At 70.6% G+C, this 56,806-nt stretch carries 48 protein-coding genes and 2 pseudogenes (2 of these 50 only partly in view); 24 read left to right on the top strand and 26 right to left on the bottom strand.

Annotated elements, in window-relative coordinates; genetic code table 11:
• Window positions 1–1,286, bottom strand: partial view of an alpha/beta fold hydrolase gene (locus tag ACIBO2_RS53370; protein WP_397304893.1) — the 5' portion only. The gene continues 181 nt to the left of window position 1, outside the view; the window shows 1,286 of its 1,467 coding nt (coding positions 1–1,286); its start codon is at window positions 1,284–1,286; its stop codon lies off the left edge, out of view.
• Between the two features lie 165 nt (window positions 1,287–1,451).
• Here ACIBO2_RS53370 and ACIBO2_RS53365 point away from each other — a divergent pair, with 165 nt between their 5' ends.
• Both ACIBO2_RS53365 and ACIBO2_RS53360 read left to right on the top strand, forming a co-directional pair.
• Complete coding sequence (locus ACIBO2_RS53365) at window positions 1,452–2,579, top strand: sensor histidine kinase (protein WP_358535956.1); 1,128 nt, start codon at window positions 1,452–1,454, stop codon at window positions 2,577–2,579.
• A 296-nt stretch (window positions 2,580–2,875) separates the two neighbouring features.
• Window positions 2,876–3,514, top strand: coding sequence for a response regulator (locus ACIBO2_RS53360; protein WP_397304892.1), 639 nt, complete (start codon window positions 2,876–2,878; stop codon window positions 3,512–3,514).
• A gap of 118 nt (window positions 3,515–3,632) precedes the next feature.
• Here the strand turns inward: ACIBO2_RS53360 and ACIBO2_RS53355 are convergent.
• Window positions 3,633–5,029 (bottom strand): annotated as a pseudogene (locus tag ACIBO2_RS53355) (transposase); the annotation flags it as partial.
• 3 nt (window positions 5,030–5,032) lie between these two features.
• On the opposite strand from ACIBO2_RS53355, the pseudogene ACIBO2_RS53350 reads away from it, so the two are divergent.
• The 4 genes and pseudogenes from ACIBO2_RS53350 to ACIBO2_RS53335 form a co-directional block, all read left to right on the top strand.
• Window positions 5,033–5,182 (top strand): annotated as a pseudogene (locus ACIBO2_RS53350) (ABC transporter permease subunit); the annotation flags it as partial.
• A 70-nt stretch (window positions 5,183–5,252) separates the two neighbouring features.
• Window positions 5,253–5,981, top strand: coding sequence for a DUF4832 domain-containing protein (locus ACIBO2_RS53345; protein WP_397304891.1), 729 nt, complete (start codon window positions 5,253–5,255; stop codon window positions 5,979–5,981).
• Between the two features lie 438 nt (window positions 5,982–6,419).
• Window positions 6,420–7,577, top strand: a complete 1,158-nt coding sequence (locus ACIBO2_RS53340; RefSeq protein ID WP_397304890.1) for a DUF418 domain-containing protein — start codon at window positions 6,420–6,422, stop codon at window positions 7,575–7,577.
• A gap of 57 nt (window positions 7,578–7,634) precedes the next feature.
• Entirely contained in the window at window positions 7,635–10,946 is a 3,312-nt protein-coding gene (locus tag ACIBO2_RS53335) for a glucodextranase DOMON-like domain-containing protein (RefSeq protein ID WP_397304889.1), read from the top strand.
• Here ACIBO2_RS53335 and ACIBO2_RS53330 read toward each other — a convergent pair.
• The gene (locus ACIBO2_RS53330; protein WP_358535946.1) at window positions 10,918–11,556 is read right to left on the bottom strand and encodes a helix-turn-helix domain-containing protein; all 639 of its coding nucleotides are present in this window, start codon (window positions 11,554–11,556) and stop codon (window positions 10,918–10,920) included. The two genes, ACIBO2_RS53335 and ACIBO2_RS53330, sit on opposite strands and share 29 nt — an antisense overlap.
• A 113-nt stretch (window positions 11,557–11,669) precedes the next feature.
• Here ACIBO2_RS53330 and ACIBO2_RS53325 point away from each other — a divergent pair, with 113 nt between their 5' ends.
• A complete protein-coding gene (locus ACIBO2_RS53325; RefSeq protein ID WP_358535944.1) occupies window positions 11,670–13,250 on the top strand; it encodes an MDR family MFS transporter in 1,581 nt (526 codons plus the stop codon).
• A 428-nt stretch (window positions 13,251–13,678) separates the two neighbouring features.
• Window positions 13,679–13,993 carry a DUF6289 family protein gene (locus ACIBO2_RS53320; protein ID WP_358429781.1) on the top strand — a complete coding sequence of 105 codons (315 nt, stop codon included), beginning with the start codon at window positions 13,679–13,681 and terminating at the stop codon, window positions 13,991–13,993.
• Window positions 13,994–14,088: 95 nt separating this feature from the next.
• Here the strand turns inward: ACIBO2_RS53320 and ACIBO2_RS53315 are convergent, their stop codons facing one another.
• Window positions 14,089–14,955: a fumarylacetoacetate hydrolase family protein gene (locus ACIBO2_RS53315; RefSeq protein ID WP_397304888.1), complete on the bottom strand. Its 867-nt coding sequence runs from the start codon at window positions 14,953–14,955 to the stop codon at window positions 14,089–14,091.
• A 106-nt stretch (window positions 14,956–15,061) separates the two neighbouring features.
• Between ACIBO2_RS53315 and ACIBO2_RS53310 the strand changes: the two genes are divergently transcribed.
• The 10 genes from ACIBO2_RS53310 to ACIBO2_RS53265 all read left to right on the top strand — a co-directional run bounded on the left by ACIBO2_RS53310 (window position 15,062) and on the right by ACIBO2_RS53265 (window position 25,563).
• Window positions 15,062–15,763, top strand: a complete 702-nt coding sequence (locus ACIBO2_RS53310) for a FadR/GntR family transcriptional regulator (RefSeq protein ID WP_358173986.1) — start codon at window positions 15,062–15,064, stop codon at window positions 15,761–15,763.
• Between the two features lie 8 nt (window positions 15,764–15,771).
• Window positions 15,772–16,536 carry an enoyl-CoA hydratase/isomerase family protein gene (locus ACIBO2_RS53305; protein ID WP_397304887.1) on the top strand — a complete coding sequence of 255 codons (765 nt, stop codon included), beginning with the start codon at window positions 15,772–15,774 and terminating at the stop codon, window positions 16,534–16,536.
• Complete coding sequence (locus tag ACIBO2_RS53300) at window positions 16,536–17,714, top strand: CaiB/BaiF CoA transferase family protein (RefSeq protein WP_397304886.1); 1,179 nt, start codon at window positions 16,536–16,538, stop codon at window positions 17,712–17,714. Before ACIBO2_RS53305 ends, ACIBO2_RS53300 begins: the two co-directional genes overlap by 1 nt.
• Window positions 17,702–18,745 carry a hypothetical protein gene (locus tag ACIBO2_RS53295; protein WP_397304885.1) on the top strand — a complete coding sequence of 348 codons (1,044 nt, stop codon included), beginning with the start codon at window positions 17,702–17,704 and terminating at the stop codon, window positions 18,743–18,745. Before ACIBO2_RS53300 ends, ACIBO2_RS53295 begins: the two co-directional genes overlap by 13 nt.
• Window positions 18,742–19,446: an SDR family NAD(P)-dependent oxidoreductase gene (locus ACIBO2_RS53290; protein WP_397304883.1), complete on the top strand. Its 705-nt coding sequence runs from the start codon at window positions 18,742–18,744 to the stop codon at window positions 19,444–19,446. The genes ACIBO2_RS53295 and ACIBO2_RS53290 overlap by 4 nt, the downstream gene beginning before the upstream one ends.
• Entirely contained in the window at window positions 19,443–20,489 is a 1,047-nt protein-coding gene (locus ACIBO2_RS53285) for an aldose 1-epimerase family protein (protein ID WP_397304882.1), read from the top strand. The genes ACIBO2_RS53290 and ACIBO2_RS53285 overlap by 4 nt, the downstream gene beginning before the upstream one ends.
• 368 nt (window positions 20,490–20,857) lie before the next feature.
• A complete protein-coding gene (locus tag ACIBO2_RS53280; protein ID WP_397304881.1) occupies window positions 20,858–22,252 on the top strand; it encodes a family 2B encapsulin nanocompartment shell protein in 1,395 nt (464 codons plus the stop codon).
• A 21-nt stretch (window positions 22,253–22,273) separates the two neighbouring features.
• The gene (locus ACIBO2_RS53275; RefSeq protein ID WP_397304879.1) at window positions 22,274–23,548 is read left to right on the top strand and encodes a family 2 encapsulin nanocompartment cargo protein terpene cyclase; all 1,275 of its coding nucleotides are present in this window, start codon (window positions 22,274–22,276) and stop codon (window positions 23,546–23,548) included.
• 50 nt (window positions 23,549–23,598) lie between these two features.
• Window positions 23,599–24,453, top strand: a complete 855-nt coding sequence (locus ACIBO2_RS53270) for a geranyl diphosphate 2-C-methyltransferase (RefSeq protein WP_358535928.1) — start codon at window positions 23,599–23,601, stop codon at window positions 24,451–24,453.
• 102 nt (window positions 24,454–24,555) lie between these two features.
• Window positions 24,556–25,563: a LacI family DNA-binding transcriptional regulator gene (locus tag ACIBO2_RS53265; RefSeq protein WP_358535926.1), complete on the top strand. Its 1,008-nt coding sequence runs from the start codon at window positions 24,556–24,558 to the stop codon at window positions 25,561–25,563.
• 14 nt (window positions 25,564–25,577) lie between these two features.
• On the opposite strand, the gene ACIBO2_RS53260 is transcribed toward ACIBO2_RS53265, so the two are convergent.
• From ACIBO2_RS53260 to ACIBO2_RS53245, 4 genes are read right to left on the bottom strand one after another with little or no spacing between them, the layout of a single operon-like run.
• On the bottom strand, window positions 25,578–26,468 hold the full coding sequence (locus ACIBO2_RS53260) for a nucleoside hydrolase (protein ID WP_358535924.1): 891 nt from the start codon (window positions 26,466–26,468) through the stop codon (window positions 25,578–25,580).
• 12 nt (window positions 26,469–26,480) lie between these two features.
• Window positions 26,481–27,269, bottom strand: coding sequence for a carbohydrate ABC transporter permease (locus tag ACIBO2_RS53255; protein ID WP_358535922.1), 789 nt, complete (start codon window positions 27,267–27,269; stop codon window positions 26,481–26,483).
• A 2-nt stretch (window positions 27,270–27,271) separates the two neighbouring features.
• Entirely contained in the window at window positions 27,272–28,117 is an 846-nt protein-coding gene (locus tag ACIBO2_RS53250) for a carbohydrate ABC transporter permease (protein WP_397304876.1), read from the bottom strand.
• On the bottom strand, window positions 28,114–29,406 hold the full coding sequence (locus tag ACIBO2_RS53245) for a sugar ABC transporter substrate-binding protein (protein ID WP_358535918.1): 1,293 nt from the start codon (window positions 29,404–29,406) through the stop codon (window positions 28,114–28,116). The genes ACIBO2_RS53250 and ACIBO2_RS53245 overlap by 4 nt, the downstream gene beginning before the upstream one ends.
• A 240-nt stretch (window positions 29,407–29,646) precedes the next feature.
• Between ACIBO2_RS53245 and ACIBO2_RS53240 the strand changes: the two genes are divergently transcribed.
• Entirely contained in the window at window positions 29,647–31,701 is a 2,055-nt protein-coding gene (locus tag ACIBO2_RS53240; RefSeq protein WP_358535916.1) for a beta-galactosidase, read from the top strand.
• 80 nt (window positions 31,702–31,781) lie between these two features.
• Here ACIBO2_RS53240 and ACIBO2_RS53235 read toward each other — a convergent pair whose 3' ends face one another.
• Complete coding sequence (locus ACIBO2_RS53235) at window positions 31,782–32,246, bottom strand: PPOX class F420-dependent oxidoreductase (RefSeq protein ID WP_358535914.1); 465 nt, start codon at window positions 32,244–32,246, stop codon at window positions 31,782–31,784.
• A 61-nt stretch (window positions 32,247–32,307) separates the two neighbouring features.
• A complete protein-coding gene (locus ACIBO2_RS53230; RefSeq protein WP_397304874.1) occupies window positions 32,308–34,890 on the bottom strand; it encodes a caspase domain-containing protein in 2,583 nt (860 codons plus the stop codon).
• An 82-nt stretch (window positions 34,891–34,972) separates the two neighbouring features.
• Here ACIBO2_RS53230 and ACIBO2_RS53225 point away from each other — a divergent pair, with 82 nt between their 5' ends.
• A complete protein-coding gene (locus tag ACIBO2_RS53225) occupies window positions 34,973–35,446 on the top strand; it encodes a GNAT family N-acetyltransferase (RefSeq protein WP_358535910.1) in 474 nt (157 codons plus the stop codon).
• Complete coding sequence (locus tag ACIBO2_RS53220; RefSeq protein ID WP_358535908.1) at window positions 35,443–35,925, top strand: metallophosphoesterase family protein; 483 nt, start codon at window positions 35,443–35,445, stop codon at window positions 35,923–35,925. Before ACIBO2_RS53225 ends, ACIBO2_RS53220 begins: the two co-directional genes overlap by 4 nt.
• 81 nt (window positions 35,926–36,006) lie before the next feature.
• On the opposite strand, the gene ACIBO2_RS53215 is transcribed toward ACIBO2_RS53220, so the two are convergent.
• Window positions 36,007–36,762 (bottom strand): poly-gamma-glutamate hydrolase family protein, encoded by a 756-nt coding sequence (locus ACIBO2_RS53215; protein WP_358535906.1) that lies wholly within the window; start codon window positions 36,760–36,762, stop codon window positions 36,007–36,009.
• Window positions 36,763–36,928: 166 nt separating this feature from the next.
• Between ACIBO2_RS53215 and ACIBO2_RS53210 the strand changes: the two genes are divergently transcribed.
• Window positions 36,929–37,465 (top strand): XdhC family protein, encoded by a 537-nt coding sequence (locus ACIBO2_RS53210; protein WP_397304873.1) that lies wholly within the window; start codon window positions 36,929–36,931, stop codon window positions 37,463–37,465.
• Window positions 37,466–37,489: 24 nt separating this feature from the next.
• On the opposite strand, the gene ACIBO2_RS53205 is transcribed toward ACIBO2_RS53210, so the two are convergent.
• The 14 genes from ACIBO2_RS53205 to ACIBO2_RS53140 all read right to left on the bottom strand — a co-directional run bounded on the left by ACIBO2_RS53205 (window position 37,490) and on the right by ACIBO2_RS53140 (window position 53,828).
• Window positions 37,490–37,723 carry a DUF6289 family protein gene (locus tag ACIBO2_RS53205; RefSeq protein ID WP_358535902.1) on the bottom strand — a complete coding sequence of 78 codons (234 nt, stop codon included), beginning with the start codon at window positions 37,721–37,723 and terminating at the stop codon, window positions 37,490–37,492.
• Window positions 37,724–37,859: 136 nt separating this feature from the next.
• A complete protein-coding gene (locus ACIBO2_RS53200) occupies window positions 37,860–39,167 on the bottom strand; it encodes an alpha-glucosidase/alpha-galactosidase (RefSeq protein ID WP_358535900.1) in 1,308 nt (435 codons plus the stop codon).
• Window positions 39,164–40,114, bottom strand: coding sequence for a carbohydrate kinase family protein (locus tag ACIBO2_RS53195; protein WP_358535898.1), 951 nt, complete (start codon window positions 40,112–40,114; stop codon window positions 39,164–39,166). The genes ACIBO2_RS53200 and ACIBO2_RS53195 overlap by 4 nt, the downstream gene beginning before the upstream one ends.
• Before the next feature lie 26 nt (window positions 40,115–40,140).
• Window positions 40,141–41,022 carry a carbohydrate ABC transporter permease gene (locus tag ACIBO2_RS53190; protein ID WP_358535896.1) on the bottom strand — a complete coding sequence of 294 codons (882 nt, stop codon included), beginning with the start codon at window positions 41,020–41,022 and terminating at the stop codon, window positions 40,141–40,143.
• Window positions 41,019–41,969, bottom strand: a complete 951-nt coding sequence (locus tag ACIBO2_RS53185; RefSeq protein WP_397304870.1) for a carbohydrate ABC transporter permease — start codon at window positions 41,967–41,969, stop codon at window positions 41,019–41,021. Before ACIBO2_RS53185 ends, ACIBO2_RS53190 begins: the two co-directional genes overlap by 4 nt.
• Before the next feature lie 10 nt (window positions 41,970–41,979).
• The gene (locus ACIBO2_RS53180) at window positions 41,980–43,305 is read right to left on the bottom strand and encodes an extracellular solute-binding protein (protein WP_397304869.1); all 1,326 of its coding nucleotides are present in this window, start codon (window positions 43,303–43,305) and stop codon (window positions 41,980–41,982) included.
• Window positions 43,306–43,339: 34 nt separating this feature from the next.
• A complete protein-coding gene (locus ACIBO2_RS53175; protein ID WP_397304868.1) occupies window positions 43,340–44,101 on the bottom strand; it encodes an endo alpha-1,4 polygalactosaminidase in 762 nt (253 codons plus the stop codon).
• A 367-nt stretch (window positions 44,102–44,468) separates the two neighbouring features.
• Window positions 44,469–45,356, bottom strand: coding sequence for a hypothetical protein (locus tag ACIBO2_RS53170; RefSeq protein ID WP_397304867.1), 888 nt, complete (start codon window positions 45,354–45,356; stop codon window positions 44,469–44,471).
• Between the two features lie 143 nt (window positions 45,357–45,499).
• Window positions 45,500–48,739: a discoidin domain-containing protein gene (locus tag ACIBO2_RS53165; RefSeq protein WP_397304866.1), complete on the bottom strand. Its 3,240-nt coding sequence runs from the start codon at window positions 48,737–48,739 to the stop codon at window positions 45,500–45,502.
• Window positions 48,740–48,951: 212 nt separating this feature from the next.
• On the bottom strand, window positions 48,952–49,953 hold the full coding sequence (locus ACIBO2_RS53160) for a hydroxyacid dehydrogenase (protein ID WP_397304865.1): 1,002 nt from the start codon (window positions 49,951–49,953) through the stop codon (window positions 48,952–48,954).
• A gap of 86 nt (window positions 49,954–50,039) precedes the next feature.
• Window positions 50,040–52,061 (bottom strand): DUF2264 domain-containing protein, encoded by a 2,022-nt coding sequence (locus ACIBO2_RS53155; protein WP_358535882.1) that lies wholly within the window; start codon window positions 52,059–52,061, stop codon window positions 50,040–50,042.
• Between the two features lie 57 nt (window positions 52,062–52,118).
• Window positions 52,119–52,838 (bottom strand): cupin domain-containing protein, encoded by a 720-nt coding sequence (locus tag ACIBO2_RS53150; RefSeq protein ID WP_358535880.1) that lies wholly within the window; start codon window positions 52,836–52,838, stop codon window positions 52,119–52,121.
• On the bottom strand, window positions 52,835–53,032 hold the full coding sequence (locus tag ACIBO2_RS53145) for a hypothetical protein (protein WP_358535878.1): 198 nt from the start codon (window positions 53,030–53,032) through the stop codon (window positions 52,835–52,837). Before ACIBO2_RS53145 ends, ACIBO2_RS53150 begins: the two co-directional genes overlap by 4 nt.
• Window positions 53,033–53,348: 316 nt before the next feature.
• Window positions 53,349–53,828: an Rrf2 family transcriptional regulator gene (locus ACIBO2_RS53140; protein ID WP_358535876.1), complete on the bottom strand. Its 480-nt coding sequence runs from the start codon at window positions 53,826–53,828 to the stop codon at window positions 53,349–53,351.
• An 83-nt stretch (window positions 53,829–53,911) separates the two neighbouring features.
• Here ACIBO2_RS53140 and ACIBO2_RS53135 point away from each other — a divergent pair, with 83 nt between their 5' ends.
• Complete coding sequence (locus tag ACIBO2_RS53135; protein ID WP_397304864.1) at window positions 53,912–55,219, top strand: CynX/NimT family MFS transporter; 1,308 nt, start codon at window positions 53,912–53,914, stop codon at window positions 55,217–55,219.
• Window positions 55,220–55,345: 126 nt separating this feature from the next.
• Window positions 55,346–56,200, top strand: a complete 855-nt coding sequence (locus tag ACIBO2_RS53130; RefSeq protein WP_358535872.1) for an SGNH/GDSL hydrolase family protein — start codon at window positions 55,346–55,348, stop codon at window positions 56,198–56,200.
• Here ACIBO2_RS53130 and ACIBO2_RS53125 read toward each other — a convergent pair.
• Window positions 56,189–56,806 carry the 3' portion of a PucR family transcriptional regulator gene (locus ACIBO2_RS53125; protein WP_397304863.1) on the bottom strand. Its footprint extends 615 nt past the window's final position, so the window shows 618 of its 1,233 coding nt (coding positions 616–1,233); its start codon lies off the right edge, out of view; the stop codon is at window positions 56,189–56,191. The two genes, ACIBO2_RS53130 and ACIBO2_RS53125, sit on opposite strands and share 12 nt — an antisense overlap.

Raw genomic sequence — 56,806 nt, 5'->3', positions numbered from 1 at the left:
CCGCGATAATTGGTGTTGTTGTCGAGCTCCCCGATCGCGAAGAGGATCGGCGGGGCGTCCTTCACGCGCAACGGGTACGGCGCCCAGGACGCGCCGCCGCTGCGCCCCCAGCACCGCCCGAGCTCGAAGCGTCCCTCAAGCCAACCGAACCTCGGCGCGATCTCACGGAGTCTGGCCTCGATGCCCTGGAACTCCTCGTACGTCGGCAGCTTCGGCATGAAGTCGTTGCACAAGGAGTCTTGGCTCACGGACGCGCCGCCCTCATCCGGGAGCAGTTCTTGCAGGAAGTCGCCGGCTTCGCCGTCGAGGGCCTTACGGATGGCGGTGGCAAGCTGGGGCCAGAGTGCCGGATTCATGCCTTTGATCGCGCCGGCGTACAGCTGCCCCTCATGCACTGTCCGGCCGGCCGACGCCGGCAGTGGCACGCGGCGCACCCTGGCAACGAGCTCATCCCACGCCTTGCCCGCATCCCTGCCGTGCAGGGCGCAGTCGGTGCGGCGGGCGCACCAGTCGCGGAAGCGGGTGAGATGGCGCTCTTGCGTGAGCGCGTAGTTGCGTATCCAGGGCTCGAACTCCTGCTGGGTGTGATCGGCGGTGCCGTCGAAGTACATGCGGCCGACCCGCTGCGGGAACAGCTCCAGGTAGGCCTGGGCGTAGACGGTGCCGTAGGAGTTGCCCGCGTAGATAAGTTTGTCCTGGCCAAGCGCGGCGCGCAGCGCGTCGATGTCGTGGGCCACGTTCCATGCCGTCATCCCGCGCCAGGCCGATTTGGCCATGATGCGGCAGCTCGCCTGATGGGCCGCGTTCTTGGCGGCGTGGGCGTCCCAGTCCTGCTTCGTCCTGGCCAGGAGCAGTCCGTAGACGGAGGCGTCGGGCTCCGCGCAGCTCACCCTATTGCCGCTCGCGGGCTCCGACATGCCGCGCGGATCGATGGCGATGACGTCGAAGCTCCTCTGCAACTCATCGAGCAGGATCGGCGACTCCGCCGGAGCGTCGGGCTGGTTTTTCCGCCTGAGTACCGATGTGCTGGTGCCGGGCCCTCCGAAATTGACGATCAGCGACCCGACGCTCTTGCCCGTCGCGGGCAGTTTGGCCACGTGCACCGAGGTTCTGGGCCCGCCCGGGTCGGCCCAATCCACAGGAACGACCAGCTCGGCGCATCGCAGGCCGTCACCACAGTCCTTCCACACGAGGCCGTGGGCCTGCGCCGAGGCCAGCGCGATACCGCCAAGCGGCACGGCGAGACAGGCCGCCAGGCACAGGGCGATGAGTCTGCGTCGGTTCATGGCGGCAACGATGCTGTACGGCGGCGGGCGGCACATCGGAGCCTGATCCGATCTTTGGGATCGGACCAGGGTCATACGGTACGGGCGTACGTGCGCGGAGTACGACCCTGGTCCGACGGCCCGTGCTCCGATTCGCCCCCGGCCGTTCCTCGATAACGTCGGGATGTGAATCTGCTCGCCCGACGGCCTCCACCCTGGCTGCTCATCCTGGCCGACACCGTGGTCGCGGTGCTGCTCGCGCTGGCGTCCACGGCGAGTCCGCCGGAGCTGACCACGAACGCCGTGACCATGGCGCTCTGCTGGCTGCTCGCGGTGCCCGTGGCGGTGCGGCGGTTATGGCCGGAGCCCGCCTACTACAGTGCGCTCCTGATCGGCATCGCCGTGCTCGCGCTGCAGGCCAACCGGCTGATGCCGACGGCAGTGGTGGCCCTGGCCATCTACCCGGTGGCGACCGGCCGGCCGGTGCGGCGATCGGCGATCGCCCTGGTGTCGGGCCTGCTCATCAACGGAGGCTCGCTGCTGGTCTCGATGCCGGGTCCAGCACAATATTCGAACGGCTGGCCCGACCCCGTCTTCATCCTCGGTACGGCCTGGCTGGTCCTCGCAGCGAGCTGGAGTCTCGGCACGGCGGCGCGCACCCGCCGCGAGTTCGCCGCCCGCGAGGCCAGGAGGCAGGCCGAGCAGGCGGCGGCCGACGAGCGCCTGCGGATCGCGCGCGAGTTGCACGACGTCGTCGCCCACTCGATGAGCGTGATCACCGTCAAGGCGGGGGTGGCGGCCAAGGTCCTGGACAAGCATCCGGAGGAAGGGCGCAAGGCGTTGCGGGCCATCGAGGAGATCGGGCGCGGCTCGCTCGCGGAGATGCGCCATTTTCTCGGCACGCTGCGCGCACCCGGCAGCGCGCCCGACAACGCGCCGCTCCCCCGGCTCGCCGACCTGCCGTCCCTGGCGCGCCAGGCGGCGGAGGCCGGCGTGCAGATCGACCTGTCGGTGGACGGAACCGTGCCCGACAGCATGGCACCGGCCGTTTACCGCATCGTCCAGGAGGCGATCACCAACGTCGTCAAGCATGCCGCTCCCGCCCACTGCCAGGCCAGCGTGTCGGTCGCCGATGGGAGGTTGCGGATCTCCGTGGTCGACGACGGGTCTGGGCAGCGGGTGCTGCCGGGGCCGCCAGGTGGGCACGGGCTGGCGGGGATGCGCGAACGGACCCTGCTGTACGGCGGCACCTTCGAGGCCGGCCCGCTCCCGGGAACGGGGTTCGGCGTGCACGCGTCATGGGAGATCCCTTGACCCGCCTGGGACTTCGACGGAGGGACAGGGGGCAGCGCCGGGCGTTCCGGCGGTGCGCGGGCGTGCGCGAACGGCGGGCCATTCGGCACAACCCCGCAGTGGCGCATGGAGGTACGCACGGCCGGCGTTCCGAGAAAGCGTCGACGTGATGCGAGCGGTAGGCGCGGATCGGTCATGATGGACGTGATGACGAGGATCACGAGCGTGAGCCGGAGGAAGCGGAGTCGGCGGGTCCGGACAGGGCGTCCGCGGACTGGGCCGGGCTCGGTCGGGGTGGGTGCGGCAGGAGGAGGCTCGTGATCCGGGTGCTCATCGCCGACGATCAGGCGCTCCTGCGCGGCAGTTTCCGCTTGCTGATCGACTCGGAGGACGATCTCACCGTGGTCGGAGAGGCGGGCAACGGGCGGGAGGCGGTGGCGCTCACGCGTACGGAGTCACCCGACGTGGTGCTCATGGACGTCAGAATGCCCGAGATGGACGGCATCACCGCGACGGGGCAGATCGCCGGGGACACCCGGGTGCTCATCCTGACCACGTTCGACCTCGATGAGTACGTTTATTCGGCGCTGCGGGCGGGTGCCAGCGGATTCCTGCTCAAGGACGCGCCTCCGGACGACCTCCTGAAGGCGATCCGAGTGGTGGCGTCGGGTGAGACGCTGCTCGCGCCGACCGTCACCACCCGACTGATCGCGGAGTTCGTACGCCGGCCAGTCCAGCAGCCCTTTCACGGGCTCGACACGTTGACGGACCGGGAGCGCGAGGTGCTCACCCTGGTCGCCCACGGACTGTCCAACGCCGAGCTCAGCGTGCAGCTCCAGGTGAGTCCCGGGACCGTGAAGACGCATATCGGCCGTTTGCTGGCCAAGCTCAACGCCCGCGACCGCGCTCAGCTCGTCATCGCCGCCTACGAGGCCCGCCTGGTCACGCCGCGTTAGCCGACCGCGCGCCGTGACCGCAGGCGGCGTCAGCGCTCCACCACGCCGGCCCGCACACCGGGCTTGCGAGGTAAGCATCGGGACCAGGACGCTTGTCGTGGCCCGCGAGCCCGGGGGTCTACACCCCCTCCTCGTTCACGCCGCCACCGTCGGGGAGGTCAGGGATCTCGCCGAGCTGCCGCAGTCCCTCGGCCGAGGCGGAGGAGGAGATGGAGTAGCGGCCCAGGACGTTGAGATGGGCGTGGCCGAGCGGGGACAGCCGAGCGGGGACAGCCGGGCGGCGTCCTCATCCTTGACCGAGACGCCTGCGGCGCGCAGCCGGTCGACCGCGGCCGACACGTACTTCGAGTTCCACAGCGCGACCGCGTTGACGACGAGACCAAAGCGCCGCTAGTTGATCTTCTTGTCCTTCACGGTATGCCTTGCGGATCTGGCCATTGCCACCGTGGCAGATCTTGCGGGCGAGCCGGTGCCGCGACTCTTGCACGGTGAGCTGCCTGTTCAGCTTGCGGCGGTAGGTGTCGTCGATCGGGTCCAAGATGCTGAGCAGATGGAGAGTCTTGTCGATCCGCCCGTACTCAGCGAACGCCTGCCCAAGGGGGTGGGCCGCCCGTTGCGGGCGAACATGCGCAGCAGGTCGTAGGCGCGCACCTGGTTGGTCACCAGCGATCCGGCGACCCGGGTCATGTCCGACCACTGAGAGTGGATCTTCTGCCGGTTGATCCTGTTCCGGGCGATCGCCTCCAGCGGCCCGTACGCCGGCGCCGTCCCGTCCGGCAGGTCGGCGCGCCAGAACCGCTGATCGCCCAGGTCCGCGAAGCGTGGCGCGAACCGGTAGCCGAGCATGGAGAAGATGCCGAACACCGTGTCCGAATCGGACGCCTGGTCGGTCGTGACGACCTCGGGCTGCGGGCCGGCGTCGATGTTGATCAGGGTGTCCAGGATGTAGAGGGAGTCGCGCGGTGTGCCGGGCACGACCATCTGCCCGATCCCCATCACCTGATCATTTACTGCATTGAGAAGCGTGAGGCCGCGTTTGTAGCCGAAGTACTTCGGCGACGGGGCGGCGTTGATCGTCTGTACCGGGACGACGAACCGCAGCCCATCGACCGAGGCGAGCAGCCCGCCACCCCACAGCTGCACGATCGGCACGCCGCGCTGGGCCTCGATCAGGATCGCGTTCGCGGCGGCGTGCGTCTCGGCCCGCACGTAGTTCTGGTCGACGTGCGAGAGCCGGCTACGGGTCAGCGCCTCGTCCCCGTCCTTGATCACCGGGGTGAGGCCGACGTTGCAGGCCTCGCTGATCAGCAGCGCGACCAGGAATCGGGGCAGGTCGTGCATGCGGGTGGAGATGTCGGCCAGGTGCACATAGGCGTCCAGGAACCCGGTCCAGGAGTACACCTCCAGCAGCAGTTCCGGCAGGTCAATGCGCGGCAGCATCGCCTGGCAGACCGCGCGCAGCCACTTCAGCGAAGGGCTCTCGCCCAGTGTGCCGAGCTTCTCCACCGACAAGCGGGCGTGTTCAGCGCGTTCGGGGTCTTCCTGCTGCGCCAGTTCTTCCTCGGCCTGCCCCGCGAGCTGGAGGAGGCGGCCCGGCTGGACGGCGCGGGGCCGCTGCGGATCTACTGGTCGATCATGCTGCCGCTGGCCAGGCCGGGGCTGGTCGCCCTCGGCGTCCTGGTGCTGCTGTGGTCGTGGAACGACCTGTTCTGGCCGCTGGTGGTCAACACCGCGCACGATGTACGGCACCACCGCGCTGACACCCGCCCAGGCGTACGACGGCTCCGCCCAGGCCCGGGTCGGGCACCACAACGACTGCTTCCTGGCCAGCCCCGACGACTACGGCACCTACGAGAACACCGCCGTCGAATACCCCTACCTCCAGGCCGAGACCGCCTACCTGCCGATGGGCGGGGAGACCTGCGGCGCCAACCCGCCGCGTTCGAGCTGCCCCACCGCCATGGGCGAGATGTCGCTGTTCCACTGGTCGTACCTGAACACCGACTACCACCCCGACGTCATCAACGGCTGGAACACCGGCGGCTGCCTGCCCGGGATCACCCGCCGCCTCGGCTACCGCTTCGCCCTGCAGACCGGCACGTACCCGAGCACGTCGACCCACGGCGGCGCGCTGCCGGTGCGCCTCACGATCAGGAACGACGGCTGGGCCGCGCCCTTCAACCCCCGCGACGTCGCGCTGGTCCTGCGCAACACCGCCACGTCGGCCGTGTACCGCTTCCCGCTCAACGCCAACCCCCGCCTCTGGCTCGCGGGCGCCACGGCGACCATCGACCAGAGCGTGACGCTGCCGGCCGGGATGCCGGCGGGCACGTACGCGCTGCTGCTCGACCTGCCCGACCCGCAGCTGTCGTCGCGTCCGGAGTACTCGATCCGGCTGGCGAACGACAACGTCTGGGAGGCGGCCACCGGGTACAACAACCTGCTGCGGAGTGTGACTGTCAACTAGATGGTCCCAGGCGGTTCGTCACGCGACCGTCTCGGAGTATGTGACGGTCCGTGGTGGCTGGGGTCCTTCTGTGGAGATACCTCCTCCGGGGGAGCAGAAAGAGAGGGTCCGTCCGGGGATGAGGTCCTAAGGAGAGATACCCCCTCCGGGGGAGCAGAAAGAGACGGTCCGTCCGGGGATGAGGTCCTAAGGAGAGATACCCCCTCCGGGGGAGCAGAAGAAGACGGTCCGTCCGGGCCGAGGTCCTTAGGAGGGACACCCCCTCCGGGGGAGCAGGGTCCGTCGGAGCTGAGGTCCTAAGAAGGACGCCCCCTCCCGAGGAGCAGTGGAAGACGGTCCGTCGGAGCTGAAGTTTCTGGGATCCAGCGACTTTGGTCGGTGTCGGAGGCTGCCAAGGATCGATGTGCCGGGGAGCTCGGCGTCTCTAGCGTCAGGATCATGACTCTGACCGAGGCGCCGGGCTCACGGCGCGTGCACGAGATCGACGCGGTCCGGGGGTTCGCGCTGGCGGGCATCCTGGTGGCGAACATCGGGTTCTTCGCCGATCCCGGCTACGCCGTGGGGACGGGCATCATGCCCATCACCGAGGGGCCGGTCGCGTACCTCATCAGCACGCTGGTGCTGACGAAGTTCTACATCCTGTTCTCCTTCCTGTTCGGCTACTCCTTCACGCTCCAGACGCGCGACGGGGTCGACGTCAAGGCCAGGATGCTGCGACGCTGCCTCGGGCTCTTCGTGATCGGGGTGCTGCACGGGTTCCTGCTGTGGATCGGCGACATCCTCACGCTGTACGCCACGCTCGGGGTGATCCTGCTGGCGATGCGCGGCATCTCGCCCAGGAAGGCGGTCGTCACCGGTTGCGCCATCATCGGCGTCATGTCGGTGATCTGGCTGCTGCTGGCCGGGCTGACCCTGCTCGACCCGGCGACGGGCACGGCGGCCGGCACGGCGGCGGTGACCGACGCGGCGGCCGGGGCGCGGGCGGAGGCGCTGGTCACGGGCGGGCCGTTGAGCTTCCTGTCGTTCCAGGTGGAGACGTACCCGGCGCTGGCCGCGATGGTGTGGATCGGGCAGGGGCCGATGGCGATGGCGATGTTCCTGTTCGGGCTGGCGGCGGGCCGGTCACGGCTGTTCGAGGAGCCGGCGCGCTGGGCCCATCTCGTGCCGCGCGTCCAGTGGGTGGGCTTCGGCGTCGGCCTGCCCGCCGCGGTCGTCTTCGCCTGGGTGTCGTCCTCATCCGGGGACGCGCTGGATCTGGTCGCGCTGGCGGTGAACAACGTGGGCTCGGTGCTGCTGACGGCCGCCTACGTGGTCACTCTGCTCCAGGTGTTCAAGCGCTTTCCCGCCGTCATCGGCGTGCTGTCGCCGGCCGGGCGGGTGGCGGCCTCCAACTACATCGGGCAGTCGCTGCTCTGCTGCCTGATCTTCACCGGCTACGGGCTGGCCCTGGCGGGCAAGCTGTCGCCGCTCGCCGTGATGGGCGTGGCCGCGGTGATCTACGCGCTCCTGCTCGGGCTGAGCTGGTGGTGGCTGCGGAGCCATCGTTACGGCCCGATCGAGTACGGCCTTCGCCGCCTCACCGCGGGTCGGGGTTGACACGGATCAGGGCCTGGTCTTCTCTGCAACGAAAGGGCGGACCCGAGGGGGCACGGCATGGCCAAGGTTCGACGATTCACACTTGCCCTCGTCGTATCCGCCGCACTGGTCGGGCTACCCGCCGCGCCCGCCATGGCCCGGGGTCCCGTTCCGGCCGGGCCGAGCATGGCGTCCCACATGGCGCGGGGCCCCGCCCCGGCCGGGCCGGGTATGGCGTCCCACTTCGGGTTGGCGCGCAAGGACTGCGTCGGTACGGCCGCGGGCCGGGCGTCCAAGGTCTGGTACACGGTCGCGGGCGGCGTGCTGTCCGACGTCTACGAGCCGACCATCGACAACACCAACGTCGAGACGATGCAGTTCGCCGTCACCGACGGCACGACGTTCACCGAGTTGCAGTCCCGCGACACCACCTACAAGGTGAGCACCGACCGTTCCGGCATGACCTGCACGATCACCTCCTCCAGCAAGGCCGGCCGCTACCGCCTGACCACCACCTATCTCACCGATCCGGACAGCGACGCCGTCGTGGTCAGGACCCGGCTCCAACCGGCCGGACTGCGCCTGTACGTACGCCTGGACGCGAGCGTCAACGGCAACGGAGGCGGCGGCGCGCCGAACGGCGGGGCCGACAGCGGCGTGGTCGACGGCCCGACCGGCGCCCCGGTGATCTCCGACCCGAACACCGAGACCTCCGCGCCCGCCCGCGACTACGCCGTACCCACCCACCTGGCGCTGCGCGCGGAGCGGCGGCTGCCGCAGGCGGGCGTCGGCTACGCGGGAACGCCCAGCGACGGCGCCGCGCAACTGGACTCCGCCCACACGCTGACCCCCACCACCACCGCGCCGGACGGCAACGTGGTCGCCACCGCCCGGCTGCCTCTGGACGGCTCGGGTGCGGTGACCTTCGCGCTCGGCTTCGGCCGTACGGCGGCCGCCGCGTTGCGGACCGCGGGCGCGGCCGCCGCCCGGCCGTTCGAGACCACCCGAGCCCGGTACGAGGGGGGCTGGGCCACCTACGACGCCGGGCTGCGCAAGCCGCCCGCCTCGCTCGCCGACGCCTACTGGTTGTCCGCCAACGTGCTGAAGGCGAGCGAGGACAAGACCTTCCCCGGAGCCGTCGTCGCCTCGCTGGCCAGCCCGTGGGGCCAGGCGGTCGGCGCGGGCGAGAAGGTGGGCGGCAAGGCGGTCTATTTCGGGTCGTATCGCGAGGTGTTCGCCCGCGACCTGTACGAGGCGTTCACCGGCTTCCTCACCGACGGCGACCTGGCGACCGCCCGCGCCACGGCCCGCTTCCTCCTGGAACGTCAGCAACTGCCCGACGGCCGCCTGCCGCGCAACTCCCTGCTGAACGGCCGGCTCGCCCCCGACTCCGGCGGCGACCAGCTCGACGAGAGCGCGTACCCGATCCTCATGGCCCACCAGGCCGGGATAGGCGCGGAACTGTGGGAACACCTCCGCCAGGCCGCGGACTTCCTGGTGGCGCACGGGCCCGCGTTCGGCGTCGAGCGCTGGGAGGAGCAGCAGGGCTATTCGCCGTCCACGATCGCGGCCGAGATCGCCGGGCTCGTCGCCGCCGGGGAGATCGCCGCCGGCCGCGACGACCAGGGCCGGGCCAGGCTCTACCGCGCCACCGCCGACCACTTCGCCCGCTCGGTCAAGGGCTGGACGGTCACCACGACCGGCCCGTACGCCCCCCGCTACTTCCTGCGCCTGTCGCGCACCGGCGACCCGGACGCCGCCGCCCCGTACAACCTCGGCAACGGCGGCCCGACCGAGGACCAGCGCCGGGTGGTGGACGCGGGCTTCCTGGAGCTGACCCGGCTGGGCATCCTGCCCGCCACCGACCCCGACGTGCTGGCCAGTCTGCCGGTCGTGGACCGGGTGATCGGGCGTACGACGCCGAACGGCCGGGGCTGGTACCGCTACGGCTCCGACACCGCGGGCACCGAGGACGGCTACGGCGACTGCCATGAGCCCGACCCCACCTCCTGCGCCCCGTCCGGGCGGCCCTGGCCCACCGCGAACACCGGCTCGGGCCACCTGTGGCCGGTCCTGTCCGGCGAACGGGCCGAGCAGGCGTTGCAGACCGGCGACCCGCGTACGGCGGCGTCCCTCCTGACGGCGATGCGGGCCATGTCCTCCGGCACCGGCCTGGTCCCCGAGCAGGTGTGGGAGAACCCGGACCTGGCCGCCGCGCCGTACGGCACCGACCCGGCGACCGCCTCGATCGGCTTCCGCGACGGCGAGCCCGCCGGCTCGGCCTCCCCGCTGACCTGGGCGCAGGCCCAGGAGGTGCGGCTGATCCTCTCGCTCGGGTCGGGCCGCCCAGCTGAACAGCCCGAGATCGTACGCCGCCGCTACGCCGCCCACGGCATGCCCGAGGCTGCGCCGCTCACCCTCACCGCACCCGCCGAAGGCAGCACGGCCACCGGCACGTCGGTCACGGTCGAGGGAACCACCGCGCCCGGCGCGCGCGCGGACGTCGCGGCCACGCCCATCGACATCGGCGCCGCCACCAGGGTCGTCTCGGTACGGGCCGGAGCCGACGGCCGCTTCACCGCCCAGGCGCCGGTCTCGTTCGGCGAGGTCGTACTCACCGTGACCGCCACAACCGCCGACGGCCGCACCGGGTACGCCCGGCGGTCGGTCATCGGTGACATCACCGGCGCCACGACCGTGCTCGACGTCACCGATCCCGATGGCGACGACGACGGGCCGGGGACCTACGCCTACCCGACGGCCGCCGACTTCCACGCGGGCGCCTTCGACCTGCGCAGGTTCCAGGTCATCACGGACGCGAGCACCGTCTACCTGCGCGCCGAGATCGCCGACCTCACTCCCACCTTCGGCAGCCAGATCGGCGCCCAGCTGCTCGACGTCTACGTCCAGGACCCGGCCGTGACCGCGCGCTCGACCGATCCGGCGTTCCCGCAGCGCAACTACCGCATCGCCGAGCAGGACGCCTGGTCACAGCGGGTGGAGGCGCAGGGCTTCGCCGCCCCGGTCTGGGTGACGGCCGCCGGCGTCGCCCGGTCCGGGGCCGCCGTCCGCGGCTCCGGCACCACCCGCACGATCACGATCGCCCTGCCCAAGGCGGACTTCGGCACGCCGGGGCCCGGCTGGCGGTTCGCGGTCGTGCTCGCCGGTCAGGACGGGTTCAGCGCCGACCAGGCCAGGGGTTTCACCGCCACTCCACAGCCGTACCAGTTCGGCGTGTGCGCCCCGGGCGGGACCGCTCCCCTGTGCTCCGTCGACCCGGGCGGCGTGCCCAAGGCCGTGGACGTGCTCACCCCGGCCGGACAGTCGCAGGCCGACGAACTGAACCCGCTCCTCGGCCCGGTCACTCTGCGGGCGGTTCCGGTCCCCTGAGGCTGAGGAGAGGCAGGTCGGGGAACAGGTGGCTGACCAGGAGTGTCGCCGTGCGCATCGCGGCGGTGACGATGTCGTCGTTCGTCGCCTCGGTGCCCTGGGCGGCCAGCACGGCGCTGTGCACGCTGAGCAGGGCCAGCCGGACGCTGAGCTGATCCTGCACTGAGGCTCCGGGGCCCAGGATGAGCCGGGTGGCCCGGTCGGTCCGCTCCAGCGGGCTGCTCTGACCCGTCGGCATGGCCGTCTTCAGCGCGGTGTGGTTGGCGACGGCGAATCGCATGTTCCGCACCCCTTGCTGACTGCTCATCGTGAGCCACCGGCTCAGCAGCTCGGCGGCCAGCTCCGGGGAGTGCGGCTGCCCGGCCGCCCAGTCGAGCAGCTCGTCCATCGCCCGCATGTGGTCGGTGAAGAGGCTGACGATGACCGCCTCTTTGCTGTCGAAGTGGTAGTAGAGCGCCGCCTTGGTGATGCCCAGTTGCTCGGCGATCTCGCGCATAGAGGTGGCGTCGTAGCCGTGCTCGGTGAACAGGGTCAGCGCGGCCTCCTGGATCTCGGCTCGCGTCTGGCTGCCCTTGCGCCGCGCGCCCGGCGCCGGCTCCGTCTTGGTCATGGCTCTTCCCTCTTGCTCCAAAACTGTTACACAGCCTATTTGCCTACCGGCCGGTTAGCAAGTACGCTTGCCGACCGACAGGTAAGTTCTATGGATCGACAGGAGTGCACGGAATGGCCAAGGACAGCGCGGACACCGCCTCGGGAGCGGAAGAGCAGGTCGGATTAGGGTTCAGCCACCGCCAGATCATGGTGACCATGAGCGGCCTGGTCGTCGCCATGCTGCTGGCGATGCTGGACAACATGATCGTCGCCCCTGCGATTCCCACGATCGTGGGCGAGCTGGGCGGCCTCGAGCACCTGGCATGGGTGACCACCGGCTACGTCCTGGCCTCCACCGTGGCCACGCCGATCTGGGGCAAGCTCGGCGACCTCTACGGCCGCCGCATCATCTTCACCACCGCAGTGGCGATCTTCCTGCTCGGCTCGGTGCTGTGCGGCGCGTCCCAGGATATGGCACAGCTGGTCGCCTTCCGCGCCATCCAAGGGCTGGGCGCGGGCGGACTGATGGTCGGCGTTCTGTCGATCATCGGCGAGATGATCCCGCCGCGCGACCGCAGCAAGTACCAGGGCGTCATGATGGCCGTCATGCCGGTCGCGATGATCGGCGGCCCGCTCATCGGCGGTTTCATCACCGACAACCTGAGCTGGCGCTGGGCCTTCTACGTCAACCTGCCGCTCGGCGCGGTCACCCTGGTCCTGTGCTGGATCACCCTGGCCAAGCTGCCCAAGGGCACCGGCAAGGCCGTGATCGACTGGTGGGGCACCGGCCTGCTGACGGTCTGGATCACCGCCCTGGTGCTCGTCACCAGCTGGGGCGGCACCCAGTACGAGTGGGGCTCCGGCCAGATCCTCGGGCTGATCGCCCTGGCCGTGGTCACGTTCGTCGCCTTCATCTTCGTCGAGCGGCGCGTGGCCGAGCCGATCATGCCGCTGCGGGTCTTCAAGAGCCTCAACTTCTCGCTGTCCGGCGCGGTCGCCTTCATCTCGGGCTTCGCGATGTTCGGCGCGATGGGCTTCCTGCCGCAGTTCCAGCAGTTCGTCCAGGGCTCCTCGGCCACCAACAGCGGCCTGCTGCTGATGCCGATGATGATCGCCTCGATGGCCGTCAGCCTGGCCGCCGGCCAGCTGATCAGCAAGACCGGGCACTACAAGTCGGTGCCGATCGTCGGCGCCGTCCTGGTCACCATCGGCCTGGCGCTGTTCGCCACCATGGACGTCGCCACCTCCACCACGGTGACCGCCCTCTACATGGTGGTGCTCGGCGCCGGCATGGGCGCGCTGATGCAGACCAGCACCCTGATCGCGCAGAACAGCCTCGCGCTGCGTGACATGGGCGCGGGCACCGGCGTGTCGACCTTCCTCCGCAACATGGGCAGCTCGCTCGGAGTCTCGCTGCTCGGTGCCGTCTACGCCAACCACCTGACCGACACCCTCATCGGCACTCCCGCGGTCGCCGCCCAGGCCTCCTCGATGACCCCGCAGCTGCTGCGCCGCCTGCCCGAGGCGGTCCAGGACCTGTTCCAGCAGGCGGTCACCAACGGCATCACCGCCCTGTTCACCTGGGGCGCGGTCGTGGCCGCCATCGGCATCGTGGCCGCCCTGTTCATCCGCCAGGTCCCGCTGCGCGGGGCCGCCACGCCGCAGGCGGCCAAGGCCAAGACCGAGGCCGACGCGGTCGCCATGAGCGGCTGAGTCCGTACCGGGCGGGGGTCACCCCGGCCACGTAAGGGTGCGGTTCCGGTCACCTGATGACCGGAACCGCACCCTTTACGGTTTTGTAGGGCCGCCGGAGGCACTCCGGCATGCCGGTGCCGATGTCGGTCTCGCTGACGGTCAGCGGGGTCGGTGTCCGCGAAGGCCGGGGTGCCGGCGGAGTTCACGGAGCTCAGGGCAAGAATCACCGACATGACGGCGACGACGGACCCGGGCGGGGATGCGCACGAATGTCCTTCCACTATCGGTGGGGGCAACGCACAAACGCCGCAAACGTAAAGATCATTATTGGCCGGCTAGGTGATCTTGGATGGCCGGGCGGTAAACGTTTGCCGTCTTCGGCTGTCCCACCACGGAACGCGATGGAACGCCCTCCTTTTGGAGAACTCATAGGAAGGGACGTCTCTATGATCAGATCCAGCCGCCCGCGCGGCGTCGGCTTCGTCCTGGCCTGGATGCTGGCCGTCCTCGTGGCGGCCGCCGTCGCCGCCGCGCTCACGCTGCTACCGGCGAGCACCGCCTCGGCCTCGGCGCCCGTGCCCGAGCCGACGACCTTCATCTCGACTCCCCCGGGCGGAGGCGACGTCCTGCTTGTCATGGACTACTTCGACGGGAACGACAAGCTCGTCGGCCAGTTCTGGAGGGGCTGTGGCCAGCCTTCCGGAGGCTGGGGCGTACGCCAGGGGATACTGCGCATCTTCACGCCGCCCTGCGGGCCGTAATAACGACGGGCCGTAATAACGACGGGCCGGGCACCGGAGACGGTGCCCGGCCCTGGTCGTGCCGGTCTCAGCGCTTGACGGTGAACAAGCCCGTCTCAGCCCATGGCGGCCAGACCGTGCACCACGGTGCTGGTCAGCGTGCCGATCTCGGCGATGCCGATGGTCACGGTGTCACCGTCGCGCAACGTGAACGGCAGGTCGGGCACCAGGCTCGTGCCGGTGGAGAGCACGGCCCCGTCGGGGAAGGCGTCGGCGCGGAACAGGTAGCCGGCCAGGTCGTCCAGGCGCCGGTGCAGCTCCGAGGTGGACGCCGTGCCGTCCCAGACCGTCTCCCCCGCCCTGGCGATGGTCAGCGTGATGTCCAGCGCGTACGGGTCGGCCACCTCCCAGACGGGCCTGATCGCCGGGCCGACCGCGCACGCGCCCAGGTAGATCTTGGCCTGCGGCAGGTACAGCGGGTTGACCCCCTCGATCGTGCGCGAGCTCACGTCGTCGACCACCGTGTAGCCCGCGATCTCGCCCGCGGAGTTCAGCACCAGGCCCAGCTCCGGCTCCGGCACGTCGATCTCCGAGTCGGCGCGCACGGCGATCCGGCCGCCGTCCCCCGACACCTTCCAGGCCACCGACTTGAAGAACAGCTCGGGGCGTTCGGCGTCGTAGACGAGCTCGTACACGTCGGCCGCCCGCTCGCTCTCGGTCACCCGCGCCTCGCGCGAGCGCCGGTAGGTGACGCCCGCGGCCCACACCTCCATCAGCCCGTCCACGGGCGCGAGCCTGCGCACGGACGCGGACGGGTGCTGCGGGCCGGCCGCCGCGGCGCACCGCTCGCGTAGCTCCGCGACGGGCAGGCGGAGCAGCTCTCCGACGGTGGTGACTCCGTCCAGCTGCGTCACCTGGTCGCCGTCGTCGACACCGACCGCGTCCGTGCTGGTCAGCGGGCTGACAAACCGTACGATGTGCATGACACTCCCAGCTTCATCTGATGAAGTCCGAACTTCATCAGATGAAAGTCTATGAAAAAACCGACCGTCCCGATACTGTGCCAAACATCCGAATACGGAGGAAACCGTGGCAACTGATCCTTACCCGGACACGGCTCGGCACGCTCACGTCGTGCACGCCCTGGGTGCCCGGATCGTCGACGGTTCGCTGGTGCCCGGCACGCCCATCCCGATCGAGGAGCAGCTGGTCAACGAGCTCGGCGTGGGCCGCTCGGCCGTACGGGAAGGCGTGAAGGTGCTGGCCGGCAAGGGCCTGCTGGAGACCAGGAGGAGCGCCGGGACCCGGGTCCGGCCGCGCGAGTCCTGGAGCCTGCTCGACGCCGACGTGCTGAGCTGGCGGTTCGGCGCCGACGCCCAGGCCGGCGACATCCGGGTGCTGGCCGACCTGCGCGTCGCGCTGGAGCCCGGGGCGGCCCGGGTGGCGGCCGAGCGGGCGGACGCGGCGGCCATCCAGCGCATCGACGAGGCCCTGGCCGCGCTGCACGCCACGGCCGACGACCCCGACCCCTTCATCGACGCCGACCTGGCCTTCCACCGGGCCGTGTTCGGCGCCGCCGACAATGACCTGCTGCTCTACATCTACGACATGATCAGCATCGCCCTGCGCTCGGTACGGCAGGTGCACACCCGATCGGTCGCGCACAACAAGGAAACGCTGCCCAACCACGAGCGCGTCGCCGTGGCGATCCGGCGCCGCCATCACCGCAAGGCCGAGGAGGCCATGCGCGAGGTGGTCGAGGTCGCCCGCGCCGACGCGCTCCACTGCTGAGGGAATCCATGGACGTCCTGCTCGACGTGGCCGGCCCGGTGGCCGTCATCACCCTGAACAGACCCGCCAAACTCAACGCCATCACCCCCGAGATGGCCGGCGCGCTGCGCGCCTGCCTCGACCGCGTGGACGCCGACCCCGCCATCCGGGCGGCCGTGCTCACCGGCGCCGGGGAGCGCTCCTTCTGCGTGGGCAGCGACATCCGCGAGCTCGACGCGTACGCCACGCCGTGGGAGTTCCGCAACCGCGGCGACTACGGCGACGCGGTCCGCGCCCTGCGCAAGCCGATCGTCGCCGCCGTCAACGGCTATGCGTACGGCGGCGGCCTGGAGCTGGCCATGGCCTGCGACATCCGGCTGGCGGCCACCACCGCCACGTTCGCCGCGCCCGAGATCAAGCTCGGCTGGATCGGCGGCAGCGGCCAGTCCGCCCTGCTCGCCCACTCCGTCGGCCCCGGCAACGCGGCCACCATGCTGCTCACCGGCGACCCGATCGACGCCGCGCGGGCCAAGGACTGGGGGCTGGTCACCGAAGTGCTGCCTCCTGACGAGCTGCTGCCGGCCGTACGAGAGCTGGCCGGGAAGATCGCCGCCCGGCCGCCGATCGCCGCCCAGACGGCTAAGGCCAACCTCAAGGCGGCGTACACCATGCCGCTCGACCAGGCCATCCAGTACGAGCGCGACCTGCAGACCGTCTGCATGGCCACCGCCGACGCGGCCGAAGGCCGGGCCGCGTTCGCCGCCCGCCGCGCGCCGGTCTTCGAGGGGCGCTGATGGGCGTACTCGACGGTTACCGCGTGGTCGACCTGTCCATCGCGATGGCGGGCCCGCTGGCCGCCATGCGTCTGGGCGACCTGGGCGCGGACGTGATCAAGGTGGAGCCGGTGACCGGTGAGTGGCAGCGCCACGCCCCCGCCGGCGGCGCCACGGGCAACCAGGTCAACGCCTCGTTCCTGTCCCTCAACCGCAACAAGCGCAGCCTGGCGGTGAACCTCAAGTGGGACGAGGGCCGCGACATCGTTCACCGGCTCGCCGCGACGGCGGACGTGTTCCTGCAGAACTACCGGCCCGGTGTCGCCGAGCGCCTCGGCATGGACCACGACACCATCAGCGGGCTCAACCCGCGCGTCGTCTACGTCTCCATGTCCGGGTACGGCGAGAGCGGCCCGTACGTGACACGGCCGGGACAGGACCTGCTGCTCCAGGCCATGAGCGGCGCCATGCTCAGCACCGGCCGCGACGGCGACCCCCCGGCGCCCGCAGGCACCTACGCGATCGACGCGATCACCGCCTACAGCGCCTTCGAGGGCGCCCTGGCCGCGCTGCTGCACCGCGAGCGCACCGGCGAGGGCCAGCGGGTGAGCGTCAACATGCTCGACGCGGCCATCGCCGTGCAGATGCAGGAGCTGTCGGTCTTCACCGTCGGCGGGGTCCCGCAGCGGCGCGGGCGCGAGCCGCACGGCCACACCTACATCCGCGCGCCGTACGGGGTGTTCGCCACCAAGGACGGCTACCTCGCGCTCGGCATGCCCAGGCTCGACGGGCTGGCCGTCGCGCTCGACCTGCCCGAGCTGGCCGACATGGACGGCCACACGCAGCGCGACGAGATCACCTCGACCGTCGCCCGGCGGCTGCCCGAGCGCACGACCGCCGAGTGGCTGGACATCTGCGCCCGCCACGACCTGTGGGCGGGCCCGGTGTACGGCTACGCGGAGCTGGTGGCCGACCCGCAGGTCCGGCACAACGGCTCGTTCGTCACCTACGACCACCGCACCGAGGGCACGGTCACCACGCCCGGCTTCCCGTACGGCCTCAGCGCCGCCCCGCCCCAGGTACGCAGGGGCGCGCCGCTGGTGGGCGAGCACACCGCGGAGATACTCGGCGAGCTGGGCTACCCGGCGGAACGCGCCGCCGAGCTGGTGGAGAAGGGCGTGCTCGCGTGCGCGGACTGACCTGGGACCACCCCCGCGGCCACGCCCCGCTCGACGAGCTCACCCGTCTCGACCTGGCCGGGCCGAACCCGTACGGCGACGTGCCCGAGCCGATCGAGTGGGACCGGCAGCCGCTCGAAGGCTTCGAGTCCGAGCCGATCGCCACCCTGAGCGCGTCGTACGACGTGCTGGTGATCGACCACCCCGGACTGGGCGCGGCGCTGGACTCGCTGGTGCCGATGGACGAGCTGTTCGCCGCGCCCGAGCTGGCCGATTTCCGCGCCCGCACCGTCGGCCGCTCCTATGAGAGCTACCACCTGGACGGGCGCCAGTGGGCGCTGCCGCTCGACGCGGCCGCCCAGGTGGCCGCCGCCTGGCCGGGCACGCACATCCCGGAGACCTGGCCCGAGACGGTGGAGTTCGCGCGGAAGGGCGGGCGGCTGACGCTGTGCCTGGGCGGGCCGCACGCCTTCCTGATGTTCTGCGCGCTGTGCTCGGGCGATTTCCTCGACCGCGAGGCGGGGCTGCGGGCGCTGGAGCTCATGGCCGAGCTGCTCGCGCTGGCCGACCCCGAGGTCTCGCTCCGTAATCCGATCGGCGTCCTGGATGCCATGGCGGCGGGCGGGCCCGACCTCTGCCCGCTGGTGTACGGGTACGCCACCTACCCGCTGGCCTTCGCCGACGCCCCCGCCTGGCCCGGAAGGGCGCCGGGGAGCGTGCTCGGCGGCACCGGGCTGGCGGTCTCCAAGAGCCGGGTGCGCGACGCCGGGACCAGAGACGCCGTACGCGCCCACCTGCGCCGGTTGCTGTCGGAGCCGGTGCAGACCGGGCTGTTTCCCGCCACTGGCGGCCAGCCCGCCGCCCGCTCCGCCTGGGACGCCTCGGGCTTCTACCGCGACACCCGCGACACCGTGGAGGCGGCCTGGATCCGGCCGCGCTTCCCCGGCTACATCGGCAAGCAGGAGCGGACCTCCGCCCTGCTCCGCGACGGGCTGACCGCCCGCAGACCGGCCAGAGACCTGCTCGACGACCTGCACAGGGAGTGGACATGACCACGGCGCTGGTAACCGGCGCGGCCGGCGCGCTCGGCCAGGCGATCGTGCGCCGCCTGACGGCCGACGGCCACCAGGTGGCGGCGCTCGACCTCGACGCCGGCTCGCTCGACGGCGCGCTCAACCTGGCGGCCGACCTGCGCGACCCGGCCGCCATCGAGGACGCCTTCACCCGTACGGCCGCCGCGCTCGGGCCGGTCGGCGTCCTGGTCAACAACGCGGCCATCTATCCCAGCAGGCCCTTCCTGGAGGTGCCGCTGGCCGAGTACGACGACGTGCACGCGGTCAACCAGCGCGCCTACTGGCTGGCGGCCCAGCACGCGGCCAGGCAGATGAGCTCGCTCGGCGCCGGCGCGATCATCAACATCGCCTCGATCACCATGCACGGCGGCTGGTCCGACCTGGCCGCCTACGTCGCCACCAAGGGCGCCGCCACCGCCCTGACCAGGGCTCTGGCCCGCGAGCTCGGACCGCGCGAGATCCGCGTCAACTGCGTTTCGCCCGGCGCGTTCCCCACGGCCGCCGAGGAGATCCATCCGGATCCCGAGGCGTACAACCGGTTCGTCCTCGAACGGCAGGCGCTCCAGCGGCGCGGCCGCCCGGAGGAGCTGGCCGCCGTGGTGTCCTTCCTGGCCGGCCCCGACGCGTCCTTCGTCACCGGCCAGACCATCGAAGTCAACGGAGGGTGGGTGATGGCATGACGCCGACCCGCAGGCAACTGGCGGAGCTCACCGGCGACCCGGCCGCGATGGGCGGGGTGCGCCTGGTGACACTCGGCGACGGCGCCGAACGCGGCATCCGCACGCTGGAGTTCCGCACCGGCTCGGGGCTGGCCTTCGACGTGCTGATCGACCGGTGCATGGACATCGGCGCGGCCGAGCACGCCGGGCGGTCCTTCGGCTGGCGCTCCCCCACCGGCTTCCGCCATCCGGGGCTGCACGAGAACAACGACGAGGACGGCCTGTCCTGGCTGCGCTCGTTCTCCGGGCTCATGGTCACCGGCGGCCTCGACCACACGCTGTTCGGCGGGGAGGTCCCCGCCAACACCTACCGCTACCCGCCCCGCCAGTCCGTACGGCACGGCCTGCACGGTCGCGCGGGCAACCTGCCCGCCCGGCTGACCGGCTACGGCGAGCGCTGGGACGGCGACCGCTGCGTCCTGTGGGCCGAGGGAGAGGTACGGCAGGCGACGGTCTTCGGCGAGAACCTGACCCTGACCCGCCGCATCGAGGCCGACCTGGGCGGGGACGAGATCCGGCTGAGCGACACCGTGACCAACGCCGGGTTCGAGCCGACGCCGCACATGTTCCTGTACCACATCAACCTCGGCTGGCCGCTGCTCGACGAGGGCGCCCGGTTCGAGGCGGACATCCGCGAGACCCTCTGGCGGAGCGACAGCGTCGCCGAGCAAGGGGCCGACCACCTGACGCTGCCGGGGCCGGTGCCGGGCTTCGTGGAGCAGGTGTACGAGCACGCGCTGAACCCCGGCGCCGAGGGCCTGCACCGGGTCGCGGTGGTCAACGACCGGCTGGGCATGGCGGTCAGTGTGGAGTTTCGGGCGGCGCAGTTCCCGTGCTTCTTCGAGTGGCTGAACCTGCGCTCCGGCAACTACGCGATCGGCCTGGAGCCGTCCACCCACCACGTGGGCGGCGACGCGGCGGCCCGGGAGGACGGCAGCATGATCTGGCTGGGGGCTCAGGAGTCGCGCACTTACCAGACCACGTTCAGGGTCGAAACGGCCTGAGTTCATTCGGAAGACCCGGTCCGCACCTGCCTTTTCGGTGCGGACCGGGTCCTCTGCTTTTTCCATCGTTAATTCACGAATTATCGGTTAAATCAGACGCACTTGGATGGTCGAACAGCCAGAGAGGGCCATTGATTGGCCGCGGAATGGCCTTTAGCATCGAAGACGCCTCGACCGGACCACCAGCGTGAAGGCGACCGAGAATTCGATGACAGAGCCGCTCACATTCCGCGCCGCCACGACCGAGGAATTACCCGCGTCGATCTGATGCTCTCCGGAAGAGATTTCCCACCCGTACTCTCAAAGCCGCCGAAATCGGCCAGCTGAGCCGACGGGTTACATTCCACGATAAGAGAGTGCGAGGAAACATGCCCCCCGAGCAAGCGGAACAGCGGCTGAGCCTGGGCACCCGGGCCGCGCGCAACCTGGCCACCACCACCAAGACCCGTCCGCAGATGCAGGCCATCACCTCCCGCTGGCTGCTGCGCATGCTTCCGTGGGTGGACGTGGCCGGGGGCACCTATCGGGTCAACCGCCGCCTGACCCATGCGGTGGGACGTGGCCGGGTCAGCGTGGTGCAGAACGGCGCCGACGACGTGTGGATCATCTCGGAGACGCTCACCGAACTGCCCGCCCTGCGCGGGTTCGGCGACCTCGACGTGCTGAGCGCGCTCGCCTCGACGTTCACGGCGCGGCGGTTCCAGGCCGGGGAGGTCATCGTCGAGGCCGGGACGCCGGTCACCGAGACCTTCGTCATCGCCCACGGCCGGCTCAACCGGCTGTCCACCGGCCAGTACGGCGGCACGGTGGTGCTCGGGGTCATCGCGGACGGTGACCAGTTCGGCGACGAGGTCTTCGCCCAGGACGATGCCCGGTGGCCCTGCTCGATCCAGGCCACCACCGCCGGGACGGTCATGGTGTCGCCGCGGCGGGAGTTCCAGCGGCTGCTCGACCAGTCGCCCGCCCTGCGGGAGCACATCCAGCGTTACCTGGAGAGCACCCGCAAACCGGTCAACAAACGCGGCGAGGCGGCGGTCCACGTGGCCGCCGGGCACGTCGGCGAGCCGGACATCGGCGGCACCTTCGTGGACTACGAGCTCCACCCTCGCGAATACCCCCTGAGCGTCTCGCAGACCGTCCTGCGGGTCCACACCCGCGTGGCCGACCTCTACAACGAGCCGATGAACCAGTTCGAGGAGCAGCTCCGCCTGACGATCCACGAGATCCGCGAACGCCAGGAATGGGAGCTGCTCAACAACCGCGAGTTCGGGCTGCTGCACAACGCCGACTACAGCCAGCGGATCAACACCTGGTCCGGACCCCCGACCCCGGACGATCTGGACGACCTGATCAGCATGCGCCGCAAGACCCGCCTGCTGCTCGCGCATCCCAAGGCGATCGCGGCCTTCTTCCGCGAATGCAACAAGCGCGGCCTGACCGTGGGCAGCGCCAACGTCAACGGCCACGAGATCCCGGCCTGGCGCGGAATCCCGATCTTCCCGTGCGGCAAGATCCCGATCACCGACGGGCACACCAGCTCGATCATCGCCATGCGCACCGGCGAGGAGGACCAGGGAGTGGTCGGCCTGCACCAGGTCGGCCTCCCCGAGGAGTACGAGCCCGGCCTGAACGTCCGCTTCATGGGGATCAACAGCCAGGCGGTGATGTCCTACCTCGTCAGCGCCTATTACTCGACGGCGATCCTGGTGCCCGACGCGATCGGGATCCTGGAGAACGCCAACATCGCCGCCCCCCGCTCCTGACGATCCTAGGAAGAGGGCCGCATGCCCGCAGACGACACCGCAGAGCCGCCGGCCACCATCACGCTGCCGGCCGGCCCCTCCGTCCGCCGAGCCGCCGAAACCCAGGTCCAGGCCATACCCGAGCAGCCCGCCGAAGCGGACGCGCTGGCCCGGATGACGGCGGGTCCCACCGGCCTGGGCACCTCGGCGCTCCGCGTCCCGTCCCCGGACCAGTGGCCCCCGCCCAGGGTCCGCGAGCACGACGGGCACGAATCCGCGCAGCCGCGGCTGACCCTTTCGAGCGCCATGCGCGCGCACGACCTCACGCCGCTCGCCTACCGGGAGCGGGAATGGGGCGACGGGTCCTATTCCCCGCTGTACTGCCCCGAGACCGTACGCGTCGACGAGGACCTGGGCGAGGAGGTCAACCGGCGCCTGGTGGCGTGGGCGGAGCGGATCGGGCTCCACGAGGGCCGGATGAAGGAGTTCAGCGATACGGGCTACGGCCGGCTGGCCATGCTCACGCACCCCGACACCGACGACCCCGACATGCTGCTGATCGCGGCGCAGACGAACGCCGCCTGGTGGGCGGCCGACGACTACTACGCCGACGAGACCGATTTGGGCGCGACGCCGACCGAGCTGCCACCGCGGCTGGCCCTGGTGACCTCCGCCATGGACCCGCCGCCGCCCGTGGGCGACTACACCCGCCAGCTCGAGGAGACGATCCAGGCCGACCCCGTCCTGGTCTCGCTGCGGTCGAGCATCAGCCACATCTCCCGCCACGCCACCGCGTCACAGATCGGCCGCGTCTGCAACATCACCTCGCAGATGTACGTGAGCTGGGCGGCCTACGCGGCTTGGCGCTACCTGGAGACGCCGCCACCGGTCTGGCGCTACCTCGCGGCCCGTCAGCACGACAGCTTCTACACCTCCATGACGCTGATCGACATCGTGGGCGGCTACCACCTGGGCGCCGACCTGTTCTTCATGCGGCGCTTCCACACCGCGCTCATGCAGGCGGGCACCGCCAGCGTCCTGGTCAACGACCTGTATTCCGTCGAGAAGGAGGCCGCGGACGAACTCCCCGACTCCAACGTGATCCTGCTCATCGCGGCCGAGGAGAAGTGTTCCACCCGCGAGGCGACCGAACGCGCGATCACCCTCCACAACGATCTCGTCAAGGGCTTCGAATCCAGCCATCGCGCACTCGCCGCCGTCCCATGTGTGGAGCTCCAGCGTTTCCTGCGCGGAGCGCAGGCGTGGATGGCCGGCTGCCTCGAATGGCATGGCTCCTCCAGCCGCTACCAGTCTTGACCGCACCCCGGCAGTTCATAAGAGCAGTTCATAAGAAGGGAATCCCTCAGGTGACCGCTACGCAGGAATCCTCCGTTCTCAGCAGCCTCTACCAGCGATCCGTCGCCGACTACTGGAACACCGAGCAGAACCCGGTCAACCTCCGGCTGGGCGAAGTGGACGGCATCTACCACCATCACTACGGCATCGGAGAGGTCGACTGGACGGTACTGGACGGCCCCGCGGAGACCCGGGACGAACGCGTGATCAAGGAGCTCCACCGGCTCGAATCGGCGCAGGCCGACTTCCTCATGAGCCGGCTCGGCCCACTCGAACCCCACCACCGGGCCATGGACGCGGGCTCGGGCAGAGGCGGCTCCAGCATCGTCGCCAACCTGCGGTTCGGCTGCCACGTGGACGGCGTCTCCATTTCCGAGTCGCAGGTCGCCTTCGCCAACGAGCAGGCCAGGAAGCGCGGCGTGGCCGACAAGGTGCGCTTCCACTTTCGCAACATGCTCGACACTGGCTTCGAGTCTGGAACGTTCCAGGCGATCTGGAACAACGAGAGCACCATGTACGTCGAACTCTCGCTGCTGTTCGCCGAACACGCCCGGCTGCTGAGCCGCGGCGGCCGATACGTGTGCATCACCGGCTGTTACAACGACGCCTACGGCCTGCCGTCCCGGGCCATCAGCCAGATCAACGCGCACTACATCTGCGACATCCATCCGCGCAGCACCTACTTCAAGGAAATGGCGGCCAACCGCCTCGTCCCCATCAGCGTCGTGGACCTCACGCCCGCGACGATCCCCTACTGGGAACTCCGCGCCCAGACCGCCCTGGCCACCGGCATCGAACAGCACTTCCTCGACGCCTACAAGAACGGCAGCTTCCAGTATCTGCTCATCGCCGCCGATCGCGCCTGACGGACGCGCCGTCCCGGCCGCCGGCGACGCGAGCGTCGCCGGCGGCACCCCTCCCCGGGGCGGCGCTCAGAGGCGGGTACCGGGCGGTAAAGTGGTGTGATCGTGGTAACCCGTAACGACGTGGCGCGCCTGGCCGGGACCTCGCCCGCCGTGGTCAGCTATGTGATGAACAACGGCCCCAAGCCGGTGTCCGCGGCGACCCGGAGCCGGGTGCTGGCGGCCGTCGAGGAGCTGGGCTACCGTCCCAACGCCGTGGCCAGGTCCCTGCGCGCGCGGCGGACCTGGACGATCGGCGTCATCGCCTCCGACAGCGCGGGCGGCAAGAGCCCGTTCTTCGGCGAGTTCACCCGATCGTGCGAGGACGTGGCCTGGGAGCGCGGCTACTCCGTCCTGCTCGGCAACTCGGCCGAGGATCCCGCACGCGCCGAGGGCTACGTGCGCTCGTTCCTGGAGCGGCAGGTCGACGGCCTGGTGCTGATGCGGGTGCGCCCGTCGCCACAGCAGGTCAAGGAGATGGAGGGCGGCATCCCGGTCGTGACGATCGACCACGAGGCGCCCCCCTACTTCTCCAGGCTGGCCGTGGACGATGAGGAGGGCGGCCGGCTCGCGGCCGCGCACCTGGCGGGGCACGGCCACACCCGGCTCGCGTTCATCGGGGGGCCGCTGGACATCGCGGCCGTCGAGCTGCGGCTGGCGGGGTGGCGCAGGGGGCTGGCCGAGGCCGGGCTCGACAGCTCACTGGTCGCGCTGGGCCCGCTCAGCATGGAGGGCGGCTATTCGGCCGCCGTCGAGCTGCTGGCCGAGCGGCCGACCGCGGTGTTCGCCACCACTGACCATCAGGCGATCGGCGCCATGCGCGCCGCCGCCGACCTGGGCCTGCGGGTGCCCGGTGACCTGGCGATCGTCGGGTTCGACGGGGCGCGCGAGTCGGCGTTCACCGTGCCGGGCCTGACGACGATCAGACAGCCGATCGACGAGATGGCCCGCTTCGCCACGGAGACGCTGATCGCCGGGGTCGAGCAGGGCGCCCACCAGCCGGTGACGAAGATCTACCCCGCCGAGCTCGTGGTCCGCGGCTCGTGCGGCTGCCAGGACCGGCGGACGCCTTAGGTGGAAGGCCGGGCCTAGCTCGTGCGAAACAGGCGCGGGCGGGGCGCCGCCACGGTCCTGGCGACGATCTGCGCGGCGACCTCGTCCGCGTGCGCCGCCACCGTGATCCTCGTACGGCCCGCGCCTTCCGTGAACACGCTCCCCCCATCGGGACCGATCGCCACGTGGCCCTCCGGCGTGAACCCGAACAGATCGGGCGCCAGCAGGGTCAGCACCGTGATCGGGTCGTGCGGGCTGTTCCACTCCTCGTTCCAGAACCGCCACCACTGCTCGATCTCCGCCTTCAGCGCCTGCCCGAACTCGCCCGCCTCAGCGATCCTGGCCACGTCGCCGGCGTCCAGCCGCACGGTCGTGGTGATCTCCAGCCCGGTCACGGTGATCGGGGCGCCGGAGTCGAACACGATCTTCGCGGCCTCGGGGTCGCACTTGAAGTTGTGCTCCGGCTCCGGGGAGTCGAAGCGCCCGCCCATGATCCACAGGTGCCCGACGTTCGCCGCGAACTCCGGGTCGGCCTGGATGGCGTTCGCGACGTTGGTCAGCGGGCCGATCGCGACGACGTCGATCTGGCCCGGCGCCTGGCGTACCAGCTCGGTGAGGTAGGCGGTGGCGTCCGGCTCATGGGAGATCCGCTCGGTGTCGAGGTCGGGGAAGAGCTTGCCCTCGTGGCCCGCCCACCAGACCTCGCGGTCGGTGAGCGTCTTCTCCGCGCCGGGCACCACGGTGAGGGTACGGCCGGCCAGCCGTAGCAGCCGCTGCGCCAGGCGCGCCCGCAGCGCCGTGTCACCGTAGACGGTGACACAGCCGAGCAGGTCCACCTCCGGCGACCCGAGCAGGACGGCCAGCGCGAGCGCGTCGTCCACGTCGGAGCCGAGGTCGGTGTCGAGAACGATCTGACGGTCAGCCATGATGGCCTTTCTCTACTTGAGCCCGGTCGTCGCGATGGACTGGGTGAACTGGCGCTGGAAGCGCAGGATGATGACCAGCGGGATCACGGTCAGCACGACCGAGCCGGCGAACAGCTGCCCATAGTCGATGGTGAACTGCCCGCGCATGTTGGCCAGCGCGATCGGCCCCAGCTGGTGCTCGGCGTCGGTGCCGATGAGCAGCGGCCAGACGTACGCCTGCCACTGGAAGATGAACAGCGTCAGACCCGCACTGACCAGGGCGGGACGCGACAACGGCAGATACAGCCGAGCGAACACCCCGAACCACCCCAGCCCGTCGATCCGCGCCGCCTCCACCAGCTCGGCCGGGACGGCCAGGAAGAACTGACGCAGCAGGAAGATCGCCAGGCCGTGACCGAGTCCGGGCAGGATGAGGCCCGCGTAGGTGTTCTGCAGGTTCCAGTCGCGAAACAGCGTGGCCAGCGGGATCGCGATCGCGTCGAACGGGATGAGGAAACTCAGCACGACGACGCCGAAGAGCACGCCCTGGCCCCGGAACCTGATGGCCGACAGGCCGAACGCCGCCGCCGCGGAGATGGCCAGGCCGATCAGGACCGTGGCCAGCGCGACGAGCAGCGAGTTGGCGATGGCCCGGCCGAAGCCGCCCGTCAGCAGCGCCAGATAGTTGGCGAGCGTCGGGTCTGCGGGGATCAGCGAGTTGCCGAGGTTGCCCGTGCCGCGCAGCGAACTGCTGAGCGCCCACAGCAGGGGCAGCGCGAAAGCGAGGCCGACGACGACGCCGGCGAGTGTCTTTCTGAGCATGCTCAGTCCTTGGCGCGCAGCAGGCGGAACTGGACGATGACGACCGCGAGCACGACCAGCACCAGCAGCATGACCTCGGCCTGGGCCAGGTTGAGGTCGCCGACGCTGTAGGCGCGGGTGAAGATGTCGAACATGGTGACGTTCGTGGAGCCCTGCGGGCCGCCGTTGGTCAGCATCTGGACCGGGGCGAAGACCAGGAAGTTGGAGACCGTGTCGGCCACCAGGACGAACGCCAGCGGCCTGCGCAGCAGCGGCAGCGTCACGTGCCAGAATCTGGCCCAGGACGAGGCGCCGTCGATGGCCGCCGCCTCGTAGAGCGCGCGCGGGATGTCCTGCATGCCGGCGATGAGGAACATCATCCAGTAGCCGACCCCGATCCACGACAGCAGCACGATCAGGCACCACAGCGCCTGCTGCGGCGAGGTCAGGAACGGCTGCTGCGGGATCCCCAGCACGTGCAGCACGGCGTTGAGCATCCCGTCGGGCCGGTAGGCCACGCTCCAGATGGCCGCCGACACCGCCGGCGGCACCGCGATCGGCAGGATCACCAGGGAGCGCAGGAAGCGCACCCCGGCGAACTTCCGCGTGTAGAGGACCGCCAGCGCCAGGGCGACCGCGATCTGCAGCGGATTCACGATCAGGCTGAACACCAGCGTGACCTTGACGCTCTGCAGGAACGTCGGGTCGTCGAACAGCGTCGCGTAGTTGCCGAGGCCGACGAACGACGTCTCACCGGTGACCAGGCTGGTGTGCCGCAGACTGCTGCCGATGGCGATGCCCGCGGGGATCAGCCGGAGCGCCAGCAGCGCCACCAGCGCGGGCGCCAGAAAGGCCAGCGCGACCTTCATCGAAGCTGCTTCCAGGCGGTGGTGATCTCCTGGGTCGCCTGGTCGAGCCGGGCCTTGGGGTCGGCGCCGTTGCGGATGTCGGCGAACGCCTTGGTCATGATGTCCTCGAACTGGATGTAGCCGACCGACCTGGGCCGCGCCACCGCCGTGTTCTGGGCGTCGTACTTCATGATCTCGCCGACGCCCTTCGCCTTGGCGTCGAGCAGGGGTACGTACTTGTCGAACGCCGCCTTGTTGGACGGGATGATCGTGGTGTTCTGCGTGGTCTGGAGGTTGCCTTCGGGGTCGAGCGCGGCGTATTCGATGAACTTCTTCGCCGCCGCCTGCCTCTTGGAGGCCGGGTTGACGCCCCACGACCACGAGCCGGTCGGGGTCACCGGCTTGCCGCCCTGGAAGTAGGGGTACGGCGCCACGCCCCACTTCAGTCCCTTGGCCGCGGCGAACGTGCCCACGTCCCAGGGGCCGCCGGCGAAGAAGGCCACCTTGCCCTCGCTGAACAGCGGCGAGGTCTGGAAGGAGCCGACGCCGCGCGGGGCCAGCTTGTTCGCGAACAGGCCGTGGTACCAGGTCATCGCCTTGAGCCAGCCGTCGGTCGTGATGGCGGGCGTCAGCATCTCGGGGCCGGTGATCCCGGATCCGCCGCCCAGCGACTCGGCGAGGCTCTGCAGCTGGTAGAACTGCTCGATCTGCTCGGGGATGACCGCCCACTGGGCGCCGGCCTTCTCCTGCGCCTTCTTGCCGGCCTCGACCGTCTGCTCCCACGTCCACCGCTTGGCCGGGTCGCTCGGCGGCGGTTGGACGCCCGCCTTCTCCAGCAGCTCGGTGTTGTAGAAGAGGAACTGGTCAGAGGTCCAGATGGGCAGCGCCCACAGCTTGTCCCTGAAGACGTTGACCTCGTACTGCCCGGGGAGGGCGGCGCTCTTGGCCTTGTCCGTCAGGTCCGTCAGATCGGCGAGGAAGCCGCGGGTGGCGAGCGCGGCGACGCGCGGCTGGTCGACCGTGTAGACGTCGATCGAGTCGTCCTTGGCCGCGAGGCGCTGCTGGAGCACGCTGTTGAGCTGGTCGAAGGGGACCTGGGTGTAGTTGACCTTGGTCCCCGGGTTCTTGGCCTCGAACCCGGCGATGACCGGGGCGAAGGTCTTGGGGTCCTCGGGGCCGACGAACTGGATCGGGCCCGAGGCGTCGGCGGCCTGGCTCGCGCCGCCCGACCCGCCCGACCCACCTGAGCCGCAGGCGGCCAGGGCGCCGGCCAGGGCTGTCGTGGCGATAACCACCCTGAAGAACTTCATCCCCTAGCTCCTTCTAGACCGAGGTCTACACGTGTCACCTTCAGGCGGCCAGGATGCCACCAAGCGCGCGGAAGGACAAGGGCCAGGTCAGGCGGCTCGCACGCCACCTGACTGGACATTTAGGACGCATCACCTAAAGACGTTGACATATCCGCAAACCGGGCCATAGATTTTTTGCGAAACGTTTTCACCAACTCGTCTCGGCCCGCCGCTGCGCCGAGCCGCCCAGGCCGGAGTGGAATGACTTCGTTAGGCTCGGGCCCGGCGCGACGGAGCAGGCATCTGACGGCCTCGCCGCGACTGGGCACGCACACCCTCACCGCCGGACGCGGACTGCTCTTCGGCGGCGACTACAACCCCGAGCAGTGGCCGGAAGAGGTCTGGATCGAGGACGTCGAGCTGATGAGGGCGGCCGGGGTCAACCTGGTCACCGTCGGCGTGTTCAGCTGGGCGCGGATCGAGCCGCAGCCGGGCGCGCGCGACTTCGGCTGGCTGGACCGGGTGCTCGACCTGCTCGGCTCGGCCGGGATCGCGGTCGACCTGGCCACCCCGACCGCCTCGCCACCGCCGTGGCTGGGCCACCGCTGGCCGCGCACCCTGCCCGTGGACGAGTCGGGCCACCGGCTCTGGTACGGCTCGCGCAACCAGTTCTGCCCGTCGTCCCCGGCGTACCGGGAGAAGGCGCTGGCCATCGTCACCGACCTCGCCGACCGCTACGCCGGGCACCCGGCGCTGGCGCTGTGGCACGTGGGCAACGAGTACGGCCAGGTCTGCCACTGCGGTGACACGGCGGCGGCGTTCCGTGCCTGGCTGCGGGAGCGCTACGGCGACCTGGACGCCCTGAACGAAGCGTGGGGCACCAGCTTCTGGAGCCAGCATTATGGCGAGTGGGCCGAGATCATCACCCCGCGCCGCGCCCCGTACATGATCAACCCCACACAGCAGCTGGACTTCTGGCGGTTCTGCTCGGACGCGCTGCTCGCGCACTACCGCGCCGAGCGCGACATCCTGCGCGAGCGCACCCCGGACGTGCCCATCACCACGAACTTCATGGGTCTGTTCAAGCCCGTCGACTACTGGGCGTGGGCGCCAGAAGAGGACATCGTCTCCAACGACTGGTACCCCGACCCCGCCGACCCGCTCTCCCCCGCCCGCTCGGCGCTCACCCACGACCTGACCCGCTCACTCGGCGGCGGGCGTCCGTGGCTGCTGATGGAGCAGGCCACGAACGGAGTGAACTGGCGCCCGCACAACCTCCCCAAACCGGCAGGACAGCTACGACTGGAGTCGTTGCAGGCGCTCGCCCGCGGCGCCGACGGGCTGTGCTACTTCCAGTGGCGGGCCTCCCGGTTCGGGGCCGAGCGCTTCCACGCCGCGATGGTGCCGCACGCGGGGCCGGAGACCCGGCTGCACGCCGAGGTCCGCGCCCACGGCAACGAGCTGCGCGGGCTGGCCTCGGTGGCGGGCGCACCGGTGCCCGCCAAGGTGGCGATGGTGCACGACTGGGCCAGCTGGTGGGCGCTGGAGGAACGCGGCCGGCCCAGTGACCGGCTCACCCTGCCCGACCAACTCCTGCGCTTCTACCGGCCGCTGTGGGAGCGCGGCGTGACCGTTGACCTGGTGCCGCCGTCCGCGGACCTCACCGGGTACGCGCTAACCGTGGTGCCGAACCTCTACCTGATCAGCGACGGGGACGCCGCGTCCCTGACCGAGTACGTGCACCGCGGCGGTGTGCTGCTGGTCGGCCCCTTCTCGGGGGTGGCGGACCCGCGGGGGCACGTCCGTACCGGCCGCTTCCCCGCGCCGCTGCGCGAGGTGCTGGGCGCGTCCGGCGAGGAGTGGCTGCCCGCGCCGGAGGACCGGCCGGTGCGCTGCCACTGGGCTGATGGCACCGGCTTCACCGCGCGGATCTGGACCGAGCTGATGGCCGCCGAGGGCGCCGAGCCGGTGGCCACGTTCGCCGACGGCGACCTGGCCGGCCGCCCGGCGATGCTACGGCACGAGAGCGGCGCGGGCGTCGCCTGGTACGTGGCGACCGTGCCCGAGGCCGACGGGCTGGCCGAGCTGACCGCGCGGGTGCTGGCCGACGCGGACGTGACCGGGGCCCTGCCCGAGCTGCCGCCCGGCGTCGAGGCGGTACGCCGGGGACCTGTGCTGTTCGTGCTCAACCACGGCGACGAGACGCGGCGCGTGCCGATCCCCTATCCGGCCGAGGACCTGCTGACCGGGTCCACGGCCGACGGCACGGTGACACTGGCGCCGCGCGCGGTCGTCGCGCTGCGGCCTCTCAACTGATCCCGTCAGAGCTGATCCCGCCCGAGCTGATCCCGCCCGAGCTGATCCGGTCAGCGCTGATCCGGTCAGCGCTGATCCGGTCAGAGCGCCAGACGGGCCGGGAATCCGCCGGTCGCGATCGGGCTCCAGCGCTCGATATGGAGGCGAATGAGGGACTTGCCCTGCCGCTCCATGGCGGCCCGATAGTCATCCCAATCGGGGTGCTCGCCGGAGATGCACCTGTAGTAGTCCACCAGCGCGTCGAGCGCCTCGGGCATGTCCAGCACCTCGGCCCGCCCGTCGACCTGGACGTACGGGCCGTCCCAGTCGTCGGACAGCACGCAGATCGACGCCCGCTCGTCACGGCGGGCGTTGCGCGTCTTGGCCCGATCAGGATAGGTGGACACCACGATCCGGCCGCCTTCGTCCACCCCGCAGGACACCGGCGAGAGCTGGGGCCGACCGTCGGCACGGGTGGTCGACAGCAGGCCGTGATGCCTGGGACGGAGGAAATCAAGGAGTTCGGGCAGTTCGACACGGTTGGCGGTCGCGACCCTCGGAGCCATTTCTTCCCATACCTTTCCGCGCCCGGCCATCGGCGGCGGCCGGCGCCAAGCTCCGATCCTTTCATCTCCTCGGGTCAGACGCCGGTTCGCGTTCCGTTGTGGCGCTCGGACGGCTCATATAGGCACCGACCGCGACGCAGACCGCCGCGAGAGACAGGACCAGCAGTCGCGCCGGCTGAGTCGGAGCCATCCCCAGAGTTTCCGGCCCCCACCGGGAGAAATTGGGGAAGGAGTTGTAGTAATAACCGACCCCGTACAGCAGCCCGACGATCACCGAGAGCCGCGCGGCGGCCAGGAGGTACGGTCGTGGACGCGCCGACAACGCGGCGATCAGCAGCATCACGAGCAGAGCGGGCTGGTAGGCGGCGGCCATCTGATTCCTGCCGGTGGTCTGGTGATACACCTCGACCAGGTCATACGTCACCAGCAAGGTCGCGGCCAGCCCGAGCGCCAGCGGGACCCACGGCAGGCCCTGGCGCGCGTGACGGACGAGGTGGAGGACGGCCAGCACGACGAAGCCGCCGGCGAGGGCGACCGTGGCGATCCATATCGCGGTCTCCCCGGGACCACGCGTGATGTCTTCGGGGTCGGCGAGATGAGCGGTGATCGCGGCCAGAGCCAGGACCGCCGCGACCCGGTCGAGGAATCTCCACCGGCGGGGGGCGGCGGATGTCGTCTCGAACAGCACGGCCGCGAGCACCAGGACGCCCGCGGCGGAGGCCAGCCATCCGGTCACGAGCTGTGGTCCCCGTGCCCAGGAGAAGACGGACAGCTCGCCGAGGTAGACGGCGGCGAGCCCGAACGTGGCGCCGGCGGCCACATCGCGCTCAAGGCGGCCGGGCGGCAGCAGGCCGACCAGGACGGCGGCGGTCACCAGAAGCGCCAGCCAGATCGAGGCGATCGGCGTGGCGAGCGCGCTCATCGGCGTGCTGACCAGCAACAGGGCCGCCAACAGCGCCAACACCCGCACGAGAACGGGCCACCGCGACGACCTGGCCGCCGGTGACGCGGGCGCGGCGGGGACGACTGTGCTGGTCGCAGGCGTGAGTGTCGCAGGCGTCGGTGGCGCAGGCGTCGGTGGCGTGAGTGTCGCAGGCGTCGGTGGCGCAGGCGTCGGTGGCGTGGGCGTCGGTGTCAGTGGCGGTGACGCGGGCGTGAGTGGCGCAGGAGTCGGTGGCGCAGGCGCGGGCGTGAGTGGTGTGGGTGTCGCGGGCTTCGGTGTCTTGTGGGCTGCCCCGACAGGTTCGGCCGGCCCATTGGCCCGTTTCGCGACCCCGGGAGTCGTGGCCGCCGCGCCCAGGGCCTTGGTGGCGGCCCCAGACACGAGTCGACTGTCGTCGTCGGCCAGCGCCTCCAGAGCCAGCCGTGCCGCCAGGGCCAACCCTTCGTGCCTGCTGTGGCGCAGCCGTTCCAGCTCCCCGACCGCACCGGCCCTGATCTTGGCGATCGGGTGGTCGATCGCGTGCTGGAGTTCTTCCGGCAGTGACACCGGCCGGCTGACGGGCCGCGCTCTCCTGGCGATGTACATGTCGCCCTGCACGTCGAACGTCCACTTGCCCGGTGTCTGGCTGGGTGTGGCGCGCCGAACGCTGTCGTAGACGTGGTCGTACAGCTCGTCGATGGCGACATAGCCATCCGAGTCCCGGTCGGCCTCGCCGCTCTCCAGCCCTTCCACCAGGGCACTGGTGAAGACGGAGGGCGACAGCTCCTGGGTGTCCGCCAGTTCGGTGCCGTCGAAGGCGTACTCCATGGCGTTGGACGCGGTGATCACCACGCGACCGCGCCCGCCGAACTGCTCCTCGACGTCGACGCCCAGTCCGGCGCGCGGCAGCGCCCCGCGCGCGAAGGCGCCCGCGTAGCAGCAGTCGAGCAGCAGGACGATGCGGCGCGACCGGCTGCGACTCATCCGCCGGTTGACGAACTCGGCCGGCACCGCGGTCGCCGCGAGCCGGTTGAGCTTGGTGGTGGGCGTGGCGAAGTACAGTTCGCCGGATTCGTCCTTGACGCCGTGACCCGAGAAGTGCAGCAGGAGCAGATCGTCGGGTTCGCGGTCGGCGAAGAACTCCTCCACCGCCTCGTTGATGTCCTGCGTGGTCGCGTTGAGCATCGTACGGACATCGAACCCGCCGATCCGCCGGTCTCCCAGCACGCGGGCCAATGCCTGGGCGTCCAGCGACGGGGCGCGCAGCCGCCGCAGCCCGGGATCGGCGTACTCGTCGCTCGCCACGATCAGCGCCATCCGCGTGCCGCTCAGCGGGCGCTCACCGCCGCGGCCGGTGCGCCGGCGCAGCCACTCGTCGGTGAGCCGCCGCTGCTCGCGGGACGGCACCCCGGTCAGTTCGAGCAGGTCGCCGTCGACGCCGAGCTTGACCGAGCGGTTCTGATCGCGCTGCAGCCAGGCCGTCACCGCGTTCACGACCGCCGCGAGCAGGTCCATGCCCGCCAGTGAGATGACCAGGCCGCCCACGGCAAATGACAGGATCGCCCTGGCGCCCGGCGGCGGCTCTCCGGTCTCGGGCGCGACGTCCAGTATGTCGAGTTCGAGTAATTCGCCGCGCAGCCCGGCCGTCAACCGCTCCAGCTCCTGCGCGTCCGCGCCGCCGTCGACCACATGCACGGTCAGCCGCGTCACCTCATCGGCCATCCACTACCCCCCGCCCCGGAGCGTGTCGAGCGCATCATAAGCCTGGGGATCGGCCCTCGAACAGCCCGGATATCGTGAGCGTATGGACATGATCGAAGCCCCACGGCTGGTCCTACTGCCCCTGCGGGCCGAGCACGCGGACGAGATGGCCGTCGTGCTCGCCGATCCCGCCCTGCACGCCTTCATCGGCGGCGCGCCCGCGACCGCGCAGGAGTTGCGCAGCCGCTACGAGCGGCTGGTCGCCGGGCCGGCCGGCTGGCGCAACTGGGTGATCCAGCTGCGCGAGGACGACGCTCTGGTGGGCTACGTGCAGGCCACGATCGACCGCCGCACGGCCGAGCTCGCCTGGGTGGTCGGCACCCCCTGGCAGGGCCGGGGCCTGGCCGGCGAGGCCACCAAGGCGCTGGTCGGCTGGATCGCGGGCCAGGAGATCGACACGATCGTCGCGCACATCCACCCCGACCACGCCGCCTCGGCCGCCGTCGCCGCCTCCGTCGGACTGCGCCCCACCGACCGGTGGCAGGACGGCGAGGTGCGCTGGGAGGCGCGGGTATGAGAGTGGCGGTCCTGTCCGACACCCATGCCCCTCGGCATTGGAAGTCGTGCCCGGACCGGGTGGCCGCGCAACTGCGGGGGGCCGACGTCATCCTGCACGCGGGCGATGTCTGCACGGGTGCGGTGCTGGCCGAGCTGGCGGCGTACGCGCCGGTTCACGCGGTGAAGGGCAACAACGACGGACCTGATGTGGACGCGCCCGAGACGCTGGAGCTCGAGCTCGCCGGGCTCCGGGTGGCGATGATCCACGACAGCGGTTCGGCCAAGGGGCGGTGGGAGCGCATGCGGCGGCGTTTCCCGGACGCCGAGCTGGTGGTGTTCGGGCACTCGCACATCCCGCTCGACCATCACGAGGACGGGCTGCGGATCTTCAACCCGGGCTCCCCGACCGACCGTCGCCGCCAGCCGCACGGGACGATCGGGCTGCTCGTGATCGAGGAGGGGCGCCTGGTGTCGACGGAGATCGTCCCCGTCACCTGATGGCGCCGCTCCCCCGGCGTGACGAGTGCCGACGGACCGGCCCGCCCCGATCCCGGCGGACGGCCGAATCCGCCGTTCCGATCAGCCGTTCAGGGCCTTGTTGATCACCGCGGTGTAGGCGTAGAACGCCTTGGTGCGGTTGGCCGGATTCTCGATCGAGCTTCGGGTGAGATCGCCGTCGGCGAAGAACCGCTTCCGCTGGGCGCTGCTGATCTCCAGCTGAAGACCCTTGCCGCGGCGGTTCTTGTTGGCGATGTTGTCCGGGCTCGACCCGTCGAGACCGTCCGGGATTTCCCGCGCCACCGTGAACCCGGCGGCGCGCAGCCCGGCGGTGACCCGCTCGACCAGCGCCGTGTCCCGGCCGCCGACGTACGTGCTCGCCTCGGTGCTGTCGGAGTAGCCGTGCCAGGAGACGGTACGGTCGACCTGGGACAGCAGCGTGAGCGCCCGCGGCTCGTCGAACCGGCTGGCGGTGATGTGCAGGGTGCCGTTGCCCGTGGACTTGATGCCCTCGAACGCGTAGAAGGCGGCCTGGCTCGCTTGGGCGCTGTAATCCGCGAGCTGGGACGTGCCGGCCTCGATGCTCCCCCCGTGGATGGCGATGTGCGCCACCTTCGCGCCCTGAGGGAAGCGCTTGACGCGCCGGTAGTCGGTGCCCTCGGTCTCGTTCGCGGCGAGCTCGGCGTAGTTCGGGTACGTGTCGGCGAGGCGGTGCTGGGCGGCGGCGGGAGCGCGGTGCTGGGCGGCGGCGGAGGCGGGCGCCGGGACGAGCGCGACACCGCTCGCGACGAGGGCGACCCCGGCGAGACCTCGTACCGTCGGGAGAATGCTTGCCATGGTCATGCCCCCAGCTTTGGAAAACGGTTGATGAGTCCGCGGTAGTGGACTCGGCTTCACCCGATTATACGTAGCGGATCGATCTTGGACGGCTCCGATTTATCCGCCTGCGCGTAGCGGACCGGCCTCGGGCGACGCCGATCCGATCGCGTGCGAGACTGCTGGCATGGCCCATTCGCATGACGCCCACGCGCATGACGCGGACGCGCTCTGTGACGTCGCCCATGGCGAGGCGACGGCCGGTGCCGAAGGCCGCACCCTCGTCGCCGTGTTCGCCTCACCGGTCGCCGACTACCTGCTGCGCTACGGCGCCGACCTGGGATTCCGCGGGATCCTCTTCGAGCCCGACCCCGGCCGGGCCGCCGCTCCGGAGGGGTTCGAGGTCGTCACCACGCCCCCGGCGGACCTGGACGGCACCGCGGACATCGTGCTCACCGACCACCACCGTCCCGAACTCGCCGCTGTGCTGCACGAGCTGCTCGCGCACAAGTGCCGGTGGATAGGGGTGATGGGCAGCCCGCGCCATCCGGCGCCCTATCTCCAGGCGCTGGCCGAGCTGGGCGCGCCGGAGGAGGACATCGCCCGCGTGCACCGGCCGATCGGGCTCAACATCGGCTCGCGCACGCCACCGGAGATCGCCGTCGCGACGCTGGCCGGCCTGCTCGCCGACCGCAACGGACGGCCGGGCGGCTTCACCTTCTGAAGCCACCCGGCCAGGGTGCCTGGTTCAGCAGGGGGTCTCGACGAAGTCCTTGTAGATCGAGCGGGAGCCCCATCTGGACTCGGCGCCTTCACAGTCCTCGTACATGGCGCCCACCACCGTGGTCCAGCTGGAGTCCGAGTAGTACGTGGTGACGCAGTGGTAGCCGAGCGCGCAGGCTCGGGCGTACGCGGGAGCGCTGGTGAAGGTCGTGAGGGTGGCGAGGGCGAGGAGTACGGCCAGCAGTACGCGGCGAATCATGAAGATCCTTCCCGATCGAGGGAGCAGCACTGCCGTTGATGATCGATCACCGGGGGCCCGAGCTCAAGACGCGTGAGGATCTTGACTTCTACTGTCCTGAGCTCGGGGGGCCGACGGTCATGAAAAGGCGGCAGGTTCAGCCGAGGGTGGCGCGCAGGGCGGGCTGCAGGCGGTCGGCGTGGGCCCGCACCATGTCGTCGCACAGCTCCCAGATCCGCTCCACGGGCAGGGCCGCGGCGGTCGCCGGGTCCGTCATGGCGGCGTGGCGGATGTGGCGTGGATCGTCCTCCAGCGCGGCCCGTACGACCAGGTCGTTCATGCTGAGGTAGGTGCGGTTGAGCGCGGCCAGCTGCGGGGGCAGCTCGCCGACGCGGGTGGGCTGCACGCCCATCGCGTCGACCAGGCAGGGCACCTCGACGGTCCCCCGGGCGGGGAGGTTGCTGATCAGGCCGTGGTTGGGCACGTTCCCGTAGATGGTCCTGGGCGTGCCCGTGGTGATGCTGTGGATGATCTGCGGGGCGTACTCCATGGTCCCGTCGACCGGCAGCGGCTCTCCGGCGGCCAGGGCGTCGCGGGTCCGCTCGTAGATGGCCACGTTCTCGTCGACGATGTCCAGGTAGGCGCCGATGGGCAGGCGCAGTCGCTCGATCTCGCTGTCGTGGCCCAGGTACCAGGGCACGTACTCGGAGGAGTGCTCGCTGGTCTCGGTCGGGTAGTAGCCCAGCCGCCGGTACATGTCGACGCGGACGCGGCGGCGCAGCTGCTCGTCCGCGGCGATCAGGGCGTCGAGCCGGGGGTACAGGTCGACGCCGTCGTGCTCGAACCGCAGCACCCACGCCTGGTGGTTGACGCCCGCGGCCCGGTAGGTGACCTCCTCGAACGGCACGCCCACCAGGTCGGACAGGTCGCGCATCGTCCAGTAGACCGAGTGGCACAGCCCCACCACGCGGGTGAGCCCGGTGGCCTCGGCCAGGTATTGGACGTTCATCGCCATCGGGTTGGTGTAGTTGAGCAGCCACGCCTCGGGGCAGACGGCGGCGATGTCCTCGCCCAGCGCCTTCAGCAGGGGGAACGTGCGCAACGCGCGGAAGATGCCGCCGACGCCGAGGGTGTCGCCGATGGTCTGGCGCACGCCGTACCGGGCGGGGATCTCGAAGTCGGTGCGGGTGGCCTCGCCCATGCCGACCTGGACGATGTTGATGACGAAGTCGGCGCCGGTGAGCGCTTCGCGCCGGTCGGCGTGCGCGGTGATCCGCGGGCTCGCCCCGCGCTCGGCGGCGATGTGCCGGGCGGCGGCCGTGGCGGTGCTCAGGCGCTCGGCATCGATGTCGTGCAGGGCGATGCGGGCCTCCTTCAGCTCGGCGAACGCGAACAGGTCCGCCAGGAGGCCCTGGGTGAAGACGACGCTCCCGGCGCCGATGAATGCGATCTTCGGGGTGTTCATGTCGGCTGCTGATCCTTGCTGGGGACGTGTGCGACGGCCTCATCCCAGGTGGGCTGGGCCGGGGTGCCGCCTTGGGCACGGGTGGACAGGGCGCCGCAGACGGCGGCGAGGTCCAGGGCGCGGGCGGGGGGCAGTCCGGCCAGGGTCGCGGCGATGAAGCCGGCGTCGAAGCTGTCGCCCGCGCCGACCGCGTCCACGGGGGTGACGGTGATGCCGCGGGTGGTGATGAGCGTGCGTCGGTCGTGGCAGAGGGCGCCGTCCGCGCCGTTCTTGACCACCACCAGCGGCCCTCGCGCGGCCAGCGCGGCGGCGGTCGCCTCCAACGACGCGTCCTGGGAGCGCGCGAGGTTGCGGGCCTCGTGCGCGTTGGGGAGCAGGATGTCGGTCTCGGCGAGTACGGCGGCCAGCCCCGGCGGATCCCACAGCCCGGCCGGGTCGTCGTTGGTGTCGAGCGAGGTCGTGGCGCCGTGGGCCCGCGCGGTGCGCAACAGGCCGGGCAGCGCCTTCGCCAGGCCCGGCATGAGGAAGTAGGAGGCGGCGTGCACGTGCCGGGTGGCGGCCAGCAGCGACTCGGGCACGTCGTCGCCGCCGGTGGCGGCCAGGGTGCCGGGCGCGGTCAGGATCGCGCGGTCGCCGCCGTCGCGGGTGAGCACGACGGTGAGCGGGGTGGACCGCGCCGGATCCACGCGCAGCGCCTCGGTGTCGACCCCGCGAGCGTTCAGGGCGTCGCGGACGTAGCGGCCGGCGTCGTCGTCGCCGACGCGCCCGGCGAACGCGACGCGCAGGCCCAGGCGCGCGGCGCCGCAGGCCATGATCGCCGCGGAGCCGCCGAGGGTGAGCGCGCCGGCGCCGACCAGTTGCTCGCGCTGCTCGAAGGCGAGCGGGGCGTCCAGGGGGCCGAGGATGACGTCGGGGTTGGCGTCACCGATGACAAGCAGGTCGAACATGGACTTCCTGTAGCTGGAGATGGGTTTCAGCCCTTGAGGCCGCTGGAGGTGATGGACCGGATGAAGGACTTCTGGGCGCCGACGAAGGCGAGCAGCACCGGCAGGACCGTGATGACGTTCCCGGCCATGACCGCCGCCCACTGCGTGTGGTGCTTGCCCTGGAAGGTGGCCAGGCCCAGTTGCAGGGTGTACTGGGTGTCGTGGTTGATGGCGATCAGCGGCCAGGTCAGATCGTTCCAGGTGGACAGGAACGTCAGGATCGCCACGGTGCTCAGCGCGGGCCGCGACAGCGGCAGCACGATGCGGAACAGCACCCGCAGCCGCGAGCAGCCGTCCATCCAGGCGGCCTCCTCCAGCTCCCTGGGTAGGGAGAGGAAGAACTGCCGCAGCAGGAACACCGCGAACGGCGTGACCAGCGACGGCACGATCAGCGCGCCCAGCGTGTCGATGAGCCCGAAGCTCTTCATGACCAGGAACGTCGGGATCATCGTCAGCTGGAACGGAATGGCCATCGTGGCCAGCATCAGCACCAGCAGGACGCGGGAGCCGAAGAACCGCATGCGGGCGAAGGCGTAGCCGCCGAGCGCGCCGAACACCAGGTTGGAGGCGACCGCGACACCGGAGACGATCAGCGAGTTGAGGAACCAGCGCGGGAACAGCGCGTTGTTGAGCACGTACTTGTAACCGCCCAGGTTGATCCCTGACGGCCACAGCGCGGGCGGGAAGCGGTTGATCTCCGCGTTGGTCATCACGGAGCTGATCAGCAGCCAGATCAGCGGGATCGCGAAGATCAGCGCGAGCGGCGCCAGCAGCAGGTGCCAGGGGCTGAAGGGCAGCCGCCACGCGCGGCCCGGACGGCTCACGCCCGCGTGCGCGGCCCGGCGTTGGGTGGTGGCGGTCGCCGTCATCGGGTGGCTCCTTCGAGGCGCTGGCGCTCGCGGCCGCGGATCACGCGCAACCCGGCGGCGATCACGAACAGGGCCACGGCGAGGACGTATGCGGCGGCGGCTCCGTAACCGGCCGTGAAGTTCTTGAACGCCTGCTCCCAGATGAAGTAGACGATCACCGTGGTGGCGCCGAGCGGGCCGCCCTTGGTCGTCACGTACACCAGGTCGAAGACCTGCAGGGCGTTGATGGTCTGCCAGAGCACCAGGAACACGCTGACCGGCGTGAGCGTGGGCAGGGTGACGTGGCGCAGCAGGTGCCACCGCCCGGCGCCGTCCAGCCGCGCCGCCTCGATCAGCGGCTGCGGTACGTCCTGGAGGGCCGCGAGGTACACCACCACGCAGAACCCGAGGCCGCTCCACAAGCTGACGGCCACCAGGACGGGCAGGGCCTGGGCGGGGTCGGTGAAGAACCCCTGGGGAGAGACACCGAGCCAGTGCAGCACCGAGTTGGCCGCCCCGAACTGCGGGTCCAGGATGAACGAGAACAGCGTCCCCTGTGCCGTGGCCGAGATGACGAACGGCACGACGAAGAGGGTGCGGTAGAGGCCGACGAACCTGATCCGCCGGTTCAGGGCGAGGGCGAGCGCCAGTCCCAGCACGATGCTGAGCGGTACGTACAGGGCCGTGTAGAGCAGCGTGTTGCGTACGGCCTGGCCGAAGTGCGGGTCCTTGGTCAGCGCGTAGTAGTTGTCCAGCCCCACCCAGCGGCTGGGCGTGACCAGGTCGTCGGCCTGGAAGGACAGCAGGAACGACCAGACCGTGGGCACGATGCTGAGCCCGAGGATGATCAGGACGGCCGGGGTGATGAACGTCCAGGCGGTCGCCGACTCCTGGCGGCGGGCCTGGCGCCGGGACCGTTGCCGCAGCTCGTGGCCGGAGATGGTGATGGGGGTGGGCAGAGACGACATGCGAGGCTCCTCAACGCGGGATGAGCAGGGCGGCGTTGGCCTCTTCGGCACAGGTGCGCAGCGCTTCGGCGGGGGTGCTCTTGCCGAGCAGCACGGCGATGACGGCCTGCCCGAGCGCCTGGGAGATCTGCGGGTAGGCGGGGTGCGTGGGGCGTACCCGGGCCGTCTCCAACGTCTTGACGAACACCGGCAGGCCCTCGGTCTCCGCCTCCTGCTTGCGCCAGGCGGGCAGTTGCTGGGTGGGGCGGCTCAGCGGCAGGCTGCCCGCCTCCACGTCCCAGCGCACGTCCTGCGCGGGTTGCATCAGCCAGGTCAGGAAGGTACGGCTGGCCTTCACGCGCGCTTCACCGTTGTCGAACATGGTCCAGGTGTCGGGGCCCGAGATCGTGATCGGCCGCCCGCTGAAGGTGGGCAGGGGCACCACCTGATAGTCGATCTTGGCGGTCTGGATGTCGGGCAGCTGCCATGGGCCGGTGACCGACATCCCCATCAGGCCGGACAGGAACACCTGGTACATCTGCTCGCTGCCGGGCTTGGGGTCGATGTAGACGCTCTTGTCCTTGGCGAGCGACTCCACCACCTGCAAAGCCCGCACGCCCGCGTCGGCGAACCCGATGCCGCGCCCGTCCTTGCCGATCACGTCGCCGCCCAGGTCCCAGATCAGCGGCCACAGCCGCCAGACCGTGTCCTCGTCGGCCGCGCCCGGCCAGCCCGTGCCGAACCGGCCGCGGCTCGCGTCGGTCAGCCGCTTGGCCGTCTCGATGAACTCCGGCCATTTCCAGCCCGGCTGGGGCAGCGGCACCCCGGCGTCGCGGAACACCTTCTTGTTGCAGACCACGGCCAGCGAGTCGAGCAGCGCGGGAGCCGCGCGTACCTGGCCGTTGATCGTGACGGCGGCCCGCGCCGGCGCCCAGAAGTCGTTCCACGGCGTGGGACCGGACTCGACCATGCTGGTCAGGTCCACCACCTGCGGGCTACGTGCGACGTTCGCCAGGTCCGAGCCGAAGATATAGGCGATGTCGGGGTAGGAGCCGGACGCGAGAGCCGCGGTGATCTTCTGCAGCATCGCGTCGGCCAGCACTCCCCCGCCCATGTCCACCCGGATGTCGGGGTGGGCGCGCTCGAAGTCGGCCACCAGTCGCGCCATGGCCTCTTTGGCGGTGTCGGTCTGGCCGTGCCAGAGCTCGATCGTGACCCGCCCGTCGGCGCCGACACCGTCGCCGGCGCCGCTCGCGCACCCGGCCAGCGCCGTTCCCGCCACCGCCGTGAGCGCCAGGGCATACCCGCCGCGCAGCACGTCCCGGCGGGAGGGCGGTGGGGCAACGCGCTCCATCATTACCTCCAAATACCGTGGGTCAGAAGAAGACCGTTCAGCAGGTCTTGCGGACGTATCCGCTGGCGCCCTTGGGCGAGACGTCCACGTCGCGCTGGACGATGCTCAGCTTGGTGCCCCAGCCGGAGCACGCCTTCTTCAGGCCCGACGCGGTGTACTCGATCACGATCACGTTGTTGCCGAACGCCGCCGTGTAGTCCCCGCACTCGTCCCAGGTGCCGCACTCTTCGGCGACCGCGAAGTCGAGCCCGTTCGCGACGCGCGATCCGGCCAGTTCCGAGGTGTTCTTCTGGGCGATGGCCACGCCCTGGGCGTGGGCGTGGGTGCTGAGCAGCCGGATGTAGGCCTGGGCGTTCGAGGCCGTCAGCAGCTTCTTCGAGCGGGTGTAGCTGTCGTAGTTGTCGGGCTCGATGGCCTGGTAGCCCTTGGCCTTGCAGCCGTCGATCCAGCCGTTCACCTTCGCGGCGACCCGCTTGCGCTTGGCGTCGGTCCGCAGGTCGAGCAGCGCCTCGCCCCAGTCCTCGTCGATGACCACCTTGCCGTTGGCGTCACGCAGCAGCAGGTCGGAGTCCCAATCGTCCTCCTCGCCCGGCTGGACCTGGAAGGCGTTGACGTAGCAGATGTTGTACAGCCCCGCGGCGGGCGCGGCGCCCCGGTCCCTGCTGACCACGGTGACCCCGGCCGGCGGCGTGTACGCGCCGCCGATCTGGTAGTCGAACCCGGCATGGACCGGGGGCAGGGTGACCGCGACCGCCGAGGCGGCTGAGGGGACGGCGACCAACGCGGCCGAAAGGGCCACGGCAGCACCTAAGCATCTACGGGTGGGGCTCATCGTCGCATCTCCAGACGATAGGGGGTACGTCCCCGCCTCGGACGCTGACAGCGATCCTGGCGACTTAGTCCGGGCTTGTGGCGGTGGCCACTTACCGGCTAGGCGTACCTCTTGGGCCGGTGCTCGATTCCGGCGTTCCTCGGAGTAAATCGAGCACCAACGCTCCTGTCAAGAGTCCGGAGCTGCTCACTTCTGGCACATTCAGCGCAGCATTGCACAGGGGATACGTCACCGCAGTGCGGAGCAGCCTACCGGTGCGCGGAAGCCGGGGCGGGGCGATCAGCCCGCCCGTACATGCCGTCAAACCCACCCACCTGCTCGCCCGCACCCGCCGTCAGACCCGCCCGTTGCGGAGCAGAATGCCGAGCGCGCCGACGGTCGCGTAACCGCGCCAGTCCAGGACGCCCGCCGGTGAGATCTGGGCGTAGTCGACGGTCCAGCCGCCGTCGTCCTTCTGCATCCCGGCCAGGCGGTCGAGGTCGGCCTCGATCACCTCCGGGGTGAACAGGGCCCGCACCGGACGGTCCGGGAGCGGCGCGAAGTCCAGCGGGCGCAGCATCTCGTGCTCGGTGCCGCCTTCGACGCGCACCTGGCCGCCGGCCGGCAGGTAGGCCCCCAGCCGGTCGAGCAGCCCGGCGGCCTCCGGGTGGGTGTCGTGCACGGCGTCCAGGAAGCGCAGCGCGAAGGCGAGTATGTACGCGGGCGGCCGCCGGTCGAGGGCGGCGATCGTGTCCAGGCAGTAACGGGTGGCCCGCTCCAGCCACGGATGCGCGGCCACGTCGGGCAGGTGGGCGGCGACGCGGTGCGCGACGGCCGCGGTGACGGAGGTGATCTGCAGCGAGGACACCGTGCTGTCGGCACCCGCCCACCAGGGGGCGTTGCCGGCGTTCGAGGCGCGGGGCAGGGCGAACGGCAGCCCGCCGTCGGGCAGCGTGACCGACTCCAGCCAGTCGCACAGCTCGCTCGCCCGCGGGCAGGCGGCCGGCGCGACGTCCTCGAACACCTCGAAGGCGTGCAGCGCGGCCCCCGGCTGGCTCTCGGGCGAGCGCAGGTCGGGCTCCAGACCCCAGCCGTAGCCGCCGTCCGGATTGCGGTAGCCGTCGAGCGCGGCCAGCGCGGCGGCCGGATCGCGCTCGCCCGTCAGGAGCTGGAAGCGGCGGCGGTCCAGGACCCGTGCGTGAGTGGCCATGAAGTCGGCGGCCACGGAAAGATCGATGTCCATACGTTCATGATGGCCCGGCCCCGCGCCCCGGTCTTGTAGGAAACGGCCATGCGGCGACTGCCAGACCGAGGGCCACGCAGCTCAGCGGGATGCCCTGCCGGAGGTCGGAAGGGGGCGTGCCCCGGAAGGCACGCCCCCGCCGGTCACGGTCCGTACGCCTTGACCTCCAGGAGGCCGACGGAGCTGGTGCCGTTGCCGGTCATCAGCACCCGCAGGCGGGTGGTGTTCGTCGCGGTGAAGGTGACGGTGTTGTACTGGTTCTTGGCCAGCCCGTACGCGCTCGCGCCGGGCACGTCGACGTAGGCGCTGCCGTTCCAGTACTGGAGCTTCCAGGACGCGGGCATGTCGATGCCCTCGTCATCGTCGAAGAAGTACACCTCCGCCTTGTTCAGGTTCTGGGCCGAGGACCAGGTCAGGTCCACCCACTGCTGCCCGGTCTCCGGCCAGCAGCCCCAGCGCGGGTTCACCGTGTCGTTGGAGGAGGGCGGGTCGATCCCGTCGTTGACGGCGGCGACGCTCTCCCAGGAGGAGGTGTTCGACGCCGACGGGGTCGCCGAGGCGGCCATGTTGCCGCTCGGTGGCTGCTGGGTGCCGCCACGGTTGAACATCTTGATCTCGGTGAGCCCGGTCTTGGCCCCCGAGGCGTTGGTGGCCAGCACCCGTACCCGCTGGGCGCTGATCGCCGGGAACTGCACCACGTTGTAGTTCGCCCGTGGCGCCGACGGGCTCTTGGCCTGGCTGGGCACGCTGACCCAGGCGCTGCCGTTGTAGTACTGGATGTCGTACGAGGCGGGTGCCCGGTAGGTGGCGCTGGCCGGGCGGCTGTCCTTGAAGTAGAGCCGGACCTCGTTGAGCGTGCGGGCCGCCCCGAAGTTCACCTCGTACCAGTCCTGGCCGGCGCCCGTGCCGCCCCAGAACGGCTCGTTGATCGGGAAGCCGTCGACCGCGCCCGCGGCGGTGCTGCCCGAGGCGGTGGAGGAGGTCCAGACACTGGCCCCGGAGGCCAGGTTGGTCAGGTTGGCGGTCAGGTCGACCCCGGCCTTGGCCAGCAGGTCCACCATCCGCGCGCTGCTCTGCGTCACCTGCGCGGGCGCCTGCAGCCCGGGCGAGGACACGTGATAGGTGACCGTGCCGCTCGTGGTGACCTCACCGGTGGCCGGGTCCCAGGTGAACGGCACCAGCGAGTTGACCGTGGCGACCCTGCTGCCGTTGATGAAGATGGAGTAGCCCTCGGGCACGCCCGGGTAGCGGACCACGCCGTCCGCCGGGTCGTCCCAGACGATGGTCAGGTCGGCGTTGCGGTAGCGCAGGTTGTTGACGGTGAAGTTGGGCCAGCCGATGTTGATCGGCGAGAGCTCCACCTTCGCGTCGTTGCGCGGGCGCAGCCCCGCCACGTCCTCGATCACGGTCCAGTTGCTGCTGCCCAGGATGTTGTGGTGGATCCAGGAGCGGTAGGTGATCGAGGAGCCGTTCCAGTCGGCCCAGAACTCGTTGGCGTCGGGGTACTGGGTGTTGCCGTTGATGTACTGGGCCCAGGCGTTCCAGTACAGCAGCTTCTTGTACCAGGTCGCGTCGATCCACGAGTTGGAGTAGTTCCGCAACACCGAGGAGAGCAGGCGGAACTGCACGGTGGAGTTGATCGTGGAGAAGTTGTTGCTGCCGGTGCCCGAGGCCGCCTTGTCGGCCTGGTTGGCGGTGTAGAAGGGGAAGATCGGATACTGCGCCGGATCATCGAACAGGCGCAGTGCCTGCTTGTACGTCGCGGTGTTGGGGATGGCGCCGACGGCGAACGGGTAGTAGTTGTTGATCTCCTTCCACGGCACCCACTCGTTGGTGGACTTCAGCCGGTGCTCGAACAGCTGCCGGTTGGGGTTCCACAGCACGTTGACGATGGCGTTCTGGATCTGCGTGGCGAGCGTGCGCATCTCGGTGGCCTTGGCGGTGTTGCCGACCGCCTCGTACGCCTGCGCGGCGGCCAGCGCGCCGCTGTACTGGTAGGCCGACTCGGCGCGGTCCATGTTGCCGGGCTTCCAGTGGAAGGAGACGGCGTCGGCGTCGTTGCCGGTCAGGGCGCCCCAGTCGTACTCGATGAGCTTGTTGTTGTCGTGGTCGTAGTACGACAGCTGGCCCTTGACGTCCCCCTCGGCGTAGCGCGCCAGGTTGGCGGCGATCGCCGGCTGGCCGCCGTGGATCTGGTAGCTCTTCCACGCAGCCTCGGCGATGTACTGGGTGTAGCTGTTGGACCAGTTCTCGGGATCGCCCGGATTGTCGAGGAAGCGGCCGTTCTTGGAGATCTGCCCGACGCTCAGCCAGTCGCCGTAGGAGTAGATCGGGTTGCGCAGGTATTTCAGGTCGTCGATGTGCATGGGCTGGGTGAGCGCGATGGCGTTGTTGTAGCCCAGCACGCCTTCGGTCGAGGTGGGGAACTGGAACGTCTGCCCGGGAATGTCGGCGTCGAGGTTGTTGAAGCGCATCAGCCACCAGCGGTAGTAGATGTTCTTCTTGATGGCCGGCTCGGGCACGTCGATGTAGGGCACGTTCTGCGCCCACCACAGGTTGTAGGCCCGCACGTGGGTGGCGAAGGCGGTGGCGTTGGTGTATCCCGCGTAGGCGTCATACTCGGTGCGCGACTCGGGGATCTCGTTGGTGACGAAGCCCATGACCACCTTGGCGGTCACGGTCCCTCCGGCCGGGATCGTCACGGACCTGTTCAGGCCGCCGCTGGAGACGGTGAAGCCGTCACCGGTCAGCCGGGGATAGATCGTGGTGAGGTTGTTGTAGGCGTTGACCTGCCCGGTCAGCTCGCTCCCGCTCCCTGAGGTGGCGTACGGGGAGGTCGCCCGCAGCTGCAGGGTGGTCGAGCTGGAGCCGCCGTTCGTGATCGACAGGTTCGTCACGGCGACGTTGTTGTTGGTGATGAACTTCGTCTGGTTCACCGTGATGGAACCGCTGGTGTGCACGCTCTTCCAGTAGCTCGGCGCCTGCCAGCGGGAGTTGACCTGCTCGGTGAAGGTGCCCGGGGTGATGGCGACGGTGTAGGCGTTGTTGTTGCTGATGCTCTCCCAGTACGCCACCTGGCCGGCGAAGCCGAGTGTGCCCGGTGTGTGGGTCTTCATGAACAGGGCGCGTCCCCGGGACATGAGCCAGGTTCCGGCCGGGTCGTTGCCGGGGCGGGCCAGCAGCCGGTCCATCCAGAAGTCCGTGCCCGAGCTCTCAAAGTCGTAGATGGCCTGCATCATGTTGCCGGTCGTGTACGAACCGGGCGCGGCCGGGATCGACGGGCCGTTGAAGGTGGGGTATCCGATGGTCTGGGCAGCCTGCGCGGGAGCGCCTAAAACGAGTGATCCCGCGATGAGCAGGAGGGCCGTGATGATTCTTCTCATGCAGAGTGATCCGATCCGATCGAACGCTTGGGGGGAGTGATCGAACCTAGCGCTTGGTTGTGGTAGCGCTAACAATCCTTTCTGTCGAATCGGCGAAATAAAAGGTTTTCGGCAACGTAAACCGAGATAAGTTCCCTGTCAATCGGAGTGGCAGCCTGCCTTGGCGAACGTTGCGAAAAGGTTTTCGGCTGTTTTCGGCTTTCGGCAGGTCGTCAGGCCAGGCGAGCGAGCTGCTCGGCCGTCACCCGGCCGCGCATCGGGCGTCCCCGCATGAAGTGTTCAAGGTCGGTGATCGCGTACTCGCCGAGCCGCCGCAACTCACGCCCCTGCGCGCCCGCCACGTGCGGGGTGACGAGTACGTTGGGCAGGCCGAAGAGCAAATGGCCCGTAGGCAGCGGCTCGGGTTCGGTCACGTCGAGCACGGCCGAGACGCGGCCGGACGCGCACGCCCTGGTGAGCGCCTCGGTGTCGATCAGCGAGCCACGGGCGGTGTTGATCACGACGGCGCGGTCCGGCAGGAGACCGAGGCGGCGCTCGTCCAGCAGGTGGCGGGTCTCGGCGAGGGCCGGTGCGTGCACGGTGACCAGGTCACTACGCCGGCACAGCTCGTCCACGTCCACCAGCTCGGCCCCCATTTCGGCCGCCTCCGCCGGCGAGACGTAGGGGTCGGACAGCAGGATGTCGACCTCGAAGTCACGCAGCCGCCGCAGCACGTGCCGGCCCACCCGGGAGGCCCCGATCACGCCCACGGTGCAGTCGTACAGCCCGGTGCCCGCGCCCTGCTGCCAGGCGTCCTCGCCGGCCTCGTAGTGACCGGCCCGCTCGAAGACCCGTTTCGCGCCGAGCACCAGCATGGCGATGGTGTACTCGGCGACGGGCACGGCGTTCGCCTCCGCCGCGGACGACACGAGGATGCCCCGCTCGTACACGACGGGATCGACGATCGCCTTGACGGAGCCGGCGGCGTGCACGACGGCCCGCAGGCCGGGCGCCGCCTTCAGCACCTCGGCGTCGATCCGCGGGCAGCCCCATCCGGTCAGCAGGAACTCCGCCCCGGCCAGGGCCCGCGCCGCCGCCTCGCCCTCGAACGAGGTGAACGTCACCGTCGCGTCGACCTCCACCGACTGCCGCAACCGGTCGACGAGGTCGGCGGGGAAGACGTCGTGGAAGGCCCAGGGCGCGATGGCGAAGACCGCGACGGGTGGCCGTGACATCAGGCAGGCTCCTCAAGTGGGTGAACGGTTACGCGGGGGTTGCCACCTCACGCGGGATGCCGGTAAGGCGGACCGTCGCCGTCACTTCACGTCGGGTTCTTCCCGCCGCCGGTGACGCGGACGCAGGTGGGGGTCTCGGTGAGGCGGACTGTCGCCGTGTCGCCGCCCGGCAGGTCGAGGGTGACCTGGTCGCCGTCGACCCGCACCTCCGGGGGCCGCGCCTCGGCCGTGCCGGTGAGCAGGACGAGGCTGACGTACACGGCGGTTCCGCCCGGGTGGGCGGCCGCGAGCACGTACGGGGTGGCCGAGTGCCGTCCGAAGGCGTTCGCGCCCTCTGCGTTCGCCACCCCGGCGGTCGTGTAGCCGTGCAGCCCGCGCACCACGCTGACCAGCCCGTCCGCCCGCCGCGCCGACGCCCAGAGCTCGCCGCCGCGCGCCGTGGGCGGCGCCTCCCCCGCGATGGCGTGGCCACCGTCCCTGACCTGGTGTCCGGCGGGCGCGGTGACCCGGTGGATCCGTACCTCGGCCGCCCCGTCCACCACCGAGGCCGTCACCACGTGGACCGACCCGGCCGGCAGGTCGTCACGGTAGGCGGAGGCGGCGAACCGGTCCCCCGTCGTGAGCGGCTCGATGCGCCGCCTGCGGGAGACGGCCCCGTCCGGCGCGACGACGACCACCTCCCCGTCGACACCGACCACTGCCCTGTCGAAACCGACCGCCTGCCCTTCGGCTCCGGCTACCTTCCCTTCGATACCGGCTCCCGCCCCTTCCCTGGCGGCCACCTCTCCTTCGTTGCCGGCCACCTCTCCTTCTTTGCCGGCTGCCTCGGCCAGGTTGGGGCCGGTGTGGCTGGTATAGGCGAGCTTGAGGTAGTGCGGGTCCGGCACCCCCGACGGGTCCTGGATCCGGTCCCGGTCGCTGCCGTGGTTGACCAGCCGGACCACGCCGTCCTCGCGGGTGGCATGCAGCAGCCACCCCGGCGGGCGCATCGTCACCGCCTGGTCCGCCAGGTCGATCGGCGCCGGGACCTCGGCGTCCGTCCATACCGGGTGTTCGGGGGGCAGCAGCAGGCCGAGGAACGCCTTGCTGGCCCAATAGGGCGAGCCCGGCCCCGAGTAGCTCTGCGTGACCGGCAGGAACGTGTCGTACCAGCCGAGCGTCAGCAGCCCCCGCTCATCCGGCGCACCCCGCTCGACGAAGTGGCGCAGCACCCCACCGGCGATCCGCCGGGTCCGGCCGGGCGGGAGCGGCGAGGAGCCGGTCAGCGCGCCCAGCCAGAGCGGCGCGACCGTGGCGAACCGGTAGGTCAGCGACCGCCCCTGGTGCACGGGCCCGCCGTCGGCGGCGAACAGGTGCTGGTACTGGCCCAGCAAGGCCCGCAGCCGCTCGCCGTAACGCTCCAGGCGGGCCGCGTCCCCGGCCATCCTGGCCCACAGCAGCGGGTAGAGGTGCAGGGCCCAGCCCGCGTAGTAGTCGAAGTTCTTGCCCGCGCCGTCGGAGTACCAGCCGTCCCCGACGTACCAGTCCTCGATCCGCTCCAGGCCGCCGGTGATCTCGTCGGGCTTGTACGGCCCGCCCACCTCGGCCAGGAACTGCTCGACGACCACCCGGAACAGCACCCAGTTGTTGTCCGGTGTCCGCCTGCCGACGAAGCCCGCCAGCCAGGCCACCACCCGCTCCTGCTCGGCCGGGGACAACCGGTCGTACAGCCAGGGCCGGGTCTCGTGCAGGGCCAGCGCGATCGAGGCCGCCTCGACCAGCGGCTGGGACATGTCGGTCAGCGGCGGCCAGGCATAGGGGTGCGCCGGGTCGGTCCCCGCCACCAGTCCTCGGGCATACCGCTCCAGGAGCGCGGGCGGCACCGCGCCGCCCGCCCCGGCGATCCGGAACGCGGCCAGCAGGAACGTGCGGGCGTACCCCTCCAGGCCGTCACTCACCGTCCCCGACCGGCTCTCCCTGCCCGGCATGCGGTACTGCGCGAAGTCGTCGGTGGCGTACGGCACCACGGATTCCAGCAGGTGATCCGCCACGGCCTCCCAGTGCGCCCGGGTCCAGCCGGTGTAGGCGGACAATGCGGTATCGGCAGGTGGGAGACGCAGCGATGACATAAGCGGATAATACGGCTCGCGATCAACAAGCCCCGGAGGGGGAGGCGAGGAGCGGTGTCAGCTGGGGGCCGAGTGGACGTGCGGGTGGGCGACGTCGTGGGTGTGCAGATTGCCGCACATGCCCCAGCGGGCTTCGGGTGGGGATTCGAGCAGCGTGGCTTCCTGCAGGTGCGTCCCGTCGCCGCGTTCCAGCGCGTCGAGCACCTCGGCGGTGTGGCGGGTCTGCCGGGCGACGGTGTCCTCCCAGGTACGCCGCCAGCCCGCGACCCTGGGACGTACCAGCGCCACCGCGCTGTCATAGAACTCCCGCAACGGTCCCGGATCCCCGTCGGCCAGGCTCTCGGACAGCCGCAGGAACCCCGCCACCGCCAGATCACGGCGACGCCGCACGGCCTCCTCCGCTCCCGCGCCCGAAGGCAGTGTGGCCGCCTCCCGGTATCGGGCCGCGTCCGCCACGATCTCCGGCGGGAACGTCATCACCGCGTCACCCGCCTCGGGCAGCCCGGCGTTCTGCATGACCACGACCACCTCCAGACCGCCCCGGTTGATCGCCCGATGGATCGTGCCCGGCGTGAACCACACCGTCGAACCGCCGCTCAGCTCCGTCTCCCGGAAGCCGCGCATATCGAGGGTCTGCAACGCGCCACTGCCGCCGATGACGACGTACGCCTCGGTGGAGGCGGTGTGCATATGCGGCGTACCGCCCTCCAGACCATCGGAACACGCGCCCGAGTAGACCGACAGCCGGGTGACGGAGGTCCCGCCGGGGAACGTCATGCTCGCACCCCCAGCGCTGCACGGCCCTGGACGGCCAGGTGCCGGGTGCCTTCCTCGCCATAGTCTCCGGCGGCCACCACGACCGCGTTCCGGAAGCCGACCGTCTGGCTGTCCGCGGCTCGCACGGCGGGCGCGTGGGCGGCGGCGATCCCTCTGGTTCCGACGATGGTGGTCCAGTAGCTAGGTGGGGGCATGGGCGCCTGGCCTCCTGGGCGGTTTGACGTGGGTTCGCGGTTTGCATCGTGCGAGGTGACGGTGGGTCTGGCCGCATGGGGCATTCGATGTTCCTCTCGCGCCAGGTAACCGGCCGATCGGCCCGACCATACTGGATACGGTCACACCCGGCTGGCCGCCGTCCGGCCTGCCATGCGCTATTGCCGCCCCACCGTAGATCCGGTCGTGCTGCGCCTCAGGACCGGAGCGGCGGGGTGGTGGTGACCGTCACCCTGGCGGGCTCGGCTTCCTGAGGGCTCCTCAGCCACAGGTCACGTCCCTAGGGGTTCGTCAAGGTCACGTGGGGGCGGCCAGCCAGCGGCGTACGTCGGCCATGGCCGTACCGTCGCTGTCGGCGTCGATGCCCGTCGCGAGGTCCGCGATCGTGATGCCCGCCAGCGCGCCGGACCAGGCCTCCTGTGCCGAGGCCATCGCGCGGGCGATCGCGCACGGCCGGTCACACCGTTCGGCCGGTACGGCCAGCGGCCCCTGCTGCCGGATCTCCGTGCACCGGTAGGCGGGCGAGTCGCCGTCGATGGCCTGGACCACCTCCAGCACGGTGATCGCCGCGGCCGGCCGGGTGAGGAGGTAGCCGCCGACCTGCCCGGCCGTAGATCGTACGATGCCCGCTCGGGAGAGCGCCTGGAGGTGCTTGGCCAGGTACGCCGGCGGGGTGCCGTGCAGTTCCGCGAGCCGCGCCGCCGGCACCGGGTCCTGGCTCTGGCTGAGCGTGACGCAGCTGTGCAGTGCCCACTCCACTCCGTTGGACATCTTCATGTCAGGCAGCTTACCCATTCCGGACAAGGAATGTCCGTGATAGAACTCGGATGGAAAATATCCGAGATCAACTGGGAGCCCCCATGACGCGTACCGCCCTCGGCGCGGCCGCCGTCGCGCTGTTCGTCGCCGCGGCGAACCTGCGGCCGGCGATCGCCGCCGTGTCCCCTCTGGTGGACCGCATCCGAACCGACCTCGACCTGTCCGCCACGGGAGTGGCGCTGCTGACGACCATCCCGACGCTGGCCATGGGGGTCTGCGCGCCCCTGGCCGCCGTGGTCGGGCGCAGGTTCGGGCTGCGGCTCGGCGTGCTGTTCGGGCTGGCCGTCATCGCCGTGGCCACGGCGGCCCGCGTCTTCGGGGGCTCCGCCTGGCTGCAGCTGACCTGCGCGGCGGCCGTCGGTGCCGGGATCGCGATCGCGCAGACGCTGCTTCCGGCGGTGGTCAAGACGCGCTTCGCCGACCGCGCGGGCCTGGTCACCGGCATCTACACCGCCGGTCTCGGCCTGGGCGGCGCGGTCGCGGCCGGGGTGACCGCGCCCCTCGCCGACGCCATCGGCTCCTGGCCGGGCGCACTGGCCTCCTGGTCGGTGCTCGCGGCGGCGGGCATGGCGATCTGGTCGGCCTCCCGTACCTCCCTGGCCCTCGACAGCACCCCAGCCCTCGCTCGTACGAACCGGACCGGCGCGGACCAGACGGCAACTCCAGTGGGGACGAACCACACCGGAGCAGGCCAGACCACCCCGAGCCGAACGGCGACTCCAGCGGGGCCTGTCACCAAAGGGCTGCCCTGGCGGAGCGGTTTGGCCTGGCGCATCACTGTGCTGTCCGCGGTCAACTCCGCCCTGTACTACTGCGAACTCGCCTGGGTCGTCCCCCTGCTCCACGAGGACGGGCACCGTGACGCCACCGGCGCGGGCGTGCTGCTGACCGCGATGATCTCCATCCAGGTCGTCGCCATGCTGGCCGTACCGGCGCTGCTGGGTGAAGGGCGGGACAGGCGCGCCGGGCTGGTCCTGACGACGGCGTTGACAGCGGTCGGGTTCGCGGGGCTGGCAGCGGCTCCGGCGACAGCCACCTGGGTGTGGATCGCCGCCCTGGGCGTGGGTCACGGCGGGCTGTTCACGCTCGTCCTGACGTTGCCCGTGGTGGTGAGCCGCGATGCCGCCGAGGCCGGGCGGATCAGCGCGATGGCGTTCTTCGTCGGCTACGCCTGCGCCGCGCTGGCGCCCGTGCTGGTAGGAGCGCTACGTGACGCCACAGGAGACTTTCACCTGGCGTTCGGCCTGCTCAGCGGGCTGACCGTCGCGATGCTGCTCCCCATCGCCCGGCTACGTGAGGGCGGGCGCACGGAAGTGACCGGCCCAACAGCGAGCATCCGGGATTTGTGAGGCGTCACAGATTTGACAGCGCGAATTTACCGCCCGGTCCAATTCACAGAATGACCTTCGCGGCTCATCGTTTGTCTGCACCTCGAACTCCTCACCCCCCACCAACCCCTCGCCGAAGGAGTCTCCATGGTCCGACGGATGTTGACCGTGCTCGCAGCGGCCGCCCTGGCGTTAGGTCTCGCTCCCGCCGCCCAAGCCGCGCAGAGCGACGTGTACGTGGCCCTCGGCGACTCGGCCGCCTCGGGACCGCTCGTGCCCAACCAGGTCATTCCCGACCTCGGCTGCTGGCGCTCCGACCACAACTACGCCCACCTGACGGCGCAGGCCATCGGCGCCCGTGCGTTCCGCGACGTCACGTGCTCCGGCGCCGACACCGGCGACATGTACCAGCGGCAGAGCACGGACCTCGGCTCGGTCGCGCCGCAGCTGGACGCGCTCAGCCAGGACACCACCCTCGTCACCGTGCAGATCGGGGCGAACGACGTCGGCCTGACGGGCTTCATCGAGGACTGCCTGAACCTGCTGCCGCCGCCCGTCGGAGACGCCTGCAACGACGACTACGTCGTGGACGGCCAGGACAGCTGGCGGGTGAAGACGGACGCGCTGCGCTCGCGCCTGACCACGCTCATGGGCGACATCCGGGCCCGCGCCCCGCAGGCCCGGATCTTCATGGTCGGCTACGCCACCTACGCACCGCCGAACGGCTGCTACCCGCGCGTCCCGATCATCAAGGCCGACGCCAACTACATCCGCGCCACCCTCCAGTACTTCAACCAGATGCTGGCCGAGCAGGCGTCCGCCGCCGGCGTCGGCTTCATCGACCTGCAGACCCCGAGCGTCGGCCACGATCCGTGCGCGTCGCCGGGTGCGCGGTGGATCGAGCCGTACGTCCCGGCCGCGCCCGCCGCCCCCTTCCACCCGAACGCGCTCGGCATGAGCAACTTCGCCACCGTGGTCACGGCCGCCGTCTCAGGTGTCTAACCAGTCCAACCCGAGCCGGCGACGGGCGGCCAGCGCCGCGCCGATCCGCTGGAGATGCGCGGGGTCGACGGGATCCAGCCCGGTCAGGCTGACGGCCCTGCGCAGGCGGTAGTCGACCGTGTTCGGGTGTACGTGCAGGAGTGAGGCCGACCGCCGCCGATCGAGCCCCGTGTCCAGGTACACCTTGAGCGTCCTGAGCAGATCGGGATTGTCCAGCAGCGGATCGAGCAGCCCGGCCAGCGCCGCCGTCGCCTCGCTGGAGCGGGTGAGCTGGTATTCGAGCAGCACGTCGGCCAGCCGGTACGCGCCGGGCGGCCGCTGGAAGAGCCGCACCACCTCCAGCACCTCTTCCGCGAGCTTGGCCGCGGCCGGCACCCCGGCGGGCGGCGCGAGCTCGGCGGCGACCCACACCGGCACCCCAGCGGCCTTGCTCATGTCGGCGCGAGTAGCGGCGGCCATCTCACCGACATGAGCAAGGCACCCGTCAAGCGGGCCGCAGGGCACCAGCACGAGCCCGCCCGTGGTGTCGAGCACCGACAGCACCGGCTCCGCGGCGTGCCGGCGCAGCGCGGTGGTGATCCGGTGCAGTTTGCGGCGCCCGGCGAT

Source organism: Nonomuraea sp. NPDC050022 (assembly GCF_044460705.1).
Classification (GTDB): Bacteria; Actinomycetota; Actinomycetes; order Streptosporangiales; family Streptosporangiaceae; genus Nonomuraea.
This window is presented reverse-complemented; position numbering and strand designations above follow the sequence as displayed.

Bases quoted from the DNA above. Each gene is read 5' to 3' on its own strand.
- ACIBO2_RS53280 (WP_397304881.1), top strand. From the start codon at position 20,858: ATGCCCCCCGAGCAAGCGGAACAGCGGCTGAGCCTGGGCACCCGGGCC.
- ACIBO2_RS53170 (WP_397304867.1), bottom strand. From the start codon at position 45,356: ATGGACATCGATCTTTCCGTGGCCGCCGACTTCATGGCCACTCACGCA.
- ACIBO2_RS53205 (WP_358535902.1), bottom strand. From the start codon at position 37,723: ATGATTCGCCGCGTACTGCTGGCCGTACTCCTCGCCCTCGCCACCCTC.
- ACIBO2_RS53200 (WP_358535900.1), bottom strand. From the start codon at position 39,167: ATGAACACCCCGAAGATCGCATTCATCGGCGCCGGGAGCGTCGTCTTC.
- ACIBO2_RS53195 (WP_358535898.1), bottom strand. From the start codon at position 40,114: ATGTTCGACCTGCTTGTCATCGGTGACGCCAACCCCGACGTCATCCTC.
- ACIBO2_RS53180 (WP_397304869.1), bottom strand. From the start codon at position 43,305: ATGATGGAGCGCGTTGCCCCACCGCCCTCCCGCCGGGACGTGCTGCGC.
- ACIBO2_RS53260 (WP_358535924.1), bottom strand. From the start codon at position 26,468: ATGGCTGACCGTCAGATCGTTCTCGACACCGACCTCGGCTCCGACGTG.
- ACIBO2_RS53225 (WP_358535910.1), top strand. From the start codon at position 34,973: ATGGACATGATCGAAGCCCCACGGCTGGTCCTACTGCCCCTGCGGGCC.
- ACIBO2_RS53155 (WP_358535882.1), bottom strand. From the start codon at position 52,061: ATGTCATCGCTGCGTCTCCCACCTGCCGATACCGCATTGTCCGCCTAC.
- ACIBO2_RS53210 (WP_397304873.1), top strand. From the start codon at position 36,929: ATGGCCCATTCGCATGACGCCCACGCGCATGACGCGGACGCGCTCTGT.
- ACIBO2_RS53165 (WP_397304866.1), bottom strand. From the start codon at position 48,739: ATGAGAAGAATCATCACGGCCCTCCTGCTCATCGCGGGATCACTCGTT.
- ACIBO2_RS53135 (WP_397304864.1), top strand. From the start codon at position 53,912: ATGACGCGTACCGCCCTCGGCGCGGCCGCCGTCGCGCTGTTCGTCGCC.
- ACIBO2_RS53140 (WP_358535876.1), bottom strand. From the start codon at position 53,828: ATGAAGATGTCCAACGGAGTGGAGTGGGCACTGCACAGCTGCGTCACG.
- ACIBO2_RS53130 (WP_358535872.1), top strand. From the start codon at position 55,346: ATGGTCCGACGGATGTTGACCGTGCTCGCAGCGGCCGCCCTGGCGTTA.
- ACIBO2_RS53160 (WP_397304865.1), bottom strand. From the start codon at position 49,953: ATGTCACGGCCACCCGTCGCGGTCTTCGCCATCGCGCCCTGGGCCTTC.
- ACIBO2_RS53325 (WP_358535944.1), top strand. From the start codon at position 11,670: ATGGCCAAGGACAGCGCGGACACCGCCTCGGGAGCGGAAGAGCAGGTC.
- ACIBO2_RS53300 (WP_397304886.1), top strand. From the start codon at position 16,536: ATGGGCGTACTCGACGGTTACCGCGTGGTCGACCTGTCCATCGCGATG.
- ACIBO2_RS53340 (WP_397304890.1), top strand. From the start codon at position 6,420: ATGACTCTGACCGAGGCGCCGGGCTCACGGCGCGTGCACGAGATCGAC.
- ACIBO2_RS53215 (WP_358535906.1), bottom strand. From the start codon at position 36,762: ATGGCAAGCATTCTCCCGACGGTACGAGGTCTCGCCGGGGTCGCCCTC.
- ACIBO2_RS53330 (WP_358535946.1), bottom strand. From the start codon at position 11,556: ATGACCAAGACGGAGCCGGCGCCGGGCGCGCGGCGCAAGGGCAGCCAG.
- ACIBO2_RS53285 (WP_397304882.1), top strand. From the start codon at position 19,443: ATGACGCCGACCCGCAGGCAACTGGCGGAGCTCACCGGCGACCCGGCC.
- ACIBO2_RS53245 (WP_358535918.1), bottom strand. From the start codon at position 29,406: ATGAAGTTCTTCAGGGTGGTTATCGCCACGACAGCCCTGGCCGGCGCC.
- ACIBO2_RS53190 (WP_358535896.1), bottom strand. From the start codon at position 41,022: ATGACGGCGACCGCCACCACCCAACGCCGGGCCGCGCACGCGGGCGTG.
- ACIBO2_RS53235 (WP_358535914.1), bottom strand. From the start codon at position 32,246: ATGGCTCCGAGGGTCGCGACCGCCAACCGTGTCGAACTGCCCGAACTC.
- ACIBO2_RS53150 (WP_358535880.1), bottom strand. From the start codon at position 52,838: ATGACGTTCCCCGGCGGGACCTCCGTCACCCGGCTGTCGGTCTACTCG.
- ACIBO2_RS53250 (WP_397304876.1), bottom strand. From the start codon at position 28,117: ATGAAGGTCGCGCTGGCCTTTCTGGCGCCCGCGCTGGTGGCGCTGCTG.
- ACIBO2_RS53220 (WP_358535908.1), top strand. From the start codon at position 35,443: ATGAGAGTGGCGGTCCTGTCCGACACCCATGCCCCTCGGCATTGGAAG.
- ACIBO2_RS53315 (WP_397304888.1), bottom strand. From the start codon at position 14,955: ATGCACATCGTACGGTTTGTCAGCCCGCTGACCAGCACGGACGCGGTC.
- ACIBO2_RS53290 (WP_397304883.1), top strand. From the start codon at position 18,742: ATGACCACGGCGCTGGTAACCGGCGCGGCCGGCGCGCTCGGCCAGGCG.
- ACIBO2_RS53255 (WP_358535922.1), bottom strand. From the start codon at position 27,269: ATGCTCAGAAAGACACTCGCCGGCGTCGTCGTCGGCCTCGCTTTCGCG.
- ACIBO2_RS53335 (WP_397304889.1), top strand. From the start codon at position 7,635: ATGGCCAAGGTTCGACGATTCACACTTGCCCTCGTCGTATCCGCCGCA.
- ACIBO2_RS53320 (WP_358429781.1), top strand. From the start codon at position 13,679: ATGATCAGATCCAGCCGCCCGCGCGGCGTCGGCTTCGTCCTGGCCTGG.
- ACIBO2_RS53185 (WP_397304870.1), bottom strand. From the start codon at position 41,969: ATGTCGTCTCTGCCCACCCCCATCACCATCTCCGGCCACGAGCTGCGG.
- ACIBO2_RS53275 (WP_397304879.1), top strand. From the start codon at position 22,274: ATGCCCGCAGACGACACCGCAGAGCCGCCGGCCACCATCACGCTGCCG.
- ACIBO2_RS53345 (WP_397304891.1), top strand. From the start codon at position 5,253: ATGTACGGCACCACCGCGCTGACACCCGCCCAGGCGTACGACGGCTCC.
- ACIBO2_RS53305 (WP_397304887.1), top strand. From the start codon at position 15,772: ATGGACGTCCTGCTCGACGTGGCCGGCCCGGTGGCCGTCATCACCCTG.
- ACIBO2_RS53145 (WP_358535878.1), bottom strand. From the start codon at position 53,032: ATGCCCCCACCTAGCTACTGGACCACCATCGTCGGAACCAGAGGGATC.
- ACIBO2_RS53240 (WP_358535916.1), top strand. From the start codon at position 29,647: ATGACTTCGTTAGGCTCGGGCCCGGCGCGACGGAGCAGGCATCTGACG.
- ACIBO2_RS53230 (WP_397304874.1), bottom strand. From the start codon at position 34,890: ATGGCCGATGAGGTGACGCGGCTGACCGTGCATGTGGTCGACGGCGGC.